This is a genomic window from Rhodoferax sp. P2_H8_2, assembly GCF_056403235.1.
The window spans coordinates 55578-112167 of the sequence record NZ_JBFUFW010000006.1; the positions used below are offsets into that span (position 1 = coordinate 55578).

A 56590-nucleotide genomic window follows, 5' to 3' on the forward strand; every position below is an offset into this window, starting at 1 on the left:
GGCTCTACAAAATTGACCCCATCTACGGCCTGCTGCTGACCTTCGGGCTGGCGCTGATCGCAGAGGGTGTATTCCGTTACTGGTTCGACGTGTCGGGCCAGTCGTATCCGGTGCCTGATTTGTTGCAGGGCGCCACCAATCTGGGCTTCATGGTGCTGCCGAACTACCGCGCGTTTGTGGTGTTCGCCTCGGTCGTGATTTGTCTGTCAACTTGGTTCGTCATCGAGCGCACGCGCCTGGGCGCGTATCTGCGCGCTGGCACAGAGAACCCGACGCTGGTGCAAGCCTTCGGCATCAATGTGCCCATGATGGTGATGTTGACCTATGGCGGCGGCTGCGGCTTGGCTGCGCTGGCTGGCGTACTGGCTGCGCCGATTATTCAAGTGACCCCGTTGATGGGCAGCAATCTGATCATCGTGGTGTTCGCCGTCGTCGTGATCGGCGGCATGGGTTCCATTCTCGGTTCGATATTGACGGGCCTGGCGCTCGGTCTGATTGAGGGTTTGACCAAGGTGTTTTACCCGGAAGCTTCGAGCATCGTCGTGTTCGTGATCATGGCCATCGTGCTGATGATCCGGCCCGCCGGTTTGTTCGGTAAGGAAAAATAATGAGCGCGGCCTCCGACAACATTCAAAAAGCAAGCCGCATCGCGCTGTGGGCCGGACTCGCCGTTCTGGTCGCCGCACCTTTCATTGGCCTGTACCCCGTCTTCATGATGAAGGCGCTGTGCTACGCCATCTTCGCCTGCGCGTTCAACCTGCTGCTGGGCTACACCGGCCTGCTGTCTTTCGGCCATGCGGCTTACCTCGGCGCCGCTGCCTATGCCACCGGTTGGCTGGTGCGCTCTGCTGGCTGGCCGCCGGAGCTGGGCATTCTTGCAGGTACCGTGATTGCAGCGCTGTGCGGACTGGTCATTGGTCTGATTGCGATTCGCCGCCAAGGCATTTACTTTGCGATGGTCACGCTGGCGATGGCGCAGATGGTTTACTTCGTCTTCCTGCAAGCGCCATTCACTGGCGGTGAAGACGGCCTGCAAGGCGTGCCACGTGGCGATCTGTTTGGTCTGCTCCCGTTGGCGAATGACACGGTGCTGTACTACGTCATTCTGGCGGTGTTCGTTGCGGTGTTCCTGTTCATCATCCGCATCGTGCATTCGCCTTATGGCCAGGTGCTGAAGGCCATCCGCGAAAACGAACCGCGCGCCATCTCGCTGGGCTACGACGTAGACCGTTACAAACTGCTGGCCTTTGTTCTGTCCACGGCGATTGCCGGGCTGGCCGGTTCGCTCAAAACCCTGGTACTCGGCTTTGCGACGTTGAACGACGCGCACTGGTCCATGTCTGGCGAAGTGATCCTGATGACCTTGCTGGGCGGCCTCGGCACCTTTGCCGGTCCGGTCATCGGCGCCTTCACCATCATCGGCCTGCAAGACTTCCTGTCCGACCGCGTAGGCTCCTGGATCAACGTGATCATCGGCGTCATCTTCGTCGTCTGCGTGGTTGCGTTCCGCAAGGGCGTTGTGGGCGAATTGCAAGCCTGGATGCAGCGCAAGCGCGGGGCTTGAGCCTCTGCGGCGAAAGCATTCTTTCGCCGATATCACCCGCTTGGGGGATGTTCAAACGCTTTGGGGGTAATGGAAAATCCTTTGCATGCGACACAAATAATTCCCAATACTGTGTCGCAGCACGGTGCGGTATACATTGCGATAGGACTCATAAAAATGTCACTCTCTCTTTTCGGCTTTCACGAAAAACCGCATGACATTGGAGCTTCCAAATATAGCGTCACCCCGGATGAGTGTGTGTTTCTTTTAGACTTCTCTAGACCGTTGGAGCGAATTCGTTGGTTTGGAGTTAGGAATCGATTGTTTGGGCCAACGTTGGCGCTTTTGGTTCCTGTGGTTCACATAGGCGAGAAGTCTGGTGGATTCGTTTTTGGACTCAGCCGCGGGCAGCCGTACTTCGAAGACATTCCCAAGCTCTGGCGCGATCACCGTTCGGCTTCGAGAGCACTTGCGGGCGACGCAGTCGATGGTTTGCAAATCGTCGCCGATTTTGGGCAGCATTTCCCGGAGGATAGTTAGCGAAAGCGAGGCCCCGCAACTTCCTCGGTGCGTATGGACCAGCGTTTCTTAAGACACCATCCGCGAAATAGCGCTACCTATCGGTTTTGTGGAGATCAAGGTCTGCGCAGTCAGCTAAATCTGGTCGTGGTAGAAGCTAGTGATACGCACAGAGCTTCGCTAGTCGCTATAAATTCAGTAGCTGCTTACGCACATTCGACGGGCGCTGCAGCCATATTTTTCTGCTGGTTCCGGAACAAAATCTCGTAGCTGAGGCTGACTTCCAGTTGTGGTCGAATCAGGGTCCCTCTGCCATAGAAAGACTTATGTTGTTTGGAAATTCCCCCGCACTGGCCACCATCGTCGCCGTTTTCGTGTCACTGCCAAGCCTGGGCGCCGTGGCGTCCCCTCTGGACGATGCCAACGCGCAGGCCCGCCAAATGATTTTGAAGACGATGAAGGATCGCCGGATACCGGGCTTGCAGATCGCCGTCATCAAGGATGATCGGCTGGTGCTGTCTGAGAGCTATGGTTTTGCCAACGTCGAGAACCGCGTGCCTGTTACAGGCCAGACGCTGTTTCCGCTGAACTCGGGCACCAAGCCTTTGACGGGCGTTGCCATGATGCAGTTGGCAGAGGCCGGACTCGTCAATCTTGATGCGCCGATCTCACGCTACCTGGATGATTTGCCAGAGGCATGGCGCCCCATTCGCGTCAGACAACTGTTGGCCCATACATCCGGGCTCCCGGACATCATTGATCAGCCAAGCCCGGTGGCAGGGGGCACCGAAGCGGCCATGTGGGCGGCGGTCAAGCAGCAACCTATGGATGCCGCGGTTGGCGAGAAGTTTGCCTACAACCAGACGAACTATGGCTTGCTTGCGCAGATCATCACCAAACAAACCAAGATGCCCTATGAACGGTATATGGCAGAGCGGCAATTTGCCTTGGCCGACATGCGATTGACAACGTTCGGCGATAGCTACGATGTGGTCGCAAACGCGGCAACCGTCTACAGCTACTTTCCGCGCAGAACGCTGGCGCCGGACGACGCCAATCGCTTGTCCCATTGGATCTACGACATGCCCTACAGCCTGCAAGCGGGCGGCGGCATGCAGACGACAGCGGATGAATTGGCGCGTTGGATCATTGCGCTATCGAAAGGCCGTTTCATCAGTGCGGCGAGTGTGCGCAGCATGTGGATACCCGAAAAGCTGAATAGCGGTGCTGATGGCAACTGGGGGGCAGGATGGCCTGTATTGGCCGCATCGCCGCGACGACAAGTGGCAGGCATCGGTGGAAATCGTTCTGCGTTCATTGTCTATCCCGACGACGGGCTGGCGATCATCGTGTTGACCAACCTGGTTGGCGGCAACCCGGAGAGATTCATTCCGCAAATTGCAGAACTCTACAAGTCGCTACCAAATTAATAGCTGCTTACGCAATTTCCACGGGCGCTACAGCCCGATTTACTTACTGATTCCGGAACAAATGTCCATAACTGCGGCTGACTTCCAGTTGTTCAGGGAAATCTTTCAGCAGTACTTTTTGCCGCCCGGTTTCGTCCTTGTGGATCGACGCGATCTCGCTGACATTGACGATGGTGGACCGGTGGATTTGCCAGAAGACTTGTTCATCCAGTTGCGGCATCAGGTCCTTGATGGGCACGCGGATCAGCGCCTCTTGTGTGCGGGTCTGCACGCGCGTGTACTTCTCGTCGGAGCGGAAGAACAGCACGTCGGCCACATCGATCATGCGCGTGACCTGGCCTGCGCTGGCTTGTAGCCACTTCAGCTTGGGTACCTGCGCCGCGCCTTGCAGTTGGCGTTGCACTTGCTGCAGCGTTTGCATCATGGTGTCGGTGGACATATCCGAGGCCGTTGTCGTCTGCGCAGACTTCGCGCGCAGGCGCTCTTCCAGCCGGGTCCGGGTCACCAGAAGGCGCTCGCTCTCCACCGGTTTGAGCAGGTAGTCGATAGCGCCTTTCTCAAAAGCGGTGACCGCGTATTCGTCGTAGGCGGTGACGAACACCATCTCGCCTGACCAGTTGTCCAGGTTGACGATTTCGCCAGCCGCTTCCAGGCCGGTCTGGCCGGGCATGCGGATATCGAGAAAGACGATGTCTGGGCGCAGTTCTTCCGCCATGCGCACGGCCTCTAGTCCGTCCCGTGCCTGGCCGACGATCTCCAGCTCGGGCCAGACATCGGCCAGGCGGGCTCGAAGCTGCTCGCGCAGCAGGCGCTCATCGTCGGCGATCAGGGCTTTCAGGGTAGTCATACGGGTCTTCAGGATGCTTTTTGGGCATCAGTTTGGTAAGGCACCATGATACGGACGGAGGTACCACTTGGGATCTCCGAGCGCAACTCAATGCGGCTGGCGCCGGGGTAGAGCAGGGCCAGGCGGGTGCGGATGTTATCCAGACCCAGTCCTGTGCCGTTGGTGGATTTGCCAAACACATCGCCTTCGGGCAGGCCGACGCCAGTGTCGATCACGTCGATCCACAGGTTGCCGTCGCGTGCTTGGGCATGGATGGTGATCTTGCCGCCTTCGGGCTTGGGTTCGATGCCGTGCTTGATGGCGTTCTCAACAACCGTCTGCAAGACCATCGGCGGGAACACCGCGCCGTTCAGGCTTTCGGGCACATCGATCTGGAATTCCAGCCGGTCTTCAATGCGCATCTTCAGCAGCTCCAGATAGGCCTTGACCAGCGAGATTTCTCGGCCCATCGTGGAGGAGTCTTCGCGCATCTGCGGCAGTGCGCCACGCAGGTAGGTGATCAGCTGCTTTTGCATGATGGAGGCGCGCGGTGGGTCGGTCTCGATCAGGTAGTCGACTGCGGCTAGCGTGTTGAACAGGAAGTGGGGTTCGACCTGGGCTTGCAGCAATTTGAGACGGGCTTGCACCAGCTGGCGTTGTAACGCTTCTTCTTCGGCGGTACTGGTCGCTTCGCGCACCTTGGCTTCGGACTCGGCCGTTTTGCGCACGATGATTTTGGCGGCGATCAGGTAGGCAAAAAGGCCCGCCAGAATTGCGGAGGACATATCCCCGATATAGCCGCCAAAGGTATGGACCGTCTGGCGCTCTTCGCGGATTTCCGGCGGCTGGTGTGCGGCCTCGCGCACCTTGATGGCGTAGGTCCGTTCCTCTTTGGTAGCGACCGGTGCAGAGCTTGCGCCCTTGGGGGCCGAGCTGGCAGCGCCCGGCACAGTGCTGACGCTGGTGGTGTTTTCGCAGCCGATGACGAACTTCTTGCCGTTGACGGTGATTTCCGATTCGCCGCAACCGGTGATGTTCTCGGTCAGCACCACGCTTTCGGTCGACACTTCCTGGGGAACCTCAATCTTCACCTTTTTGCTGCTGTGGTGCAGATTCAGACGGTCGCTGATCCAGGTGCCTGCAATCAAAATAATCACACACAGGATGGCCATGCGGGCCCAGGTGAGGGAGCCGGTCCAACTCAAGATCGCGCGGTTAAGCTGCTTGATGGTTTCCAGAAAAGTCGGCGGATGGGATGGTGGGGTGGATGCTGGCATGGGGAGTCCTCGGTTGTCCATGCCTGCAATGTAGTGGCCTCTGACCCTGAAATCATCTGGTTTGCGACAGGCTGTAGGTTGGGCCGATATTCTGTTGGCGGCGCAGAATTGGCCGAATTCCCTGGGTCGGACGGCCTCTGTGGCCGATAATTTGTGGCTAATAGCGTCAACGAACTCCAGAAAGACAAGAATTCCCCATGAATATCCGCATCGGTGAAGGCTGGGACATCCATGCCCTGGTAGACGGGCGCAAGCTCATGCTTGGTGGAGTCGAGATTCCGCATGACAAGGGCCTGCTGGGCCATTCAGACGCTGATGCGCTGTTGCATGCGATTACCGACGCGCTGTTGGGCGCGGCAGGTCTGGGCGATATCGGCACGCATTTCCCGGATACCGACGCGCAGTTCAAGGGCGCAGATTCGTCGGTACTGCTGGCCGAGGCAGCGCGCCGTGTGCGTGCAACCGGCTGGGACATTGGTAATGTGGACAGCACCGTGATCGCGCAGGCGCCCAAGCTGGCGCCCTACAAGCCGGCGATGAAGGAGCGCATTGCGCAGGTGCTGGGGATCACGGCCGATTGCGTCAACGTGAAAGCCAAGACCGCCGAAAAAATGGGGCCAGTGGGCGAGGGCAAAGCCATGGAAGCGCGGGCCATTGTGTTGTTGTTCAAAGGATCTGCAGCATGAGCCGCTCGCAATACCCCAATCTGCTGAAGCCACTGGACCTGGGTTTCACCACACTGCGCAACCGCGTGGTGATGGGCTCGATGCACACGGGCCTGGAAGACCGCTTCTACAACTACGGCAAGCTGGCCGCCTACTTCGGCGAACGCGCCAAGGGCGGCGTGGGGCTCATCGTGACGGGCGGAATTTCGCCCAATCGCCAAGGCTGGCTGCTGCCATTTGGCGGCACACTGAATTCGATTTTTGACGTCTCCAATCACCGCAAGGTGACCCGCGCTGTGCATGCTGAAGACGGCAAGATTCTGATGCAGATATTGCACAGCGGCCGCTATGGGTACCAGCCGTTTGTAGTGTCTGCTTCGGCCAAGAAATCGCCGATATCGTTGTTCAAACCGCGCGCGCTTTCCGAGCGCGGCATCCGCGCAACGATTGCCAGCTACGTGCGCTGCGCCAAGCTCGCGCAAAGGGCGGGTTACGACGGCGTGGAGATCATGGGCAGCGAAGGCTATCTGCTGAACCAATTTCTGTGCGCCCGCACCAACCAGCGCACCGACCAGTGGGGCGGCAGCATTGACAACCGCATGCGGCTACCGGTCGAGATCGTCAAACAGGTGCGTGCCGCTGTGGGGCCGAATTTCATCCTAATGTACCGGCATTCGGTGCTCGATCTGGTGGAGGGTGGTAACACCTGGGACGAAGTGGTGGCGGTGGCCAAAGCGCTGGAGCGCGCGGGTGTGACGCTGTTCAACACCGGTATTGGCTGGCACGAAGCGCGCATTCCCACCATCGTGACCTCGGTGCCACGGGCGGCATTTGCGAGCGTGGCGGCGCGTTTGCGAAAGGCCGTCAATGTGCCGGTGATCGCCAGCAACCGCATCAACATGCCGCAAGAGGCCGAAGCGCTAATTGCCAATGGCGATGTGGACATGGTGTCGATGGCGCGGCCGTTTCTGGCGGACTCTGAATGGGTCAACAAGGTCGCAGAGGGCAGGGTGGATGAGATCAACACCTGCATAGGCTGCAACCAGGCCTGCCTGGACCATACGTTTTCCAACCAGCGTGCCAGTTGCCTGGTGAATCCGCGCGCGGCGCATGAGACGGAAATTGTGTATCGCAAGGCGACGCAGCCAAAGCGCGTGGCGGTGGTGGGCGCCGGGCCAGCGGGCATGTCCGCTGCGACGGTAGCCGCTGAGTGTGGTCACACAGTCACGCTATTTGAAGCGTCCGATCGGATTGGTGGGCAGTTCAACTGGGCGATGCAGGTGCCGGGCAAGGAAGAGTTTGCGCAGACGCTGCGCTTCTTTGGCAAGCGGCTGGAGATCACTGGCGTGCAGGTGAAGCTGGGCGAGCGGGTGACGCGCGAAGCCTTGCTGGCACAGGGCTTTGATGACGTGATCGTTGCGACCGGCGTGCTGCCGCGTACGCCGCCGATTGCTGGAGTCGACCATGCCAAGGCGGTGTCGTATCTCGACGTCTTGCAGCGCAAGGTGGTGCCAGGCAAGCGTGTGGCGATTGTGGGTGCCGGTGGCATCGGCTTTGATGTGGGCGAGTTCCTGTTGCACGACCCGGCCGTTGCGCTGCCCTTGTCGGTGCCGAACTGGTGCGCGGAATGGGGTGTGGATTTGCAGGCGCAAAGCAATGGCGGCCTGGTGGCTCCGCATGCCGCAGAGCCCTATCGCCAGCTATTCCTGTTGCAACGCAAGACCACCAAGCCCGGTGCGGGCCTGGGCAAGACATCGGGCTGGGTGCACCGCGCGGCTTTGCAGCGCGGTGGCGTGGAAATGCTCAGCGGCGTGGAGTACCGCAAGATTGATGATGCAGGTTTGCACATCACGGTGGGCGGCGTGGAACGTGTGCTGGAAGTGGACCACGTGGTCCTATGCGCAGGCCAGGAGTCTCTGGCCGATCTGATGCCTGCTAAGGACGCAGCGCCTGTGAATGGGCAACCGCGCTTTCATTGCATTGGTGGCGCGGCATTGGCTGCCGAATTGGATGCCAAGCGCGCGATCCGCGAAGGCGCGCTGCTGGCGGCAAACCTGTGAATTTACGGGTCAGACCACTTGCGAAGCAATGTGCTCTGACCCCAACCGATCAAATCCGGGTTGCTCTGTCTAACCGGATGTGGGCCGACAACCCACCGCTGACAGAGTTGCGCAACTGGAACGAGCCCTTCATGCGCTGTACGGTTTTCTCCACAATCGCCAGACCCAAACCGGCGCCATTGGCGGCAGTGCGCGCTGCTTCGCCGCGGTAAAACGGTTGTGTCAGGTTCAGCAACTGTTCATTGGCCACGCCCAGCCCGTGGTCGCGGATTTTGATCAGCACGAACTTGTCTTTCGCTATCGCCGCAATCTCGATGCGCGCAATGCCGGTATCTGCAGATTTGCCGTAGCGTTTGGCGTTTTCCAGCAAATTGGAGATCACCCGTCCTAGCTCGACTTCATCGGCCTGCACCAGCAGGTCTTCCGATAGCCGGACATCGATGCGAACGTCTGGCTGGTATTTGTAGGCATAGATACAGGCGTCCACCACGTCGGCCAGCAACACCGGCGTGAGCTTCATGCGGTCCGGGCGGGCGTAATCCAGAAACTTGTCGATGATGGCGTCCAACTGCGCAATGTCGGCGGCCATGTGGGCGCGGGCATCCAGGTCGCTGACGCTCATCTCCGTTTCCAGCCTGAGCCGAGCCAGTGGCGTGCGCAAGTCGTGCGAGATCCCGGCCAGCATCACGGCACGGTCTTGCTCCACCTTGGCAAGCCGCTGGGCCATGCGGTTAAAGCCAATATTGACCTCGCGGATTTCGCTGGTTTGTACGGTTTCATCGAGGCGACTGGCGCTGAAATTTCCTTCGCGCACACGGCTGGCGGCGAACGACAGTTCTTTCAGCGGTCGGTTGATCAGGCCGGCAATCAGCGCCGCGCCGCTGAGCGACAGGACGGCAGCCACCAGCAGCCAGATCATCCAGGTGCGTCCGCCTGCCGGGTCAAAGCGCGCAGAGTCGGTTTGCAGCCAGTAGTCGTCGCCATCAATCTCAAAGGCAATCCACAGGCCGGGCTGGTAATTCACTTCGCTGGCAACCACCGTGTGTTTGCCCAGCCGCAGCGTGAGTTCGCGCGCAACATCCTGGTTGATGGCACCCGCTTGCACCGGCACGAAGCGGTCATTGGGTTCGCGCGGAACGATGCGCAGGCCTTCCTCGTCGCTCATGGTTTTGAGCAGCGACACGCGGGCAATGGCATCGGCGTGCACCAGTGCGGCCCGGCTCAGGTTGACCTGAGACGCCAGCTGCTGCGCGATTTGCACAGCGCGCGGCTCGAACTCCAGCGAACGCAGGGTTTGCAGCCAGGCCAGAATGCTGCCCAGTAGCAGGATGGCCAGCAGGAAGAAGGTGCGCCAGAAAAGGCTCAGACCCGTCCAGCTCAAAGAGCCATGCGACGGCTTTTTTGCCGCTAAGTGCGCCGGCTGGGTGCCGTCAAATTCCTGTTGCGTTAAGGTTTCAGCCAATGGGCATCACCTCAAGCAGCTGTCGCAGTCGCTTCATCCGGTACGAAAACGTAACCAATCCCCCAAACGGTCTGGATAAAGCGGGGTGTTGTGGGATCGACTTCAATCAGCTTGCGCAAACGCGAAACCTGTACGTCCAGACTGCGATCAAAGGGTTCGAACTCACGTCCGCGGGAAAGCTGGGCCAGCTTTTCACGTGACAGCGGCATGCGCGGGTGGCGCACCAGTGCCTTGAGCATCGCGAACTCGCCGGTGGTCAGTGACAGTTCATCTGCGCCTTTGTGAAGCGTACGGGCGCCCAGGTCAAACTTGAAGCCGCCAAAGTACACGACCTCGTTTTCACTGGACGGTGCGCCTGGCACTTCCTGTACCGGGCGACGGCGCAGCACGGCGTGGATACGGGCCAGCAGCTCGCGCGGGTTGAAAGGCTTGCCCAGGTAATCATCGGCACCCACTTCCAGGCCAACGATTCGGTCAATGTCTTCGCCCTTGGCGGTCAGCATGATGATGGGGGTCTGGTCATTGGCCGCGCGCAGGCGGCGGCAGATGGACAGGCCGTCCTCGCCGGGCATCATCAAATCCAGCACGATCAGCTCGGCGGTCTCGCGCAGCATCACGCGGGTCAGCGATTTGCCATCCTCGGCCAGCAGGACGTCAAAGCCTTCCTGCGTCAAGTAGCGTTTGAGGAGGTCACGGATACGGGCATCGTCATCGACGACCAGAATCTTGTGGGGGCGTGTGCTGGTAGGTTGCATTGGATGCGGTCAAATTTGTAACAGCGCCATTTTGCGTGGTGGAACCAATTTGTAACAGCGGTGGCGCTAGGGTGTTGACAGAATGTTACAAAAATAGGGGTGAAAGCCGGGCGGCAACGCCAACAATCGAAAGCATGCAAGCCAAGGTCTGTACGCCAACCAACGCCCCCCGCACATGGCGGGTCTGGTTGGTGCTGGGCGCGCTAACCGCGGTGGCCGGCGCCGTATGGGCGCAAGCCGCCGATCAGCAGTCTCAGCCCATTCCCGCCGACCGCAGCAAGGCAGGGGGGCCGCAACAGCAACGGCGTGCCGCCTTGCGCGCCGCGCTGCAAGCCCAGCGCGAAGCCGAGGCGCCAAAACCGGATCGCACTGTGCGCCAACTGACTCCTGCAGAACGTGCCAAACTGCGGGAGCAGTTGCGCCAGCAGCGCCGCGATGCGCCGCAAGACCGCAATGGACAGTCCCAGTAATCCATTTTTAAAAGCAACCATGAAAAAATACGCTATGCATTCCATAGCTGCTCTCGCCCTGTTGGCGGGCGCTGCGGCCACTTTTTCTGCCCAAGCTCAAACGATGGAGCGGGAGATTCATAACCAGGTTCAGCTCTCTGCCAGCGCCTCGGTGGAGGTGCAGCAGGACTTGCTGACGCTTACGCTGGCCGTTACGCGCGAAGGCGCCGACCCGGCAGCCTTGCAAAGTCAGTTGCGTCAAGCGCTGGAAACTGCGCTGGCGGTGGCCAAGCCGCAGGCCCAAAGCGGCGCGATGGATGTGCGTACCGGGCAGTTCAGCCTGCAGCCGCGCTACAACCGCGACGGCAAGATCACCGCGTGGAGTGGCAGCACCGAGCTGGTGCTGGAAGGGCGTGACTTCGCCCGTATCGGCAGCACTGCGGGCAAGGTGCAAACGCTGGTCATCAGCAATGCCAGCTTTAGCCTGAGCCGGGAAGCCCGTGCCAAGGCCGAGGCTGATGTCCAGGCCAGCGCGATTGACCGCTTCAAACTGCGTGCGACCGAGATCGCCAAGGGCTTTGGCTTTGCCAGTTATGGTTTGCGCGATATCTCTGTCTCTGCCAGCGACGCCGGTTTCATGCCGCGCCCGCGCATGATGGCAATGGAGATGTCGAAGTCCTCGGACGCCGCCGTGCCTATGGAAGCGGGCAAGACGGCAGTCACCGTGACCGTTTCGGGCAACGTACAGCTCAAATAATGGGCTGATGCAGCCCRCAGGATGGGGTGGTGTTCCTGAGGGGACGGTCTTACACTGTCCCTTTTTTGCTCGCCTGCCCAATGACCTCTACCAGCCCACGCCGGGTCGCCATCGTTGGCGCCAACCGGATACCATTCGCCCGCTCCAACACGGCATATTCCCAGCTTTCCAATAAAACCATGCTGACCGACACGTTGCGCGGTCTGGTCGAGCGGTACAAGCTGCAGGGCGAATTATTGGGCGAGGTGGTCGGCGGTGCGGTGATGAAGCATTCGCGCGACTGGAATCTGGTCCGCGAATGCGTGCTGTCGTCCGGTCTGCACCCCAACACCCCCGGCTACGACGTGCAGCAAGCCTGCGGCACGGGCTTGGAGGCGACGATTCTGGTCGCCAACAAGATCGCGCTGGGCCAGATTGAGGCCGGTATTGCCTGCGGCAGCGACACGACGTCCGACGCGCCGGTAGCGGTCAGTCGTGGCATGCAAAGGGCGCTGATGGACCTGAACGCGGCACGCACCGGCGGCGCGCGTTTCAAGGCCTTGCTCAAGGCCATCAATCCAGTCAACCTGATTCCCGAAATTCCCGCCAACGCCGAGCCGCGCACCGGCAAGTCCATGGGGCAACATGCTGAGCTGACCGCGCAGCGCTATGGAGTCACCCGACAGGATCAGGATGCCTTGGCGTTGCGCAGCCACCAGAACCTGGCCCGCGCCTATGACGAAGGCTTCTTTGCCGGTCTGGTGATGCCCTACGGCGGTTTGAGCCGTGATAACAATCTGCGCGCCGACACCAGCATGGAAAAGCTGGGTTCGCTGAAACCCGCGTTTGACAAAGCCAACGGCACCATCACGGCGGGCAATGCCTCGCCGCTGACCGATGGGGCATCGTCGGTATTGCTGGCCTCCGAAGAATGGGCGCAAAAACACAATCTGCCAGTGATGGCCTGGTTCGTTACCGGTGAGGCCGCTGCAGTGGACTTTATTGATGAGCGCGAAGGTCTGCTGATGGCGCCGGCCTATGCCATACCGCGCATGTTGCAGCGTCTGGACCTGAAACTGCAGGATTTTGATTTCTATGAAATCCACGAAGCCTTTGCGTCGGTCGTGCTGTGCACGCTGGCGGCCTGGGAGTCTGACGAGTTTTGCCGTACCAAGCTGGGCCTCGGTGGCGCGTTAGGTTCCATCGATCGCAGCCGCCTGAATGTCAACGGCAGCTCCATCGCCGCAGGCCATCCGTTTGCTGCCACGGGCGGGCGCGTAGTTGCCACACTGGCCAAGCTGTTGGAGCAGGCGGGCAAGGGGCGCGGATTGATCTCCATCTGCGCGGCAGGCGGGCAGGGCGTTACTGCCATTCTGGAGCGCTGAGCCATGTCGGATCTGTTGCTGAAACTATCCAACGACAACCGCAGCGCGCGGCTGGTGCGCGCGCTGGGCTTGCCAACGCCGGTGGTCTTGGCGCGTGGACAGGGGCCGACCGCGGCCCGTGAACTGGACGGGAAACTGGCGCTGCTGCTGAATGCGCCTGGGGGTTACGCCACCGAAGCGCTGACACAGGCGCTGCAGGCCGCAGGTGCCACGCTGGTGCGCGTTGATGAAACCGATGCCAGCCAGTTGCTGGACATTGTGGTGATGGACGCCAGTGGCTGCCAGCATGTGAATGACTTGCGTGCTCTGTTTGAAGGCTTTAATCCGCTGATGCGACGCCTGCGCAAGAACGCGCGTGTCCTGTTACTGGCCAATAGCCCGGACGCACTGGCAGACCCCGTGGCTTCGGCTTGCGCGCGTTCAGTGGAGGGCTTTATGCGCTCGCTGGGCAAGGAAGTGGGCAAGCGCGGCATTACCGCCAATCTGCTGTATGTAGCGCCCGCGGCTTTGTCCGGCTTGCCGGGCCCGGTGCGGTTTTTCTGCTCTGCTCGCAGCACCTACGTATCGGGGCAAGCGGTGTTGGTACAGGCCCCGCACGGAGCTGCGGGCGCAGATACTGTCGGCACAGGGCTTCCGATGGCCGGCAAAGTGGCCGTGGTGACCGGTTGTGCGCGTGGCATTGGTCACGCCATTGCGGCGCGGCTGGCTGCCGACGGCGCACACCTGGTGTGTATTGATGTCGGTGCAGCACGCGACGCACTGTATGAGACCGCATTGCAGTTGGGCGGAACCGCATTGGTGCTGGACATCTCCGAAGAAAACGCCGGGCAGACGCTGGCAGACTTCGTGACAGACCGCTGGGGCGGCGTGGACATCGTTGTGCACAACGCGGGCATCACCCGCGACAAGACACTGGCCAATATGACGGAAGTGCAATGGGATCTGGTGATGGCGATCAATTTCGCTGCCATCACCCGCATCGACGAAACCCTGATGGCGGGCAAGCTGCTGCGCAGCGGTGGGCGCCTGGTCAGCCTGTCATCGATCAGTGGCATTGCAGGCAATTTTGGCCAAACCAATTACGCCACCAGCAAGGCCGCGCTGGTGGGCTATGTGCATGCATTGGCGAAAGTGGTGGCAGAACATGGCATTACCGTCAACGCGGTAGCGCCCGGGTTTATTGAAACGCCGATGACGCAGAAAGTGCCGCTGTTCATGCGCGAGGCAGGGCGACGTCTCAATTCGCTGTCACAAGGCGGACTGCCGCAAGACGTGGCCGAACTGGTCTGTTTTCTGGCATCGGAAGATGCGGCTGGTATCAATGGCAACACCGTGCGTGTATGCGGTCAGGCTTTGTTGGGAGCCTGAGTACTGATGTCCGCCGCGCAAGCCAACGCAGTGAAAGACGCAGTCAGCACGCAGCACGCGCGCCGCGTTTTTTTGATGTTGCGCATTGCATCCGGGGTGCTGATGGCCATGGGACTGGTCTGGGCGATCACTTTTACGCTGCGCGGAGATTGGTTCATTGTCGGCATGGATGTCTTCATGCTTGCTGTGGGCGCCATGGTCTGGGTGTTGGCCGGGCGCAAGCAGATCCGGGTTGCGTTCTATCTGATGTTTGTCACCATCTTTGTGGTGGTCACGACCATTTCCTTGCTGCAGGACATCCCCAACCTGGCTGCACCGCGCACCACACACCACTTCTTGCTGGTGCTGGCGGTCAGCGTATTGCTGTTTCTGCGCGATGAAAGCCAGTGGCTTCGTCACGGCATGGCGCTGCTTTGCATGGTGGTCTATATCGCGCTGGGGAGTGCACAGTTCGGAATCGTGACGCCCTATGTTGTGCCGGACAGTGTGCGCATTGGCGGCAGCTGGGTCAATACAGGAGTTGCGATTTTCACACTGTATGGACTCATCCACATCATGGTGAACGAGTTCTCGGTTGTGTCAGAGCCGGAGCGCGATTTGCGCAGGGGCTTGCTGCGTGGCGAATTTTTTGTGGTGTACCAGCCTCAGGTGACATCGGAGGGGCGCTTGGTGGGTGCGGAGGCGTTGTTGCGTTGGCAGCATCCGCAACGTGGTTTGGTGTCGCCGGCCGAATTCATTCCACTGGCGGAGCAGACCGGCCTCATTCTGCCCCTGGGTTTGCTGGCGCTGGAGACAGCGTGTCATCAGTTGGTGCGTTGGGGCCATCAGCCCGGACTGGTTGATGTCAGTCTGTCTGTCAATGTCAGTGCGCAGCAGTTTCGCCAGCCCGACTTCGTATTCCATGTCAAAGAGATTTTGCGCCGCACAGGCGCGCCGTCGAAAGCCTTAAAGCTGGAGTTGACCGAGAGCTTGCTGGTGCACGACATCGAGGACATCGTATTGAAGATGGGCCAACTGGGCGACCTGGGGGTGGGCTTTTCGCTGGATGACTTCGGCACGGGGTATTCATCGCTGAATTACCTCAAACGCCTGCCGCTGGATCAGTTGAAGATCGACCAGTCGTTTGTGCGCGATGTATTGACCGATCCCAACGGCGCTGCCATTGCCCGCACCGTGATTGCGTTGGGTAAGAGCATGGGTTTTGCAGTGATTGCCGAAGGCGTGGAAACCGAGGGGCAGCGCACCTTCCTGATAGAAAACGACTGCCACATCTTCCAGGGTTTCCTGTTCAGCAAACCGCTGCCTGCGCCGCTATTCCTGGAGTTCGCCAACAACGCTGCCTGACCTCTGGTTTTCACGCACGCAAGACGGTGTCATACTGAGGTCAAATCCACGCAATAGGTGACATTGCGTACTGAGTCGTTGTCATGCCCGAACCCATCACCCCAACCCACACCCAAACGCTGTCTGGTGTATCGGTATTGCTCCCAAAAGACACCGTAGGCCGCTTTGAGTTGCGCAGCATCCTGGGGCGGGGCGCCCAGTCCACCGTATGGCTCGCGTTTGACCCCCGCCTTGAGCGCGAGGTGGCCATCAAGGTGATGCACCCCCATGAGGGTTCGGACAATGAAGCTGTAAGCCAGTGGCTGCAGGAGGCCCGCAGTGTGGGGCGCGTCAACCATGCCAATATCATTCAGGTGTTTGAGGCGGACATTCATAAAAGCCAGCCTTACCTAGTGTTTGAATACGTAGCGGGCAAGACGCTGGAGCGGCTGATGCACGAACGCGGTGCGCTACCACCGCAGGAGGCCGTCACCTGGATGCGCGACGTATTGGACGCGGTGGCTACCGCCCATGCCGCGGGCGTGGTGCACCGCGACCTCAAACCTTCCAACATATTGATTGACACCACAGGGCGTGCCCGGGTGATGGATTTCGGCATTGCGGCACGTATCCGCGAGAGCGGCAGCGCAGAGCCCGCCGCAGGTACCGCCGGCTACCTGTCTCCCGAAGCGGCACAGGGCGCGGAACCAGCTGCGTCGATGGACATTTTTGCGGCCGGTGTGGTGTTGGCGGAGCTGCTGATGGGGCGGCGTCTGATTGAAGATACCGATCCGTACCGGGCTATCTACCGCGTATTGCACGAACAACTGCTGCTTCCTGAAGACATGGGCGCAGGCGTTGACGACCGACTGCGCGCCATCATCAATCGAGCCCTGTCGCACGACCCTCGCCAGCGTCATGTCAGTGCCCGGGTGTTGCAGTCTGAACTGGAGCAATGGGCGAGTCAGTCGCCAGACTCTGTGGAAGCCCAAGCCAGCGCGCCCGGACAAAACGGCACACTGGAATTTCTATTGAGGCGCATGCGCCACAAGAGCGACTTTCCGGCCATGTCCGACTCGGTGCTGCGCATCCAGAACATGGCAACTTCGGAAACCGAGAGCGTAGGCAGCATTACCAACGAAATCCTGAAGGATGTGGCACTGACCAACAAGCTGCTGCGGCTGGTCAACAGCGCGCATTTTGGGCGCAGCGGAACCATCAGCACCGTGTCCAGAGCAGTCACACTGGTCGGCTTCAATGGCATTCGCAATATGGCGCTGAGCCTTGTGTTGTTGGAGCACATGCAGGACAAAGCGCACGCGGCGCAACTCAAGGAAGAGTTCTTGCGTTCGTTGCTGGCCGGCAGCATTGGCAGCGAGTTGTGCCGTGTCGAGCGTGAAAGCGAAGAAGCTTTCATTGGGGCCATGTTCCAGAATCTGGGGCGATTGCTGGTGCTGTTCTATTTTCCGGAAGAGGCTACCCGCGTGCGCAATCTGATGCAGAGCCCGCGCCATCCGTTGTCGGAAACTTCGGCCGCCATCAGTGTGTTGGGTTTGAGCTTTGAGGCGCTGGGCATCGGTATTGCGAAAGCCTGGAGCCTTCCAGATGATATTCAGCGCTGTATGCGCAAACCGGCGGGCGAGCCGCCGCCACGCGCGCCGTTGGACGATGCCGAACGCATACGGTGGGTGGCGCTAGCGTCCAACGAAGTGGCGGACACGCTGCTGCATAGCGATTCACAGGAGCGTGAAGCCCGGTTGAGTCAGATCACACGCAAGTACATGTCGGCAATGGGTGTCACGGCCAAAGAGTTTTTGCTGGCCACCAACAAGGCGCGCCAGAAGCTGGGTGATCTGGCAGCAGCGATGGAAATCCGTGTGGCACCTGGCTCAGCCGCCGCCAGACTGCTCAAGAATACCGAAGATACGGCCGAGCCTGTGCGACGCCCCCCGGTGGACTCGTTGTCGCAGTTCGGCGGGCTGGAGCTGCAGGCTACGCCAACCTCACCTGATCTGGATGCCGACGCATTGCAACATTCCCGCCAGGTGACCGAGACCCTGGCAGCAGGCATTCAGGACATCACCAATGCGATGGTGGAGGACTTCAAGCTCAGCGACGTGTTGCGAATGATCCTGGAAACCATGTACCGGGCAATGGACTTTGACCGCATCATCTTTTGCATGCGCGATTCCAAGACAGAAATGATTACGGGTCGCTTTGGCTTGGGGCAGGGCGTGGAGAGTTACGTCAAGATGTTCAAGACTCATCTGAAAGCATCCACACCTGATCTGTTTGGTGTGGTCTGCATCAAAGGCGCAGACACCATGATCAGCGACGCCTCCGAGCCCCGCATCGTTCAGCGTTTGCCCGATTGGTACCGCTCCAGCCTCAATGCTCCCACTTTTTTGCTGTTGCCCTTGCAAATCAAGGGCGCGCCGTTCGGTCTGATTTACGCAGACAAAGCAGTGCGTGGTTCGCTGGAGCTGGATGAAAAAGAACTGGCCTTGTTGCGTACGTTGCGCAATCAGGCTGTGATGGCGTTCAAGCAGAGCAGCTAGCGTTGAGGTTTAAGACCCATGTGCAGAAATATCCGAACCCTGTTCAACTTTGACCCACCCGCCACCGAGCTGGAAATTCGCGATGCATCCTTGCAGTTTGTCCGCAAGCTCAGCGGGTTTAGTATTCCGTCCAAGGCGAACGAAGAGGCATTTGAGCGGGCAGTGGAAGAGGTGGCTACTTCGGCACGTGCGCTGATTCAGTCGTTGGTGACTACTGCGGAGCCCAAGAATCGCGAGGTTGAAGCGGCCAAAGCCAAGGCCGCTTCTGCTTTACGGTTTGGTGTCAAAACCGTTTAAGCGGTTATTTCATTTGCCCGCTGACGGCATGGGGTAAGCCTCAAAGCGAATTTCCCCCGGGGCCCTCACGGCCCCGGGGGACACGGAGCAAAACGCATAGCCCTGCTGCTCTGAAGCGCAATCTCTGGAGAACAAAGAAAAAAGGACTGCCTGAGCAGTCCTTAGTCAAAAGACGGGGTGTATCAGAGCACGCCCATTTCCTTCAGCAGTCGGTCGGCCTTGTCGACTACCTTCATCTGCCACTGCATGTAGCGCGTGTCCAGCACGATGCTGCGAACAGTCTTGGGGTTGAAGTCGACATCGGCAATCACGGCATCCAGCGTGCCGTCAAACAGCAGACCGACCAGCTCGGCTTTGCCGTTGAGTACGGGGGAGCCAGAGTTGCCGCCGGTCGTGTCCAGTGTGGCGAGGAAGTTGACCGGTACTGAGCCCAGTTCCTTGACTTCGTACTTATCGAACTTCTTGGCACGGATTGCAGCCAGTTGTGCTGCCGGCGCATCGAAATCGCCGGTGCCCGTCGCTTTGGCGCTGATTCCGTTCAAAGTTGTGAACGGCTTCCAGTTGCTGCCATCTGCGCCCGGGGTGCGGCCAGTGACCTTGCCGAAGCTTACGCGCAGCGTGCTGTTGGCGTCCGGGTAAATCGCTTCCTTGCGGCTGGCTTTGTAGGCGATCAACGCTTTCATCGTGTTGGCGTAAGCCAGCTGGATGCGGCCACCGAGTTCCTTGTCGCGTGCTTCGCGGGCTTCGTCGTCGGCATAGAGAGCCACAGCAGCCTTGATAAACGCGTCGTCACTGGCTTTGAAGTCGTCAGCCTTGCGGTCCAACCAAGCGAGGCGCTCGGTCTTGTCGGCCAGTTTGCTATTGGCGTAAAACGCATCCAGGCGACTGCGGACAGTTGCTTCATCCATGCCTGCGCTCAGGCCCAGCGCACCCAGTAGCGCTTGGTTCAGTGTTGCCGGAGGTTGTGCCAGATATTGGGCCATCATCGTAGATGTGATGCGCTTGTCGACCTTCTCGTCGTAGCGACGTTCCAATGCTTCCACACCCGAACGGATGCGCCGCAGATCACGTGTTTGAAAGCCAGCCTTGCGCTCGGCATCCGGCTTGGACTGCTCCTGGGCCAGGCGGTTCATCTGCTTGGCAACACCCAGCAATGCGGGCTGAGACATGCCCATCAACAGTTCTGCACGGATGTTGGCCTGGCGTTGCGCGAGCAGGGATTCGACTGCTTCCAGATCGGCGCCGTATTCCTTGGCGCGTTTGGCGTCACCGTTCACCCAGGCCTTCAATTGCGCATACGAGGCCTGCTTGCGTGCCAGGATGTCGCTGCCGTCATAGCTTTCTTGCTGGCCGGTGTAGTTCTTCATCGTGTTGTTGAGGCCGGCCACCATGTTGGCGTACTTCAACTCGGCATCCTTGCGGCCTTCAGTCTCAGCAGCGATCAGCGCCAGGCGCTTTTCAAACGCCTTGATCATCGCCGGGTGTTGCCAGCTGTAGCTGAAGTCAACTTCCATCGGCAGGTTGTAGCGGTTGGTGCGGCCGGGATAACCTGTCACCATCACGAAGTCGTTTTCCTTCAACGGTGAAGTGGCCAGCTTCAAGTGGAACTTGGGTTCGTAAGGCTTGTTGTCTTTGTTGAAATCGGCAGGCTTGCCATCCGGTCCTACGTACGCGCGGTAGAAGCTGTAATCGCCGGTGTGGCGTGGCCACATCCAGTTGTCAGTATCACCACCAAACTTGCCGACGCCAGAGGCTGGCGCGTGCACCAGGCGCACGTCGCGGATTTCCATTTGCTTGATCAACTGGTACTGCACGCCACCAAAGAAGGGGTAGACATTGCAGCGGTGGCCGGTGTCCTTTTCGCATTCCGCGATCAGGGACTTTTCGTTGACTTCGATGGCGTCGACACGCGCTTTGCCGCGCAACGCTGCGGTCTTGGCATCCAAAATCTGGCCAGTGACATCGCGAACGTCCACCGTAACCAGTACACGGCTACCGGGAGCTGCGGGCAATTCGTCTGCCAGCGTTGCTGCCAGGAAGCCGTTTTTGATCAAGTCGCGCTCAGGGCGGGAGTTGTACTGAATGCTTCCGTAAGCGCAATGGTGGTTGGTCACCACCAACCCTTGTGGCGACACGAACGACGCAGTGCAGCCGCCCAGGCTGACAACGGCAGCCATGGGGAATTCGGTCAGGGTCTTCAGTTTGGCTGGATCAATCGCCAGGCCCGTTGCCTTGAGCTGCTTCGCAATTTGCGGCAGTTGCGAGGGGGTCCACATGCCTTCTTCGGCGAATGCAGTGGTTGCCACGCACGCCAGTGCCAGGCAGCTCAGAGTGAATTTTTTCATTTGCATAAGGTTTAACCAGCCAGTCCTACAAAAACGTTTTGAACATCATCATTTCCATCAATCGCTGCCAGAAAGGCTTCGACCTCCTCCAATTGCTCGGCGCTCAAATTGGCCGGGTCCACGGGATTCTTGGATTTATATCCGAGCTTTGCGGACAGAACTGTAAAGCCATGTAAAGGTAGCGCGCGACTCACGAGGTCCAGATCGGTCGGGTCGGTCCAGAACATCGTCGTCCCTTCTTCCTCGCCCGGTTCGAAGTCTTGCGCACCTGCTTCAATCGCGGCCACTTCAGGGTCAGCGCCCGCTGCGGCCGGTTCGGCTTCGATCATTCCGACATGGTTGAAGTCCCAGGACACCGAGCCCGATGTACCGAGCTGGCCTTTGCGGAACAGTACCCGCATTTCGGGTGCGGTGCGGTTGACGTTGTCTGTCAGGCACTCGACCATCACCGCGACCTGGTGCGGCGCAAAGCCCTCGTAGATCACGTGTTCAAAATGAACGGCTTCGCTGCCAATACCCGCGCCTTTTTTAATGGCACGTTCTAGCGTGTCCTTGGGCATGGACACTTTGCGCGCTTGCTCCAGCACCAATCGCAGCTTGGAGTTGCCTGCGGGGTCAGCGCCACCGCGGGCCGCGACCATGATGTCCTTGGCTAGACGGCCAAACAATTTACCTCTGGCGTTCGCCGCCAACTCTTTGCCTTTTGCTTTCCACTGTGCGCCCATGGCGTCTCCTTCTGATTGTTCTGATGGTTTCGATTATTGGGCGGCCCAGCCGCCATCCATATTCCAGGCTACGCCACGCACGTTGTTGCCGGCGGGGGAGCAGAAGAATACAGCCAACGCGCCGAGCTCTTCGGGCGTGGTGAATTGCATCGATGGCTCTTTTTCACCCAACAGCTCCTTGGTGGCTGCTCCGTTGGTGATGCCGTGGGCAACTGCCTTGGCGTCCACCTGTTTTTGCACCAGAGGCGTCAAGACCCAGCCAGGGCAGATCGCATTGCAGGTGACACCGGTAGGGGCGTTTTCCAGCGCCACGACTTTAGTCAAACCCACTATGCCGTGCTTGGCGGCGACATAAGCAGATTTCTCTGCCGAGCCCACGAGGCCGTGGACAGATGCAACGTTGATGATGCGGCCCCAGTTGTTGGCCAGCATCTTGGGCAGGGCCAGGCGCGTAGCGTGAAAAGCGCTGGAGAGGTTGATGGCAATCACCGCATCCCAACGCTCAACGGGGAAGTTCTCTACACGGGCCACATGCTGGATACCGGCGTTGTTGACCAGGATGTCCAGGCCGCCAAACGTCTTGTGGGCATGGTTGATCATGTCTTCGATCTCGGCGGGCTTGCTCATGTCGGCGCCGTGGTAGCTCACCTGCACACCGAAAGCCTCTACTTCAGCCTTGGGGCCTTCGACATCGCCAAATCCGTTGAGCACGATGTTCGCGCCTTGGGCGGCAAGCGCCTTGGCAATACCCAGACCGATGCCGCTGGTGGAGCCGGTAACCAGCGCGGTTTTACCTTTCAACATGGTGGTGCTTTCAAAAAAGTAGAGGGGGATGAATTAGGATGTGGTCATTATCAATGCGGGTATTTCACCATGGCTGACCCAACCCTGAATTATGTAACTTGCCCGGAGGCCCATGGCAGTCATCGCATGGCGTACTGGCAGTGGGGCGATGCGGCGGCTGAACACACGGTCGTCTGCGCACACGGTTTGTCGCGCCAGGGGCGAGATTTCGATGTTTTGGCACAGGCACTGGTGGCACGTTCAGGTGGGGCAATGAATGTGGTGTGCCCGGATGTGGTGGGTCGGGGCCAAAGTGATTGGCTCAAAGACCCTGCCGGATACCAGTTGCCTGTCTATGCGGGCGACATGCTGGCGATGCTGGCGCAGCTCAAGCCCAAAACACTGGATTGGGTGGGAACCAGCATGGGTGGGCTGATTGGCCTGGCTGTTTGCGCCCATGCCGCGACAGTAGGCGCCAAGGTGCGCAAGCTGGTGTTGAACGATGTGGGGCCCAGCATCCAATGGGAATCCATTGTTCGTATTGGTGCGTATCTTGGCAAATCCATGGAGTTTGCATCCACGCAGCAGGCGGCCGATGCGATGTGGGCCATCTCCACCAGTTTTGGCCCGCACACGCCGCAGCAGTGGCTGGAGTTGTCGCGCCACATGGTCAAGCCTTTGCCCGATGGACAAAGCGGTGTGACTTTGCATTACGACCCGAATATCGCTGTGCCTTTTCGCACGCTGACGCAGGAAATCGCGGCGCAGGGCGAAGCGCTGGTCTGGCAGATCTATGACAGCCTCACCGCAGACACCTTGTTGCTGCGAGGCGCGGATTCTGATCTTCTCTCCAAAGAGACCGCAATACAGATGACCCAGCGCGGCCCCAAGGCCAAACTGGTGGAGTTTGCCGGTGTCGGCCACGCGCCCACGCTGATTGCGCAAGACCAAGTTGAGACCGTAACCGCGTTCCTTCTGGGGTAACAGGGCTGCGGGTTATGCTTTCACCATGAAAAGCCTGTCGGCCGAGTTGCCGGGCCATCTTCCTCCCCAGGTCATCGCTGTTACCGCGCAAAGTCTGCCCGAGCAGGCCGATGCGCTGGCGCGTGCGCGCGCGTTTGCGGAGCCGCTGTTGGCACATGCGTCGCTCGACACAGGCGAGAACGTGTTGCAGCACGCAGATGCAGTGGCCTTCATCTTGCGTCAGATTGGTGGATCGGAAGCGATGCAGGCAGCCAGCTACCTGGTCTATGCGTGCGACCATCTGCACAAGCCGCATGAAGTGATTGCCAAGGCATTCGGTGACAACTTTGCCGACCTAGCGATGGAGACGACCAAGCTGGTGCGCGTACAGCGCATGGCACGGCTAACCCATGCTTCCGCTGGCAATGCAGGCACGGCCGCACCCATGGCACAAACCGCCGCTGCGCAGACCGAGAGCGTGCGCAAGATGCTGCTGGCGTTCTCGCGTGATTTGCGGGTGGTCATGCTGCGACTGGCATCGCGCCTGCAGACGCTCCGCCACTTTGCGGCCAGCAAACTGCCCGTGCCACCTGGCTTGGCAGCCGAGGCGCTGCAGGTGTTTGCGCCACTAGCAAACCGCTTGGGCATCTGGGAAATCAAATGGGAAATGGAAGACCTGTCTTTCCGTTTTCTGGAGCCGGAAACTTACAAACAGGTTGCCAAGCTGCTTGATGAAAAGCGTGCGGAGCGCGAAGCTTCGGTAGAGCACCTGCGCCAAGAACTTGCCAACGAACTGGCTGCGCAAAACATCGCTGCCACGGTGCAAGGGCGGCCCAAACACATTTACAGCATCGTCAAGAAGATGCGCGGCAAGTCGCTGGGTTTTGATCAGGTGTACGACATCCGTGCACTTCGGATCATTGTCGGCACCGTGCCAGAGTGCTATGCCGCCCTGAGTTGGGTACACAACCAGTATTCACCCGTTACCGAAGAGTTTGACGACTACATTGCCAAGCCGAAACCCAATGGCTACCAGTCCTTGCACACGGTAGTGCGTGATGCAACCGGATTGCCTATTGAAGTGCAGGTGCGCACGCAGGCCATGCATGACCATGCGGAGCTGGGCGTCGCTGCGCACTGGGCCTACAAGGAGGCGGGTGCCAAAGGCTATGCGGGCAGCGTGACCGCATCCAGCGAATACGACGCCAAGATCGCCGTGCTGCGCCAGCTCTTGGCCTGGGAGCGCGATCTATCGGGAGAAGCACAGGGTGCAGCGGTGTTTGATGACCGCATCTATGTGCTGACGCCAGATGCTGCCATTGTCGAGTTGCCACAGGGTGCAACTGCCGTGGACTTTGCCTACAGCGTGCACACCAGCTTGGGCCACCGCTGCCGCGGTGCGCGCATCGATGGCGCAATGGTGCCACTGAATACGCCGCTGAAAAACGGACAGACTGTCGAAGTAACGACAGTGAAGGAGGGCGGTCCGTCGCGCGACTGGCTGAACCCCGAGTTGGGCTTTCTGGTCAGCCATCGGGCGCGGGCCAAGGTTCGCGCCTGGTTCAATGCGCTGGCGATCGGCGAGACGGTTGCCAAGGGGCGCGAGGCGGTAGAAAAGCTGCTGCAACGTGAAGGCAAAACGGCCGTCAAATTGGAAGACCTGGCGTCGCAACTTGGTTTCAACTCTGCCGAAGCACTGTTTGAAGTGGTGGGTAAAGACGAGTTCTCGCTGCGCAACATCGAAATCGTGCTGCGCCCACCTGAAACTGCGCAGGCGCCCGACGAAGTGCATCTAAAGAAGCCGCGTTCCGCATCGGGCAAGGGCGGTGTACTGGTGGTGGGCGTGGATTCGCTGATGACCCAGTTGGCGAAATGTTGCACGCCCGCGCCGCCGGATTTGATCAGTGGTTTTGTGACGCGTGGCAAAGGCGTCAGCGTGCACCGCTCGGATTGCTCCAATTTGCGCAATATGGTGGCGCGCAGTGGCGACCGTGTGATTGAGGTCGCGTGGGGCCAAGGCAAGAGCGCCGAGGGTACGGTGTATCCGGTCGATGTGGCGGTCGAGGCGACGGATCGCCAAGGCCTGCTGCGCGACATATCGGAAGTGTTTGCCAAGGAAAAGATGAACGTGATTGGGGTACAGACACAGACAGTCAAAGGCACGGCCTGGATGACGTTCACAGTGGAAGTACACGAGTCCGGCCGTCTGTCCAAAGTATTGGGCGTCGTGGCAGATTTGGCGGGCGTGCGTTCCGCGCGGAGAAGGTAAGTGATAGATCCGCTCGCAGCCTTTAGCCTGCCGCGCCAGCGCTTGTCCAAGCAGGCGATGGTGATGGTGGGGGCATTGCATATTGCATTGCTGTGGGGAATCCTGCAGAGCGGTACCGCGGTGCAGGCCACGCGCCAGGTAGTTATCCAGTATTTCTCGCCGATCACGCAGCTGCGCGAGAAGCCCGCACCGCAGCCGGTGCAGGCCGTGACACCGGCACCCAAGCCCATCCCGGTCGTTGTGCCGCCACCGCCGCGCGTGGAAGCTCCGCCACCACCGGTAGAGCAGGCGCCTGCTCCCATCATCCAGAGAATGGAAGCGGTGACCCCGCAGCGCGCGACGGTCAAGATTCAGGACATCAAGCCGCAGGTAGACACCCGGCGCGTGCCAGAGCTGACCAGTACGCGCATTGATCAAGTGCTGACCCCCGTGCCCGTGTTGCCGACACCGGAGCCGGTGCCAGTGCCCAAACCGGTCCCGGTTCCTGAACCCGTACCTGTAGCGCCACCGGTGCCAACGCCGCCGCCAGCGCCAGCGCCAGCGCCAGTACCTGAGCCGGTCGCACCCCTCGCTCCAGCGCCTGCTGTGGTGCCCGCGCCAGCACCACTACCCGCTGCAGTGCCAGCGCCAGCGCCAGCGCCTGTGGCCGCACCTGCGGCACCACCCGCCGCGGTCGCTGCCCCCGCACGGGCGACTGCGATTACGCCTGTGGAGAGCCGTGCCGCACCGGCTGGTGCCGCAGGTGGCACCGGTACTGCGAGCCCTGGCGTTGCACAGCCCGCGCCGGGTGCTGCCCCCGGAGGATCGGGCCTGAATCTCAATTTCAACTACAAGCCCAGTGGCGGCGGACGGCAAAAGACAGCGGCCGAAATGGCCAACGAACAACTCAACGGTACCGGGCGCAGGGACAAACTGGCCGAATCAGTCAATGCTGCGGAAAAGCCGGACTGCATCAACTCTGGTCAGGCATTGGGCCTGTTGGCGCCTGTGTTGGTCATTGCCAATGTGGTGCGCGACAAATGCAAATAGTCAGAACATGATTTCGAAAAAGGACACTCCATGAATCCAAGCAATCCTTATGGCCTCAGTGTTGTCTGGGGGCAGGGCGATCTGGTCGCGCGCACTACGCTTGTTTTGCTGGCGCTGATGTCGCTGCTGAGCTGGTATGTGATCCTTGCCAAGCTGCTGGAGCAGCGTAAACAGGAGCGCCAGGCATTGGCAGCGCGGGCGGCCTTTGCGGGTGCGGGCTCCTTGCAAAAGGGCGCGACAGCCCTGGACAAGGAGAGCCCGTTTCGCTTTCTGGTTGACTCTGCGATGGACGCGCTGCGCAAGTACGAAAGTCTCGCCGGTCAGGTCGACGTAGCCAGCTGGCTGAGCCAGGACATTGTGCGCAACGTCGGTACGCTGGGCATGCGCATGCAATCGGGTTTGTCGGTGCTGGCGACCATTGGCTCCACTGCGCCATTCGTAGGCCTGTTCGGTACCGTCTGGGGCATCTACAACGCACTGGTGACGATTGGTGCCACCGGGCAGGCCTCCATCGACAAGGTGGCTGGTCCGGTCGGTGAAGCGCTGATCATGACGGCGCTGGGCTTGGCGGTAGCCGTGCCTGCCGTATTGGGCTACAACTGGTTGATGCGGCGCAACCGCATCGCCATGCATTCGGTCAAGGGCTTTGGCTCGGACTTGCACACGTTGCTGCTGATTGAGATTGAAAAGAGCCAACGGGGCAGGGCCGCCTGACCATGGCGATTAACTTTGAGGCCGCTGGTGCGGCCGACGGCTGGGACGGTGAAGACGAGATGCTGTCCGAGATCAACACCACGCCGCTGGTCGACGTGATGTTGGTGTTGCTGATCATCTTTTTGATCACGATTCCGGTGGTCAACGCCGCAGTCGCCGTCAAGCTGCCGCGCCAGGTCAACCAGTTGCGCGAAGCGCTGCCCGAGACGGTGATCATCTCTGTCGATGCTACGGGCGCCAATTATTGGTTTGATGCGAAGCTGGCTGACACGGCGCTGCTGCAGGAGCGGCTGGCAAAGATTGCAGCCTTGTCGCCGCAGCCCGAAGTGCATATCCGCGCCGATGCCCGCACCGACTACGCGGCCGTCGCCAAAGTGGTGCTGGCTTGCCAGCAGGCGGGCATTGCGCGTATTGGTTTCCTGACCGAGCCTCCCAACTGAGGGCGCACCATGGCCATTGACTTTGATGATGCGCAAGACGGGATGGATGCAGAAGTAGCACCCAGCATGAATACGACGCCGCTGATCGACGTGTTGCTGGTGTTGCTGGTAATGCTGATCATCACGATACCGATTCAGCTGCACTCGGTGCGCATGGATTTGCCCGCGGGCTTGCCGCCCGCCGATGCCCCGGTGCCCGTCGTTGTGAAGCTGGACGTTGCCATCGACAGCAAAATCACCTGGAACGGCGAGGCAGTGCCGGACCAGAATGACCTGCAAGTCCGCCTGCAGACGGCAGCACAGCAAACAGAGCAGCCTGAAATCCATGTGCATGCGAATGCCAAAACCCCCTATGACACGGTGGCCGCCGTGTTGACCGCGGCGCAGAAGCACGGCCTGATGAAAATTGGTGTCGTCGGGCTGGATGAATACGCAACACCAGTCTCGGCTGTCTCTTCCAGTACACCATGACCTCCACCATTGCCAACCCTTTGAAAGTTGCTGTGATGGGCGCGGGCGCAGTCGGCTGCTACTTCGGCGGCATGCTGGCCCGTGCCGGCCACACAGTCACGCTGATCGCCCGGCCTGAGCATGTGCAAGCCATTGAACGCGATGGCCTGCGCATGGAGACCAAGACCTTTGATGAACAGGTGCGGTTGCAAGCCAGTATCGAGGCCAGCGCAGTGCAGGGTGCCGATGTCGTGCTGTTCTGCGTCAAATCCCCGGATACGGAATCCGCTGGCGCGCAGATCCTGCCGCATCTGGCACCCAAAGCGCTGGTGCTGTGTTTGCAAAACGGTGTGGACAACGCGGAACGCCTGAGCACGGTGCTGCCTGCACACACGGTGGCCGCGGCCGTGGTCTATGTCGCCACGGAAATGGCGGGGCCGGGCCATGTGAAGCACCATGGCCGGGGCGATCTGGTGATTGAGCCTGCCGCCGCCAGTGCTGCGTCCGCATTGGCTGCCGCAGGGATTGGGGCCGAGGTGTCGGACAACGTGCGCGGGGCCTTGTGGCTCAAGCTGATTCTGAATTGCGCCTACAACGCGGTCTCGGCGATCAGCCAGTTGCCCTATGGCAAGACGGCGGTGGGCGAGGGTGTGCAGGACGTGATGCGCGACGTGGTCAACGAATGTCTGGCGGTGGCGAAGGCGGAGGGTGTCACGGTGGCAGGCGATGTGGACGCTTCGGTGCGCATGATTGCTGAAGCCATGCCAGGGCAGTTTTCTTCTACCGCACAAGACCTCGCGCGTGGCAAGAAGAGCGAGATCGATTACCTCAATGGTCTGGTGGTGCGCCGCGGGCAGGCGATGGGAATCGCGACTCCCGCAAATCGGGTGCTGTGGTCGCTGGTGAAGTTATTGGAGTCCAAAACGGCCTGATGGTGTTTCGGAGGTTGCTACATATTTGGTAGCTGCTCACGCATTTGCTGCGGTCTTTGCAGGCTTTTTTTATAAATCTTCGCAGTCCAGCCATTTCAAGATGGTGCGCCAGTGTTTGGGCTCCACCGGAGTGATCGACAGGCGATTGCCCTTCTTCAGCACGATCAGCTCCCCCAGCGCGGCATCGGCACGCATCTCGGGCAATGTCAGGTTGCGCGTTTTGCGCACCATTTGCACATCGACCAGCAGCCAGCGCGGCGCTTCGGGTTTGGAGGCCGCGTCGTAGTAGTGGGATTTGGGATCGAACTGGGTCGGGTCGGGGTAGGCGGTGGATGCCACGCGTGCGATCCCCACGATACCGGGCTCGGCGCAACTGGAGTGGTAGAACAGCACGCCGTCACCCACGCGCATGCCATCGCGCATGAAGTTGCGGGCCTGGTAGTTGCGCACGCCGGTCCATGCAACGGTGGATTGGGGGGCGGCGAGAGCATCGTCGACAGACACCTCGCTGGGCTCAGACTTCATCAACCAGTAGCTTGCCATGCTGGCCCCTCTGTTGCTTATTCCGCGGTGCGGCCCTTCAGCTTGTTCCACAGCGACTTGGCCATCGAGGGCTTGGGCTCGGCTTCCTGGGTGCGCGCTTCGATTTCCCGGCGTTCTTCCATGGAACCAGGCACCTTGATCATGCGGCCCAGTGCCAACTGGCGGCGCAATCTGCGCAGCAGCAGTTCCGCTGCCGGGTCGGTTTTGCACTTTTCGATGAAGTCTGGCGTCAGCTTGAAATCCAGGCACTCCAGGTCAACGGAGGTCCCTGCAGCGACCCGGGCGTTGCCAGCACGCAAACCGTCCATGCCATACAGCGTGGGCCATGCGATCAGGTGCAGGTTCAGCGTGTTCGCAGCGTAAGGGGTGAATGTCACTTCTTCATCATGCAGCTGGATAGCTCCGTGGAACTTGAAAGTCAGCGCGACTTCGGGCTGTGCGGTGTAGTGCAGCTTCAAATCCCGGTTCAGGCTGAAATTGGCGCAGCCGTCCGGGTCATTGCTCCAGATATAGCCAGTGCGTGCAATGCTTAGCGCCGCCTGTGCGCTGGTCAGGTGGTAAATGGTGCGCAAACGCAGCTGGGTTTCGGCATCCAGCTGTGTAAAACGGACTTTTGATTTTGATTTTGTATCTAACATGGGTTGTTCCCTGAAACTACGCGGTTGCTGGGGCTATGTATAGCAGATGAGCCCTTACCCTGCCAGTTCCAGGTGGCAACAGTGTGTAAATTCACTGGGTACCGAAAATGCGATCACCCGCATCGCCCAGGCCCGGCATGATGTAGCCGTGGTCGTTCAGCCCGCGGTCGATGGCGGCGGTGAAGATGCGTACGTCGGGGTGTTCCTTGTACATGGTGTTGATGCCTTCGGGGCAGGTCAGCAGGCACAGGAACTTGATCGATTTGGGCTTGCAGGCCTTCAGGCGGGCGACCGCGGCAGCGGCGGAATTGCCGGTGGCCAGCATCGGGTCGACCACCACCACGTCGCGCTCTTCCATGTTGCTGGGCATCTTGAAGTAGTACTCGACCGCCTGCAGGGTTTTGGGGTCGCGGTACAGGCCGACATGTCCTACGCGTGCGCCAGGCACGACGGAGAGCACGCCGTCCAGAATGCCGTTGCCGGCGCGCAGCACGCTCGCAAACACCAGCTTCTTGCCATCGATGACCTTGCCAGTCGTTTTCTCCAGCGGGGTCTCGATTTCCAGGTCCTGCAGCGGCATGTCGCGGCACACCTCGTAAATCATCAGGCCAGCCAGTTCGTTGAGCAGGCGTCTAAAGCTGCTGGTGCTGGCTTCTTTCTTGCGCATCAGGGTGAGCTTGTGCTGCACCAGCGGGTGGTCGATCAATGTGACATTGGCGCGGGCTGCGGGGTCTATGGTGACCATGTTCTTATTCCTTGTTGGTTTTATGAATAGGGTGATTGTCGCAAGGTAGCCCTAGCGACGGCTTCCGCCCAGGATGCTGCCCAGCACGCCGCGAATGATCTGGCGGCCGACTTCACGGCCGATCGAGCTGGCGGCGCTTTTGACCATTTGCTCGCCCACGCTGGCACGCGAGCGGCGGGCGCCGCCGCCCAGCATGTCGCCAATGCTGTCCAGAATGCCTTTTTCGGGTACTGGCGCGGGTTCGGCGGCGGCCTTGCCACGACCGGCGGAGCGGGTGGGGGCAGCGTCCGCATTAGCGGGCTGCGCATCAATGCGGCTTTGGGTGCGGCCTTTCAGCGCTTCAAATGCAGACTCACGGTCCACAACCTTTTCGTAGACGCCAGCAACGATGGATCCATCCAGCAGTGCTTTGCGCTGCGGCGGCGTGATCGGGCCGATCTGGCTGGACGGCGGCAGTACAAACACGCGCTCGGTCAGACATGGCCGGCCCTTCTCGTCCATCAGGCTGACCAGCGCTTCGCCCACGCCCAGTTCGGTGATCGCGGTGGCGACATCCAGCCCAGGGTTGGCGCGCATGGTCTCGGCCGCCGATTTGACGGCTTTCTGGTCGCGCGGCGTGAACGCCCGCAGCGCGTGCTGCACGCGGTTGCCCAGTTGGGCCAGCACAGTATCGGGAATGTCCAACGGGTTTTGCGTGACGAAGAACACGCCCACGCCCTTGGAGCGCACCAGACGCACCACCAGTTCAATGCGCTCAACCAGCACCTTGGGCGCGTCGTTGAACAGTAAATGGGCTTCGTCAAAGAAGAACACCAGCTTGGGCTTGTCCAGATCGCCAACTTCGGGTAATGCCTCGAACAGTTCCGACAGCATCCACAGCAAAAAGGTCGCATACAGGCGCGGCGATTGCATCAGCTTGTCGGCGGCGAGGATGTTGACGACGCCCTTGCCCGAGCCATCGGTCTGCATGAAATCGGCGATATTGAGCATGGGCTCGCCAAAGAACTTGTCTCCGCCTTGCTCCTCGATCTGCATCAACCCGCGCTGGATCGCACCAATGCTGGCGGCGCTGATGTTGCCGTATTCGGTGGTGTACTGGGCCGCGTTGTCGCCTACGTCCTGGCACATCGCGCGCAGGTCTTTCATGTCCAACAACAACAGGCCGTCGTCATCGGCAATCTTGAATACCAGTTGCAGCACACCGGCCTGGGTTTCGTTAAGGTTCAGCATGCGGGCCAACAGCAACGGTCCCAGATCGCTGACCGTGGCGCGCACCGGGTGGCCTTGCTCGCCAAAAACGTCCCACAACGTGGTTGGGTAAGCGGCAGATTCGGGCGTATCAATCACGCGCTCTTTGAGCACCTTGGCCAGTTTTTCGCTGATGACGCCCTTTTGCGAGATGCCGGTGAGGTCTCCCTTGATGTCTGCCATGAAGACCGGCACGCCCAGGTTCGAAAAGCCTTCGGCCAGGGTTTGCAGCGTGATGGTTTTACCGGTGCCGGTAGCGCCGGTGATGAGGCCGTGGCGGTTCGCCTTGTCGGGTCGCAGGAAACACTGGACAGTGTCTTTGCCGTTCTGGCGTTGCGCGATCAGGATGCCGTCGTCAGTGATGGATGCCATTGGGAGCCTCAAAAGTACAATTCAGCCGATAGCGTAACGAATAATCAAAGGGTATCAAGTGGCAGGACACAGCAAATGGGCCAATATTCAGCACCGCAAGGGCAGGCAGGATGAAAAGCGAGGCAAGATCTGGACCCGCATCGTCCGCGAAATCACCGTAGCGGCACGTGCCGCAGGCGGTGACCCCGCGATGAATCCCCGTTTGCGCTTGGCGATTGAGAAGGCCAAGGCGGCCAATATGCCCGCCGACCGCGTCAAATACAACGTCGACAAGGCTACCGGCTCGTTGGACGGCATCAGCTATGAAGAAATTCGCTACGAGGGCTACGGCATCGGTGGCGCGGCCATCATCATCGACACGATGACTGACAACAAGGTGCGCACCGTGGCGAATGTGCGCCATGCGTTCAGCAAGAATGGCGGCAATATGGGTACCGAAGGCTCGGTAGCCTTCCAGTTCAAGCACTGCGGCCAGCTGATCTTTGCGCCCGGCACCAATGAAGACAAGGTCATGGAAGTGGCACTGGAAGCGGGCGCCGAAGACGTGATCACCGACGACGATGGTGCGATTGAGGTGCTGACCGCGTTTGCAGACTATGAAGGCGTGAAGGCAGCCCTGGAAGCGGCAGGGCTGACTGCTGAAGTGGCCGGGGTCACGATGCGTCCGGAAAACACCATTGAGCTGTCCGGCGATGACGCTGAACGCATGCAGAAGCTGCTCGATGCTCTGGAAGACCTGGACGATGCACAAGAGATTTATCACAACGCAGCTCTCTGAGCGCATTGCGGGACAGATCTTTAGCTCTGTCCCCAACTGATTAGGACAATATGAAAGTACTCGTTATTGGTGGCGGTGGCCGGGAACACGCGATGGCCTGGAAGCTGGCACAGTCCCCCAAGGTGCAGATGGTTTATGTGGCGCCCGGCAACGGCGGTACGGCCGCCGATGTGCGCTTGCAGAACATTGACATTACGGATGTCGTGGCGCTGCGTGAATGGGCGATCGAAAACAAGATTGGTCTGACGGTGGTTGGTCCCGAGGTGCCTCTGGCCGCAGGTGTGGTGGACGAATTCCGCGCGCATGGCCAACGCATTTTTGGCCCTACCAAAGCTGCCGCCCAACTGGAAAGCTCCAAGGCTTTCAGCAAGGCCTTTATGCGCCGCCACGGCATTCCTACCGCTGAATACGCAACCTTCTCCGATCCTGTTGCGGCCCATGCCTATGTCGACAAGATGGGCGCGCCCACCGTGGTCAAGGCCGACGGCCTGGCCGCTGGCAAGGGCGTGGTGGTTGCAATGACCGTGGAAGAAGCGCATGCCGCGATTGACTTCATGTTGGTCGACAACACCTTGGGCGTGAAGCACAACGACGGTGGTGCGCGCGTCGTGATCGAAGAGTTTCTCGAAGGCGAAGAAGCCAGCTTCATCGTAATGGTGGATGGCAAGAACGTGCTGCCTCTGGCCACCAGCCAGGACCACAAGCGCCTGAAAGACGCTGACCAAGGCCCGAACACCGGCGGCATGGGCGCGTATTCGCCCGCACCGGTGGTGACGCCTGATATCCACGCCAAGGCCATGCGCGAAATCATTTTGCCAACGGTTAAAGGCATGGAGGCCGATGGCATTCCGTTCAGCGGCTTTCTGTATGCAGGTCTGATGATCGACAAGAACGGCCAGCCCAAGACGCTGGAGTTCAACTGCCGCATGGGCGATCCCGAGACCCAGCCCATCATGATGCGGCTGAAGACCGATCTGGTGGATGTGCTGTGGGCCGCCACCGAGCCGGGCGCACATGGCAAGCTCGACGAGATCGAGCTGCAATGGGACCGCCGCACCGCTTTAGGCGTTGTGATTGCCGCGCCGGGCTACCCGGAAAGCCCACGCAAGGGCGATGTGATCACCGGTATTCCGAAAGACGCAGAAGACGCTGCGGTTTTCCACGCAGGCACGACATTGACCGACGGTGTACTGAAATCCTCCGGCGGGCGTGTGCTGTGCGTGACCGCGCTGGCTGATAGCGTGCGCCAGGCGCAGCAGCGCGCTTACCAGGTGGTGCAAGAGATTCACTTTGACGGTATGCAATACCGCAGCGACATTGGCTACCGTGCAGTCAAGTGACAACGCGCTGGTGCGCAGCTACCTGACCGGCTTGCAGTCGCGCATCACTAGTGCGATTGCCGCGATGGATGGCCAAGCGTTTCTGACCGATGCGTGGGAGAAGCCGCCGGGTGAACCCTTGCAGGGCAGCGGCATCACGATGATTCTGGAAGGCGGCGCAGTGTTCGAGCGCGCTGGCTGCGGCTTCTCGCATGTGCGTGGCCCGAAGTTGCCGCCATCGGCGACCCAACACCGGCCTGAGCTGTCGGGTGCACCGTTTGAGGCGATGGGCGTCTCGCTGGTGTTCCATCCACGCAATCCCTATGCACCCACCGTGCACATGAATGTGCGCATGCTATCGGCCAAGGCGCCGGACGGCACCGACGTTCGCTGGTTTGGCGGCGGCATGGACTTGACACCGATCTATGGGTTTGAAGAGGATGCGCAGCATTTCCATCGCACCTGCCGCGATGCGTTGACGCCGTTTGGCGACGACAAATACCCGCGTTTCAAGACCTGGTGCGATGACTACTTCTTCCTGAAACACCGCAACGAGCCGCGAGGCATTGGCGGTGTTTTCTTTGACGATTTTTCTGAGCTAGGCCCGCAACGCAGTTTCGAGATGCTGCAAGCGGTGGGCGATGCGTTCCTTACGGCGTATCTACCCATCGCCGAGCGGCGCAAAGACATGCCTTACGGCGAGCGCGAGCGGGAGTTCCAGTTGTACCGCCGCGGCCGCTATGTGGAGTTCAACCTGGTCTGGGACCGGGGCACGCATTTTGGGCTGCAGTCTGGCGGGCGAACTGAGTCGATTTTGTTATCGATGCCGCCGCACGCAAGCTGGTCGTACCAGAATGTGCCAGAGGCAGGCACACCGGAAGACGCGCTCTACCGGCAATTCCTGGTGCGAAGGGAATGGGTGTGAGTGAAAAATCTGCATCGCCCCAACGCATTGGCGTGTTGGGAGGTGCGTTTGATCCGCCGCATCGGGTGCATGTGGCATTGGCGGAGGCCGCCTGTGCGCAGTTTCAACTCGATGTGCTGCATGTGGTCCCCACGGGTGACGCTTGGCACAAGACTCGTACGCTGACGGCGGCAGAGCACCGTGTGGCCATGACGCGCCTGGCGTTTGCCGATGTGCCCCAGGCGGTGGTCGATACGCGGGAAATCGCGCGCAGTGGGCCTACGTATACCGTGGACACTTTGCGCGAGCTAAAGGCCGAATACCCCAATGCCCAGCTCTACCTGATCATGGGCGCAGACCAGGCCCGGGCGTTGACCACCTGGCGCAATTGGGAAGAGGTCACACGGCTTGCTATAATTTGTGTAGCTGCTCGCGCACCATTGATGGGCGCAAACGATGCTTTTGGCACTGATTTCCCGCCCGATGTCCAAGTTCACCGCATAGATATGCCGGTATCTGACTTGAGCGCCACCCGAATCCGCACGCAACTGGCAGCGCACACCAGCGTCAGCCCTCTGGTTTTTGATACCGTTGCGCGTTATATTGCTTTACATCACCTCTATCTGACCCCCTGATGAACACTCCTACCGCCGTAAAAAAAGACATCCAGAAACTCCAGCGGGCCATCGTGGACGGTCTGGAAGACGTCAAAGCCCAGGACATCGTGGTGTTCGACACCGAGCACCTGTCATCGCTTTTCGAGCGGGTCATCATTGCCTCTGGTACCAGCAACCGCCAGACCAAGGCGCTGGCTGCCAGCGTGCGCGATGCCGTACGTGAAGGCGGTTTCCCCAAGCCCCGTATTGAAGGCGAAGGCAACGGCGAATGGATCATCGTGGACTGCGCGCAGGCCGTGGTGCACATCTTCCAACCCACATTCCGCCAGTACTACCATCTCGAAGAACTTTGGGGCGAGAAGCCTGTACGTTTGAAGTTGGGCGCTGCCAAGCCCGAAGCGCGCCAGGCCGAGAAACCTGTCGCCAAGACGCCTGCCAAGAACGCACCTGAGCCGAGCATGCGCCGCTCCAGCGCTGCGAAGAAGGGTGTGGAAGAGGCTTTCCCGTCCAAGGCTGCACTAAAGAAGGCTGCTGCCAAGGCCGCTCCGGCCAAGAAAGCTCCCGCAAAGCGGGCTGCTCCCAAAGGTTCTGTGGTGAAAACTGCAGCCAAGACCATGGTGGTGAAGGCCCCGGCAAAGACCGTAGCGAAAGCCGCTGCCAAAAAAGCGGCGCCCAAGAAGCCAGCCCCCCGCAAAGCCTGATAGCCCGTGAGGCTGCTGATTGTTGCGGTCGGCCAGAAAGTCCCTGACTGGGCCCAGACCGCTTGGGACGACTACGCCAAGCGCTTTCCTTTTGAGCTGAAGGTCGAACTCAAGACCGTGAAGACCGAGCCTCGGGGCTCCAAGACCGTAGAGCAACTCTATGCGGCGGAGCGCAAACGTATTGAAGAGGCCATCCCCAAGGGCACGCGCATTGTTGCGCTGGACGAGCGTGGAACCAATTTGCGAACAACGGCGTTGGCCGAGCGTTTGAAGGATTGGCAGCTCGGTGGTGGCGACGTAGCATTGGTTATCGGCGGACCCGACGGGCTGGACCCGGAGTTTCGCCAGGCCGCCCATGAACGGATCCGTCTGTCCGACTTGACCTTGCCACACGCGATGGTGCGGGTATTGCTGATTGAACAGTTGTACCGCGCCTGGTCCATCAACGCCAACCACCCTTACCACCGAGAGTAGGCCCATTGACTGATTCCATCTATCTTGCATCACAAAGCCCACGCCGCAGTGAACTGTTGAAGCAGCTCGGTATCAAGCATGAGCTACTGTTGCCGGACGCGTCCGAAGACGCCGAGGCCCTGGAAGCTGTGTTGCCCAAAGAGGCGCCCAGAACCTATGTGCAGCGTGTAACCGCTCTTAAATTAGTAGCGGCTCGCGCACGTCTGGAGCGCGCTGGACTGCCAAAACGTCCCATTTTGTGCGCAGACACCACGGTTGCGCTGGGACGTCACATTCTGGGCAAGCCGATCGACGCAAACGATGCGATCCACATGTTGGGCGAACTCTCGGGTCGGACGCACCGCGTTTTGACTGCTGTCGCCATTGGCTTTGGAGACAGGACAGTACAGGCCGTCAGTGATTCCCTGGTGACCTTCCACATGATGAGCAACGAGGAGATTGCAGACTATGTCGCCAGCGGCGAGCCCATGGGCAAGGCGGGCTCGTACGGTGTGCAGGGCAGGGCGGCAGCCTTTATCTCCTGCATCCACGGCAGCTACACTGGCATCATGGGACTGCCGCTGTTTGAAACCAACGAACTTCTGAAAAGCCTGCGCTGATATGACCCCCACACTCCACCGCTACGCGGGTCGTTGCCCCCCAAGGGGGCTAATTTTCCTTGGGGCGGCCCGGCGGAAAATTGTATGCAGCAAGATATTCTGATCAACTGGTCGCCGCAGGAAACGCGGGTGGCGATCGTCGAGCATGGCGCGGTGCAGGAGCTGCACGTGGAGCGCACTCTCGAGCGCGGGCTGGTTGGCAATGTCTACTTGGGCAAAGTAGCGCGCGTGTTGCCGGGCATGCAGTCGGCCTTTATCGACATTGGGCTGGAACGCGCAGCGTTCCTGCACGTGGCGGATGTCTGGCATCCGCCAGCGGAAGGCGAATCGCTGAGCATGGCGCGCAATACGCAACCGGTGATTCCCATTGAGCGGCAGGTGTTTGAAGGCCAGTCGCTGATGGTGCAAGTCATCAAGGACCCGATTGGCACCAAGGGTGCGCGCCTGTCCACGCAGATCAGCATTGCGGGTCGCTTGCTGGTGTTTCTGCCGCAGGACGACCACATAGGCGTATCGCAAAAAATACCTACCGCGCAACGCGATGAGTTGCGCACGCGCATGCAAAGCCTTGTGGGCAGCCAGGGCGGCGGCTTCATTCTGCGCACCAACGGTGAAGACGCGTCCGACGCGGAACTGTCTGAAGACATCAGCTACCTGCGCAAAGCTTGGGCACGCATCAAGGATGCGTCGTTGCGTCTGCCACCGCAAAGTCTGCTGCATCAGGATTTGAATCTGCTGCAGCGCGTGCTGCGTGACATGGTCGGAGAGGGAACACAAACGATCCGTGTCGATTCACGTGAGCAGTTCGATGCTTTGCAGGCTTTTGGTGCTGAGTTCATGCCCATGGCCGCAGAGAAATTGCAGCACTACAAGGGCGAGCGTCCAATCTTTGATCTCTACGCGATCGATGAAGAAATCGCCCGCGCGCTTGGTCGGCGCGTTGAGTTGAAGTCTGGTGGCTATGTGATCGTGGACCAGACCGAAGCGTTGACCACGGTGGATGTGAATACCGGCGGTTTTGTCGGTGCGCGCAACTTTGACGATACGATTTTCAAGACCAATCTGGAGGCGGCCCAAGCCATTGCCCGTCAGCTGCGCCTGCGCAATCTGGGCGGCATCATCATTGTGGACTTCATTGACATGGTGCGTGAGGACCACCGTGAGGCGGTGCTGGGCGAGTTCAAGAAGCAGTTGGCTCGCGACCGGGTCAAGACCATGGCGGGAGGTTTCTCACAGCTGGGCCTGGTGGAAATGACCCGCAAGCGTACGCGCGAATCGCTGGCGCACATGCTGTGCGAACCATGCCCAGCCTGCGAAGGCAAAGGTATTGCCAAGACAGCGCGCAGTGTGGCCTATGACATCTTCCGCGAGATTCTGCGCGAAGCGCGCCAGTTTAATCCGCGTGAATTCCGTGTGGTGGCCTCTCCCAAAGTTATCGAACTGTTTTTGGACGAAGAGAGCCAGCATTTGGCGGGCTTGTCGGAGTTCATTGGCAAGCCGGTGTCGCTGCAAAGCGAGGCCGCCATGGGCCAGGAACAATACGACATCGTTCTTCTCTAGCCCACGCTGGCTGGCCAGGCATTGACCGTGACACCCGTAACCCGCAACTCGTCGCCGATTCCCATTCTGACGTACCACCAGGTAGCCGCTGCGCCACCCAAGGGCACGCCTTATCGCAGCCTAGTCGTGGCACCGGAGGACTTTGCCTGGCAGATGGCTTTCTTGCGTTTGCTGGGATACCAGGGTTTGTCGATGACCGCCTTGATGCCCTATCTGCGCGGGGAAAAGACGGGGAAAGTGGTTGGCATTACCTTTGACGATGGTTACCTGAACAACCTGACCAATGCGCTACCGGCCCTGCGGCGTAACGGTTTCAGCGCGACCTGTTACATCGTGAGTCAATTGGCGGGCCGCACCAACGAGTGGGACCACGATGTAGGCATTCCACCGAGCAAGCTGATGGATGCCAACCAATTGCAGCAATGGGTTGCAGGTGGCCAAGAAATCGGGGGCCATACACGTCACCATGTGCACTTGAACGCATTGGATGCAGCGGCTTGCCGCGCAGAAATTACTGGCTGCAAATCGGAGCTTGAAGCCATGGTGGGCGGGGTTGTGAACCATTTTTGCTATCCCTATGGCGAATACGAAACGCAGCATGCGGACATGGCGCGCGAATCGGGATACCTGACCACCACCACCACGCAGCGCAGCCGTTGCCATGCAGGGGAAGACATGCAGCGATTGCCGCGTGTACCCGTGGTGCGGCGAACCAGCTTGTTTAGTCTGTGGATGAAGCTGCATACACGCTACGAAGATCGGAAGCGCGCATGACGTCTGCAACTGGCGAAGCGGAAGAGAAGCGCTTGCGCATCGCAGTGCTGAACCGGATTTTCAAATCAACTGGTGGCGGAGCAGAGCGGTATTCGATCGCGCTGGTGGAACAACTCGCTGCCCGGCACGAGATACACGTTTTCGCGCAACACATTGAGCACCAGTGGCCGGGTGTGACATACCACCGGATCGGGCAGGCCATCGCGCGTCCACGCTGGATCAATCAACTCTGGTTTGCATTTGCCACATGGCGGGCAACACGCAAAGGCTTTGACGTGGTGCACTCGCATGAGAACACCTGGCATGGACAGGTACAGACGGTGCATGTACTGCCCCTCAAGTACACGCTGTTTCATGGCCGCACTGGGGGTAGTCTGGCCCTGCGCTGGCTTAAGGTGGTGACCAGCCCGCGACTGCTGACCTATCTGGCGTTGGAACACTTTCGCTATGCACGCCAAGCCGGCCGCACCGTAGTGCCAGCGTCGTCTACGCTGCAGGCGGTCATGGCAACCACCTATCCAGAAACGTTATATGCCATGCGGGTGGTCACGCCCGGTGTTGCCGACGTGCCCGGACTTGCCAGCGCCACTGAAAAGCTGGAGGCCCGCAGGCAACTGGGGCTACCGCTGGAGGGGGCTTGTGTCCTGTTCGTAGGAAACGATTACCGGAAAAAAGGATTGCCAAGCTTGCTGCAGGCCATGCAATCCTTGCCATCAGCGTGCTACTTGGCGGTGGTGGGCAATGCGCAGCAGATTGCAGGCTTGAGGGACGAAGTAGCTGCCTTGGGCTTGGCAGATCGCGTCTTTTTTCTCGGCGCGCTGGTGCATGTGGACATCGCATACCAGGCTGCAGATTGCCTGGCACATCCAACCCTGGAAGATACCTTCGCCATGGTGGTGCTCGAAGCCATGGCGCGCGGCTTGCCTGTGGTGGTCAGCGACAAGCGCTATTGCGGTATCTCGGAGTTGCTGACGGACCAGGCCAATGCCTTGATTTTGGCCAATCCAGCAGATGTTGCCGAGATCGCACTGGCACTGAACCGGGTCTTGTTCGATGCCCTAACAAGAACGGCACTGAGCGATGCCGGATGCAGGTTTGCCAGTCAGCACCAATGGACGCAATCCGCACGGCAGCAGGAACGCATTTACAGGCACGCCGCGGGTCTGCATCCCCGACAAGTGCTGCTGCTTGATGCGGGCCGGAAGCGCTTGAATGCAGGCCCCAAGGCCCGTCTGGACACCGCCATATTTCTGGCGGAGCTGGGTTTTGAGGTAGTGACCGTACCGCAAAGCCGGTCACGCCATGTTCGCAAGTGGATCAGTCTGTATTTGCGATATCTGCCCCAATTGAATTTGCCGCGTAACGCAGTGGTCTGGTGCCAGTTTCCGCCGGAATCCACCACCATGATTGTTCTGGAGCAAGCGCGTCAGCACGGCTTGCAGACCGTGGCATTCATCCATGATTTGGAAGGTCTGAAACCCGCCAGCCCAAACTGGACGCGTGTCCGTGAGGAACTGGATGAGGTTCGTAAATACACCAAGGTGTTGTCGCTGAACAAAAAAATCAGTGCCATCCTGCTCAGTTACGGCATCAACGCCGCGGCGGAGTTGGAGTGCTGGGATTACCACTGTGAAGGATCGGCTGTCGGTGCAGTGCCTGCGGACGGCCCGTTCAGGGTCGTCTACGCTGGCAACCTGTCGTCCTACAAGTCTGGATTTATCTACCAGTTGGGCGCCTTCCCGAATGTGAAATTTGAGCTGTTTGGCCAGGGTCTGGATAGCGGGTATTCGTTGCCTGACAACATCCGGTTTATGGGTGCGTTCAATCCTGACACACCGCCACAGTGGGTGGGGAAATACTTTGGATTGATTTGGGATGGCGTGAGCACCGAGGCCTGTATGGGCAATTACGGTGCTTACCTGGCATTCAATACGCCGCACAAGGCCGCGCTGTATTTGTCCAGGAACATGCCAGTCATCGTCTGGCGCGAGGCTTGCATTGCACCGCTGATCGAAGAACACCAGGCTGGTTTGCTGGTCTCCAGCCTGAACGAGCTGGAAGACCAATTGGCCACGTTGACACCAGCCAAGTACCAAGCCTTGAAGCGCGGTGCGACGGCACTGGGCGAGCAGGTCCGCAGTGGCCACTTCATCCAACGCGCTGCGCTAAAGGTCATCAGCGGCGCGGTTCCAGCAGATCAGATGCCAGCAAAGAGTACATAGCGCAAGTCTTTGCTAAAGGCCTGAGCGCTGACGCCACCTTCCTCCCAACCTGCATAGGCATGCTCCACGCGCAGTCGACGCAAAACACCGAGCCGTTGCGTCAAGGGATTTTCCGGGTCATAGATGCGGGCGCGGCGTGTGTAGATATCTGCAAAGCGGAGGTAACGTGCGGAAGCTGCGTGTAGATCAGCGCAGGCCGCAGTCGTTGCGTCCTGACTGATGTCCTGCAGCAAGCGGGCGCATTCCTCAAACAAGGCAGCGCGCTGCTGGTATTGCACGCGCATGCGCGCCAGTCTCTCCCGGATGCGTTGCGCCAGATTTCCAGATTTCCGTTGTTTGGCCGCGTGCACAGTCGTGTTGCTCTCATGTCGGCGGTACTGGACCAAACTTTCAGGAATGAATACGACATCACCGACTATCTCTGCAATGAAAAGTATCCAGGTGTCGTGCGCAGCGGGCAGGTCGTAGGTATTCGGGTCGCTGGGCCGACGGTCCCAAGGGCAAGCCAGCAACAGCTCGCGTTTGAAGACCATCGCAAAGCCAGGTATATTGTGAAAAGGCTCACTAGTCAGCTTGGCAAGTGCACGGCCCTGTGCAACCTTCGGGTAATACTGACCGGTGGCGCGAAGTTCGGCATCCACGACCTGTCCTTGATGCACTATCAGGCTTGCTGTCGGGTTGCCAGCGATTGCCTCGGCCACACGTTGCAGTTTGGTGGGCAGCCACGCATCATCCTGGTCGCAAAAGCCGACCCATTCACCGGTACATAGGTTGGCGCAGTGAAGGAAGTTTTCCCTATAGCCCAAGCGCGTCGCGTTGCGGTGAATGTGAACGGGAAAAGGAGCCCGTGCGGCAAATTTTTGCAAGATTGCAAGCGTGTCGTCCGTCGATCCATCGTCGCAAACAACGCACTCCCACGGCATAAGGCTTTGCAATAACAGACTGTCGAGCTGCTCTGCCAGGTACTTCTCGCCGTTGTAGGTCGCAAGCGCTACGGATATACGCATGAAACTTCAGGTGGAAGGAGAGTCCAGTCCCAGCGCATGCAACCTTGCATAGGTCCCCTGCTGCGCCAGCAACGCCTGATGGGTGCCAACCTCCACCACGCGGCCGCCCTGCATTACCACAATACGGTCCGCATGCTGCACGGTGGAAAGGCGGTGGGCAATCACGAGAATGGTTCGACCACGCATCAATTGGTCCAATGCTTCCTGAACTGCTTTTTCAGATTCTGTGTCTAGCGCTGAAGTAGCTTCGTCCAGAATCAAAATGGGTGCATCCTTGTACAACGCGCGGGCAATGGCCATGCGCTGGCGCTGGCCTCCCGAGAGTTGTGCCGCGTTGTGTCCCACCAGCGTCTGGGTGCCTTGGGGCAGGCCAGCCAGCCACTCGCCCAGATGGGCTGCGCGCAAGCAGGCCAATACCTTCTCTTCCTCGATCGGCAACCCTAGCGCCACGTTAGCGGCCACAGAGTCATTGATCATGATGACGTTTTGGCTAACGAACGCCATCTGGTTACGCAGCGACGTCAAATCCCAATCTTCCAGTGTGTGCCCGTCCAGCGTGATCGTTCCGGCCTGCGGTACGACAAAGCGGGGCAACATGTTGACCAGTGTCGTTTTGCCGGAACCGGACGAACCCACCAGGGCCACAGTTTCACCAGCGGCAATCTCCAAGTTCAGCCCGCTGAGGGCAGGCAGGGAATCCGGTTTGTATTGCACCGTAACGTCGCGAAAACTCAAGGCGCCGGTGGCACGTGCTTTGGAAAAAACGCCGCTGCTCTCCGCTGGCACGCTGTCAATCAAATCCAACCCACGCTCCAGCGCAGCCAGACCGCGTGTAATCGGCCCGGATACTTCGGAGAGCTGCCGAATGGGCGCAACAATCATCAGCATGGCCGTGACAAACGCTGCGAAACCACCTACCGAAGTGCCACTGCTGGCACTTTGCACCAGTGCAACGGAGATCACTGCAGACAAAGCGGCCGCGGCCAGCATCTGCGTCATCGGTGTCATTGCAGCCCCGGCGACGGTTGATTTCATGGCCAGCCGTTGCAGACTTGCGCTCAACTGGGAGAAACGGCTCTGTTGCAAATCTTGTGCAGCATACAGGCGCACTTCGCGGTGGGCCAATACGTTCTCTTCAACCACATAGGCCAGTGCATCGGTCACTTCCTGATTGGTCTTGGTGAGCTGGTGCAGGCGGCGCGTGAGGACGCGCATGACGAACACCACGGCGGGGAAAATGGCGGCAACGATGAGTGTGAGTTGCCAGTTCAAATAAAAGAGAAATCCCGTCATTGCCAACAAAGTCAGACCATTTCGCGTCAAGTTCAACACGGCGTTGACCAGCATGGTTGCGCCGGATTGCACTTCGTAAACCAGGGTGTTGGACAGTGCACTGGCAGACTGCTGCGTGAAGAGCTCAAGACGCGCAATCAGAAGCTTGGCGAACATGGCGCGGCGCATCGCCGTGAGGCCCAGGCCAGTGATCTTGGTAAGGCCGATTTGCGCAACGTATCCCGCCAGGCCGCGGACACCAAATAGCCCCATCAGAGACACAGGAACCATCCAGATGGACAGTTCACCTCGCTGAAAGCCACTGTCCAGCAGCGGTTGCAACAAGGCCGGAATCATGGGTTCGGTGGCCGCGCCCACGATGGCGCCGAGGGCCACCAGCACCCAAGTCCACAAATGGGTGCCGAAGTAGGGAACCAGTCTGCGGAGTCGGGCGACCAGTGTTTTTGGGGTAGTGCTGTCGGAGGTCATAGGGGAGGTGCGTCCGCAATTGGCGTCGCAGTGACCAGTTCCGCTGCGTTCCTCTTGTGTTGCAAGCCCAGCGAAAAAAGCAAGCCCAGCGTAATGCAAAAGTAGTCGCCTATCAAGTCGTCGTACAGCACCGAATTGAACATGCATGCCACCGCGCAGGCGGCAAGCACCGACCACAGTGCAAGCTTAATGGGTGTATCGAATTGGCGCGCGTCTCTGGCGGCCAACCCAAAGAATGCGAGAAGTGCCGCACATCCGAACACACCAAATTCCACGCCCCAAAGCAGATACTCCTGGTGTGGATTGCTGATGGGACTGGTGCCGAAGATGGCAATGAAGCGCTCGCCTTCAAAGGGGGCAATGGCCAACTTCCAACTGCCGACCCCGGTACCGATGGCGGGTGCACTTTGCATCGCTTGCGCGGAACGTCGCCAGGCGTTGAGTCGCCACACATCCGAAGTCAATCCACTACCAGGCTCAACGTAGAGGCGCCCGGCTGGCCCGTCCCCTTGTTGAGGTGTTTGTTGGGTCAGTTGATGTGCCCAACCCACGCAAGCTACTACCATCACGGCCGCCAGGCCATACATCGGTTTTCTCCAGCGTGGGGGGCACTGCCACGCTGCTGCCAGTCCAACCAAAGACATTACGATCACGTAGCCAGTGCGGCCTTCCAGCAAAAACAGTACGTTGGCCAGCGCGCTGATGGCGCAGACAATGCCCAGTATCTTTGGCCAAACATGGGCACCTCTGAGGTGCCAGAAAACGGCAGCGCTGGTTGCTAAGATGATGGATTGGTCTAGGTAGGTGGAGAAAACCGCGTTTCTTCCTCCCAGTTGCGTAGCCCACGGCAAGGACACTCCGAAAAAAACCAACCATGCGCTCAACATCAAAAAGATTTGACCCGCGGAAAACGCTATTAGTGCGATACGCGCCTCGTTCCAACTACGAATCAAAACGACAGGAACCAGAATGAAGATCAGCTTGCCATGTTTGATGAAACTCTGCAGTGCGGTTTCCATGTCTGCAGAAGTCCACAACAAGCTGATAAACATCAAAACGATGACCCAGGGAACGAACTGAGCCGTTTGAAGGGATTGCCAGGGGCCGGACGCTTCTTTCTTCAAGGCGCGTCGCGCAACATCCACCAATAGTGCCACCGCCAGAAACAATTTGGCCAGGCTGACCCACGCAATGGGCAGGCTGACCGCCAACGCCGCAAAGCACACCAGTACCAATCGGGTATTCCAGGTCTTTTCGGGAACCGTCATGGCTTGTCAGGGCTCTGCCACTGCGCACCTTTTTGCACTTCCAGGGCTTTGACGTAGCGATAAAACGTGCCCTCAAAATTGCCAAAAGCAATGACAAAGCCGGGCCAGCCATCGAGAAAGCCGCGTTTGAACACATAGTGCTTGATGAAAGACCAGATTGCGTGACTGAGCGCCATGCCCATGCTGATCTTCTTGTGCTGGATTTTCTCTGCGCCTAGTGTGGAGTAGCGATTGGCCTTGTGCATGACCTCGGCCATGTTCTTGAACGGGAACTGCCAGATCTCGTTTTTCATGTGGCCGATGGGCCTGTCCGTATGTAATACGTAGCCTTCATGCACTGGCTTCAGGTCATAGGACATGGCGCCTTTTCTGAAGAGCTGGGGTTGGCGGTAGTTGGGGTACCAGCCGGAATGCTTGATCCACTGGCCCATGAAGAAGTTGCGCCGTGGGGTCCAGTAGACGTCCAGGGCGTTGGGGTCCAGGGTAATGGCGCGGACTTCCCGCTCTACCTCAGGGGTACAGCGTTCATCTGCATCAACGCTGAAGATCCAGTCGTGTGTGCAAGCTGCTATCGCGTTATTGCGCAAATCACCAAAGCCATTGAATTTGACCTGTACCACGCGCGCACCGAGCCCAGTGGCGATTTCCGGCGTGCCGTCGGTACTCCAGGAATCGACCAACACCACCTCATCGGCCCAACGCACACTCTCTATCGTGGCGCGCACTTTTTCGGCTTCGTTGTAGGCAATGATGTAGACGGAAATGGGGGGCATTGGTGGTGATACCATCAAAAAGAGAGTGGGGCCGCTGCTACTGCGGCGGGTTGCCAAGTCTATTCCAAAATGCCAACTAAAGACCTGATTTCCGTGGTGATTACCACCTACAACCGCAGCGATGCTTTGGCAGCGGTATTGCACGGCTTATCGCTGCAGGATGACCAGGGCTTTGAGGTGGTCATCGCCGATGACGGATCAAAACCCGAGCATGTTCATGCCATCCACGAGGCAGCTTTGCGTAGCGGCCTCCGCATTGCCCATATGTGGCACCCCGACGTTGGCTTCACCGCATCGCAAGTACGCAACCGCGGGGTGAGTGTGGCCTGTGGGGATTACATCGTCCTGATGGATGGCGACTGTGTACCAGAAGTGGATTTCATCCGGCGCCATAGGCAATTGCAGGAACAGCAGTGCTTCGTCAATGGCAGTCGCGTGATGCTGTCGCCCGCATTGACTGAGGCGGTGGTACGGGGGCAGACGGCCATTTGTGGGCGTGGTGCGGTGTTCTGGCTGGGCCAACGGCTACGTGGTCATGCGAGCAAGATCACAGGGTTACTGCGACTCCCGGACATGCCATGGCGCAAACACAAACCGTTTGTCTGGCGCGGTATTCGCAGCTGCAACTTTGGGGTCTGGCGCACAGACTACGAAGCCGTCAACGGTTTTGATGAGTCTTTTGTTGGTTGGGGCCATGAAGATGCCGATTTCGTATTGCGCTTGCACCATGCGGGACTTACCCGCAAGAACGGCTTTTGCGCGACCGAAGTTTTTCACCTGTGGCACAAAGAATCGAGCCGGGCGCAGGAATCAGAAAACGCCCAGCGCGTGCGTGATCGCGTCGGCACAGGGCAAGTGCAGGCAACGCTTGGTTACAAGCAAAGCCTGGGTGGCGCCGAGATGGTGGTCACAAGGCTGAGATAATCTACACACGATGATGTACAGAATCCTTCTTTTGCTTGTTGCCGGCATGTTCAGTGCTGGTGTTTCGGCGCAGTTTCGGGTAGAGGTATCGGGCGTAGGCCTGACCCAAGTCCCCATAGCCATTGCGGCCTTTCGAGGGGATGAGTCGGCGCCGCAAAAAATCGGCGCAATTGTGCAGGCCGATTTGGAGCGCAGCGGCCAATTCAAGTCCGTGGATACATCGGCCGTGCAATTGGACGAGACTTCACGCCCGGACATGTCTGCCTGGCGCCAAAAAAATTCCGACGCACTGGTAGCGGGAAGCATTACACGGCTGGCGGATGGTCGCTATGACATCCGCGTGCGCCTCTGGGATGTGGTGCGCGGGCAAGATCTGGGTGGCCAAAGTTATGCGGTTGTGGCGGGTGATTTGCGGTTGGCCGCACACCGGGTTTCGGACTTTGTGTACGAAAAACTGACCGGTGATAAAGGTATCTTCTCTACCCGTATTGCCTATGTCACCAAGAACGGTCAGCACTACAACCTGTGGGTCGCGGATGCAGATGGTGAGAATGCGCAGAGCGCGCTCAATAGCCCCGAGCCTGTGATTTCACCGTCCTGGGCGCCCAGCGGTTCGCAACTGGCCTACGTGTCGTTCGAGTCCCGTAAACCCGTGGTGTACGTGCACGATGTGGCGACCGGTAAACGGCGTCTGGTCGCCAACTTCAAGGGCTCCAACAGTGCGCCTGCCTGGTCGCCGGATGGCAAGAGTCTGGCGATGACGCTCTCCCGTGATGGCGGCTCTCAGCTGTATGTGATGGACTCTGCAGGCGGCGAGCCCAAACGCCTGGCCCAGTCCAGCGCCATTGATACCGAACCAACCTTCACGTCGGACGGCAAGACCATTTATTTCGTCAGCGACCGCGGCGGCTCGCCCCAGATTTATCGCATGCCTGCGAGCGGCGGCAACCCGGAACGTGTGACCTTTTCCGGCACCTACAACATTTCGCCTTCTCTGAGTCCCGATGGGCGTTGGTTGGCCTACATTTCACGGGTTAGCGGCGCATTCAAGCTGCATGTTATGGATTTATCGTCGGGCGCAGTCAGTGCCATCACCGACACCAACGCGGACGAAAACCCCAGTTTTTCACCCAATAGCCGCCTGATCATTTACGCCACCCAGTTGCAGGGCAAGGAAGCGCTGATGACAAGCACGCTGGATGGCAAAATCAAAGCACGTTTGGCCGGTCAAAACGGTGACATCCGGGAGCCCGATTGGGGCCCGATGCAGAAATAATTTAACTTAACCAGGAGTATGGAATGAAGAATTTGGTATGGACGCTCGCAGTCGCAGCTCTTTTGGCAGCATGCAGCTCGCCAGTCAAGCTTGACAATGTGCCAGTCGAAGACAAGACCGGCGCTGCAGTAACGCCTGCAGCGCCCAAGAATGACGGCGCGGCAAGCAGCGCGGTCAAAACAGTAGATATTGGCAAGACGGATCAGGACGCCGCCATGCGCCAGGCCAATCGCATCGTCTATTTCGATTACGACAGCTTTGCGATCCGCCCGGAATTCCAGTCGGTGATTGAGGCACATGCCAAATTCCTCAAGGCTGACAAGAGCAAGAAGGTCGCGCTGGAAGGCCATACCGATGAGCGCGGTGGTCGCGAGTACAACCTGGCACTGGGACAGAAACGTGCAGAAGCCGTGCGCCGTGCCTTGACCTTGCAGGGTGTGAGTGAAGCGCAATTGGAAGCGGTGAGTTTCGGTAAGGAAAAACCTGCTGTGCAAGGTTCCACTGAAGCGGCGATGGAAAAGAACCGCCGTACTGAGATTTCGTACCGGTGAGCCGCGCCATGGTCACACAGTGGCTCAAACCCATGCGTGGGCTGGTATGCGTAGGCCTGCTGGCTATTGCAGGTCAGGCCTCGGCAGGTTTGTTTGATGATGAAGAAGCGCGGCGCGCCATTCTTGATCTGCGCCAGAAGCTGGAGACCAACCGAAACGACGCTGAGCAGAAGCTCGCAGAGGAGACCAAGCGCTCCTCCGAGGAAGCGGCCCAATTGCGCCGCGCCTTGGTCGATTTGCAAAATCAGTTGGAAGCATTGCGTGCGGAGCTCGCCAAGCTGCGAGGGCAGGACGAGCAGATCGTCCGTGACGTGGCCGAACTTCAACGCCGCCAGCGCGACAGCCAGCAAACCTTTGACGAGCGGCTGCGCAAGTTTGAGCCCGCTACAGTGACTCTTGACGGCCGCGAGTTTCTTGCTGACTCCGCCGAGAAGCGTAGCTACGAAGCCAGTCTGGCAGTTTTTCGCAAGGGTGAGTTTGCCAACGCGCAGGGCATGTTTGTGGACTTCCTGACCCGCTATCCGCAAACCGGTTACCGTCCATCTGCACTGTTTTGGCTGGGCAATGCGCAGTACGCGACCAAGGACTACAAGGACGCGATTACCAATTTTCGCTCGCTGGTAGCTGGTGCGCCTGACCATGTGCGCGCACCCGAGGCCGTGCTTGCAATTGCCAATTGCCAGCTGGAATTGAAAGACACCAAGTCTGCTCGCAAGACGCTGGAAGAAGTCATGGCGTCGTATCCTTCTTCGGAAGCCGCTGGCGCGGCCCGCGAGCGACTGGCCCGCATCAAGTAAGCGCGGAATATCGGTGGAGGCAGATACCCAACGCCGTTTCTCCGGCATGGAGCGGCTCTATGGCACGGAGCCTGCAGCCGCTATCCGGCTTGCCCATGTGGCCGTAGTAGGTATAGGTGGTGTCGGCTCCTGGGCTGCAGAGGCGCTGGCCCGCAGCGGGGTAGGGCGGCTCACGCTGATAGACATGGACCATGTCGCCGAGTCCAATATCAATCGCCAGATTCACGCGCTGACATCTACCGTAGGCATGGCCAAGATTCAGGCCATGCAGGAGCGCATTGCGCAAATCAATCCCTTGTGCGAGGTGAACTGTGTTGATGCCTTTGTCGAGCTAGACAACTGGCCAGCCATCTTGCCCGCTGGCGTGGACGCCATCATTGATGCCTGCGACCAAGTCAAGGTTAAGGCCTCGATGGCCGATTGGTCCCGGCGCAACAAGGCATTATTCATCTCGGTAGGCGCTGCGGGTGGTAAACGCCATGCGCACAAGGTAGACATTGCCGATCTGAGCGAAACCACGCACGACCCCTTGCTGGCGCAGTTGCGTTATCGTTTACGCAAGGAATACGGCGCCCGCAAAGACGGTAAGAAGATCGGTGTGGCCTGTGTCTTCAGCCGCGAAGCCGTGGTGCCCGCCGATGCATCCTGTGAGGTACAGGGCGACAACTCCCTGAACTGCCATGGCTACGGATCACTAGTCTCAGTGACGGCGACCTTTGGCTTGTGCGCCGCGGGCTGGATAATGGACAGAATTTCGCAGACCTCAGTAAAAAGCGCTGGAAAAAACGATATAATTTGAGGCTTAGCGGTTTGCGGCAAATGTGTTTGTCCGGTCCGTTGGGACCATAGCTCAGTTGGTAGAGCAGCGGACTTTTAATCCGTTTGTCGTGGGTTCGACCCCCGCTGGTCCCACCAAGATGTATATTTGAGTTTACGGGGGAATTTAGCTCAGCTGGTAGAGCAGCGGACTCTTAATCCGTAGGTCGAGAGTTCGAATCTCTCAGTTCCCACCACCCCTCGCAAGGACTTGGTCTGTAAAGACCAAGTCCTTTTGTGTTTGTGGCGTGTCAAATGCAAACGTATAGACTGCAGACATTCGCTCATCGCAGCCCACACTATTCGGAAATTCTCATGTCAGTTCTTCGCATCGTTCTGTTGTCCACCACGCTCCTTACCCTCAGCGCGTGCGCTTCTTTGCCAGCCCCAGACGGTCTCAGCGCCAGTTCGCGCGGCATGTCGAAGAAGCAGTTGCTGAGCTGCATGGGAGCACCAAAGACATCCGCGGTAGAGGCCAACAAGGAATATTTGACCTATTTCTACCGGAATTTCTACGACCGATACACCTACCAATGTGTAGTGACCGTACTGCTTACTGACGGCAGTGTTTCCAAATTGACGGTGTCGGGCGACTCCTCAGATATCACCGACGCTGTGCCTGAAGTGTGCAAAACAGTTGTACCCAAGTGCATGCGTTGACCCAGCCCACTTGAATGCGCTGGGGCGTGAACTTCAGCCCTCGACCACTGCAGTCAATTCCAGCCAGCGCTCTTCCAGCGTTTTCAGTTCGTCATTGACCTTCTTCAGGCTGCGGCCTAGTTCGGCAATTTCCTGCGGATGGGTATTGGTCCCCAGCTTGCCTTCCAGCGCAGCGCCTTCGCCGTTGAGTACTTCCATACGGGCTTCGACCTGTTGCAGTTCCTTCTTGGCTTTCTTCGCAGCGTCAGACATAACAGCGGGAATAGCGGCTTTGGCGGCCGCTGCCTTGGCTTCCTGTTTTGATGCCTTGGATTGCTCTTCCTTGGCCAGTTCGCGCTGGCGCTTGGCCTCGTCCAACAGGTATTTCTGGTAGTCGTCCAGGTCGCCGTCAAACGGCTCGACGCCACCGCGTGACACCATCCAGAACTCGTCGCAAACCGAGCGCAGCAATGCCCGGTCGTGGCTGACCAGCATCACGGTACCTTCGAACTCGTTGAGCGCCATGGACAGCGCTTCACGGGTCGCCAGATCCAGGTGATTGGTGGGCTCGTCCATCAGCAAGAGGTTGGGGCGCTGCCAGACCAGCATGCACAACACCAAACGGGCCTTTTCGCCACCGCTCATGCTGCCCACAGCCTGTTTGACCATGTCGCCGCTGAAATTGAACGTACCGAGGAAACTGCGTAGATCCTGCTCACGCGTCTGCTGGCCGGCAATCTTGCTGGCAGCGGTCATGTCCCTGACCAGGCGAATCATGTGCTCCAGCGGGTTATCTGCAGGACGCAATACGTCAAGCTCTTGCTGGGCGAAGTAGCCGATGTTGAGGCCCTTGCCTTCGGTAATCTCGCCGTCCAAGATGGCCAAGTCGCGCGCAATGGTTTTCACCAGTGTTGATTTACCCTGGCCGTTGGCGCCCAGAATGCCGATACGTTGGCCCGCCAGCACCGACTTGCTGATGTTGCGCACGATGGTCGTGGGCGGTGTGCCTTCAGGTGCACCTTCTGGCGCGGGATAGCCCACGCTGATGCCGCTCATCGACAGCATCGGGTTGGGCAGATTCGCCGGTTCCTTGAATTCGAACGTAAAATCGGCCTCTGACAGCAGTGGCGCGATCTTCTCCATGCGGTCCAGTGCCTTGACCCGGCTTTGCGCCTGCTTGGCCTTGCTGGCCTTGGCCTTAAAGCGGGCGATGAACTTCTGCAGGTGGGCAATCTTGTCCTGTTGCTTCGAAAAAGCAGTTTGCTGCAGCGCCATCTGCTCGGCGCGCATGTCCTCGAACTTGCTGTAGTTGCCGCCGTAGCGCACCAGCTTGCCCGCGTCGATGTGCAGTGTGACGTTGGTCACCGCGTCCAGAAATTCGCGATCGTGGCTGATGACGACCATCGTGCCTTCGTACTTCTTGAGCCAGGCTTCCAGCCAGACCAGCGCGTCCAAGTCCAAGTGGTTGGTCGGCTCATCAAGCAACAGAAGGTCGCTGGGGCACATCAGCGCGCGCGCCAGTTGCAGGCGCATGCGCCAACCGCCCGAGAAGCTGTTCACTGGGTTATCAAGTTCCGTGGTCTTGAAGCCCAGACCCAGAATCAGTGCCTGGGCGCGCGATGCCGCATCGTGCTCGCCTGCATCGTGCAGCGCCATATAGGCATGCGCCATGCGGTCGTAGTCGTCGGTGGCCTCGGAGGCGGTCACTTCGTTGCGTGCAGCCAGTAGCACGGTGTCGCCCTCGACCACAAACTCGGTAGCCGACTGGGTTGTTTCCGGCATGTCCTGGGACACCTGGCCCATGCGCCATTGGTGCGGGATGTAGTACTCGCCCGCATCTTCATGCAGGTTGCCATTGAGCAAGGCAAACAAGGACGATTTGCCCGCGCCATTGCGGCCGACCAGGCCGACTTTTTCGCCGGGATTGAGGGTGACAGACGCACCCTCCAGTAACACCTTGGCGCTGCGGCGCAAGGTGACATTCTTCAAAGTAATCATCAGAGGTTTTCGGTAAGCGCCTGGCGGGTAATCAGTAAAACCTGATCCTCACCGGCGCTGGTTTCCAGCCAGACCACTTCCAGTGTCGGAAATGCGGCTTCAAAGAAAAGGCGTTCGTTGCCAATTTCCAGCACCATGACGGCATTGGAACTCATATGTTGCGGCGCCTGCTTCAGCAGGGTGCGGACGAAATCCATACCGTCAACACCACCTGCCTGGTTGCCGCTCAGGGCAATCGCGGGCTCGGCTTTGTACTCGGCCGGTAATTCGGCCATGCTTTGTGCGTTCACATAGGGTGGGTTGCACAGGATCAGATCGTAGGGGCCTGGCAAAGCGGTCAGGCCATCGGACTCGATCAGGCGAATCTGCTCCTGCAGGCCATGTTTGTCCACATTGATGCGGGCTACGGCCAGCGCGTCGGCTGAAATGTCGGCAGCGTCCACTGTCACTTCGGGAAACACGGACGCGGCGATGATGGCCAAGCTGCCGTTGCCAGTACAAAGATCCAGCACCGAGCGGGTCGATTCGCGCAAGAAATAGTCGATGCCACCGTCTGCCAGCAGCTCGGCAATCAGTGAGCGCGGGACGATGGCACGTTCGTCGACATAAAACGCAAAACCCTGCAACCAAGCCTCCTTTGTGAGATAGGCGGCAGGTTTTCGGGTTGCAATGCGTGCTCCTAAAAGAGTAGCTGCTTGCGCATGTTCTGCGGGCGTTACAAGCCTTTTTGCCTCTGAGCTATCGATTTCCAGGGGGGTGTCCAGCGGCAAGCCGAGGCTCCATAGCACCAGCCAGGCAGCTTCGTCGCGCGCATTGGTCGTACCGTGTCCGTAGGACAGGCCCGCGGTTTCGAGTTGGCGTGTGGCGGCCTCAACCGTTTCCAGCAGGGTCATCCGAGGCACCTCCACGCAACAGACATCAGCTCTTCACATCCAGTGTGATTTCGGTGAACGATGCTTCGTCGTCTTCCACTGCGGTAGCGGCAGGTTGTGCAGCCTTGGTGAAATCGTTTTGCAGGCGCCACATCAAGTTGGTTGGGGAGTCGGCGTTGGCCAGGCCTTCCTTGCGGTCCACGATGCCATCGACAATCATGCGAGCGATGTCATGTTCGAACGACTGCGAGCCTTCAGCCATGGATTTTTCCATCGCTTCCTTGACGCCAGAGAAGTCGCCTTTTTCAATCAGGTCGGAAATCAGTTTGGTGTTAAGCAGAATCTCGACAGCCGGTGTGCGCGAACCATTGGCCGTGCGCAGCAGGCGTTGCGACACCACGGCTTTGAGCGCGGCCGACAAATCACCCAGCATGGTCTGGCGCACTTCGACCGGGTAGAAGCTCAGGATACGGTTCAGCGCTTGGTAGCTGTTGTTGGCGTGCATAGTGGCCAGGCACAAGTGGCCCGACTGTGCGTAGGCAATAGCCGCCGACATGGTTTCCCGGTCGCGGATTTCGCCGATCAAAATGACGTCCGGCGCCTGGCGTAGCGCGTTCTTGAGTGCCACTTGCAAGGATTGAGTGTCGGAGCCGATCTCGCGCTGGTTGACTACCGATTTCTTGTTCTTGAACAGGAATTCGATCGGGTCTTCAATGGTCAGAATGTGGCCAGAGACGTTCTCGTTGCGGTAGTCCATCATCGAAGCCAGCGTTGTGCTCTTGCCGGCGCCCGTGGCACCGACCATCAGGAGCAGGCCGCGCTTTTCCATGATCAGGTCGCCCAGCATCATGGGCACTCCCAAGCTGGACAGCGATGGAACATCCACCGCAATAAAGCGGATCACTGCCGCGATGCTGCCGCGCTGGCGCATTGCGCTGACGCGAAAACGTCCCACGCCGGCGATAGGAAAGCCCATGTTGAGCTCGCCGACTTCTTCCATTTCAGCAATGCGCTCGGCCGGTAATACCTCGGCCAACAAATTGCGGGGGGCATCGTTGGGCAGAGACTGGCTGTTGATCGGCACGCACTGGCCGTTGATCTTGATCAGCGC

General features: G+C 59.3%; 53 protein-coding genes, 2 tRNA genes and 1 pseudogene (2 of these 56 only partly in view). 38 read left to right on the forward strand and 18 right to left on the reverse strand.

The features are described 5' to 3' along the window. From AC1DV6_RS12235 to AC1DV6_RS12250, 4 genes are all read left to right on the forward strand, one after another. A protein-coding gene (locus tag AC1DV6_RS12235) for a branched-chain amino acid ABC transporter permease (protein WP_477977746.1) crosses the window boundary here: on the forward strand, positions 1–608 show its 3' portion. The gene continues 277 nt to the left of window position 1, outside the view; only the last 608 of its 885 coding nucleotides appear in the window; the start codon falls outside the window, past its left edge; it ends in the stop codon at positions 606–608. Further along, a complete protein-coding gene (locus tag AC1DV6_RS12240; protein ID WP_477977747.1) occupies positions 608–1564 on the forward strand; it encodes a branched-chain amino acid ABC transporter permease in 957 nt (318 codons plus the stop codon). Before AC1DV6_RS12235 ends, AC1DV6_RS12240 begins: the two co-directional genes overlap by 1 nt. Before the next feature lie 69 nt (positions 1565–1633). Continuing rightward, positions 1634–2083: a hypothetical protein gene (locus AC1DV6_RS12245; RefSeq protein WP_477977748.1), complete on the forward strand. Its 450-nt coding sequence runs from the start codon at positions 1634–1636 to the stop codon at positions 2081–2083. A gap of 305 nt (positions 2084–2388) precedes the next feature. Continuing rightward, positions 2389–3492: a serine hydrolase domain-containing protein gene (locus AC1DV6_RS12250; RefSeq protein ID WP_477977749.1), complete on the forward strand. Its 1104-nt coding sequence runs from the start codon at positions 2389–2391 to the stop codon at positions 3490–3492. A gap of 43 nt (positions 3493–3535) precedes the next feature. Here the strand turns inward: AC1DV6_RS12250 and AC1DV6_RS12255 are convergent, their stop codons facing one another. After that, positions 3536–4339 (reverse strand): LytR/AlgR family response regulator transcription factor, encoded by an 804-nt coding sequence (locus AC1DV6_RS12255; protein WP_477977750.1) that lies wholly within the window; start codon positions 4337–4339, stop codon positions 3536–3538. An 8-nt stretch (positions 4340–4347) separates the two neighbouring features. Next, complete coding sequence (locus AC1DV6_RS12260) at positions 4348–5595, reverse strand: sensor histidine kinase (RefSeq protein WP_477977751.1); 1248 nt, start codon at positions 5593–5595, stop codon at positions 4348–4350. A 197-nt stretch (positions 5596–5792) separates the two neighbouring features. On the opposite strand from AC1DV6_RS12260, the gene ispF reads away from it, so the two are divergent. Both ispF and AC1DV6_RS12270 read left to right on the forward strand, forming a co-directional pair. Then, the gene (gene ispF / locus AC1DV6_RS12265; protein ID WP_477977752.1) at positions 5793–6281 is read left to right on the forward strand and encodes a 2-C-methyl-D-erythritol 2,4-cyclodiphosphate synthase; all 489 of its coding nucleotides are present in this window, start codon (positions 5793–5795) and stop codon (positions 6279–6281) included. Continuing rightward, a complete protein-coding gene (locus tag AC1DV6_RS12270) occupies positions 6278–8320 on the forward strand; it encodes an oxidoreductase (RefSeq protein WP_477977753.1) in 2043 nt (680 codons plus the stop codon). Before ispF ends, AC1DV6_RS12270 begins: the two co-directional genes overlap by 4 nt. Positions 8321–8369: 49 nt before the next feature. On the opposite strand, the gene AC1DV6_RS12275 is transcribed toward AC1DV6_RS12270, so the two are convergent. Together AC1DV6_RS12275 and ompR are read right to left on the reverse strand one after the other, a co-directional pair. Next, entirely contained in the window at positions 8370–9701 is a 1332-nt protein-coding gene (locus tag AC1DV6_RS12275) for an ATP-binding protein (protein ID WP_477977754.1), read from the reverse strand. Between the two features lie 92 nt (positions 9702–9793). Next, complete coding sequence (gene ompR, locus AC1DV6_RS12280) at positions 9794–10537, reverse strand: osmolarity response regulator transcription factor OmpR (protein WP_477977755.1); 744 nt, start codon at positions 10535–10537, stop codon at positions 9794–9796. A gap of 134 nt (positions 10538–10671) precedes the next feature. Between ompR and AC1DV6_RS12285 the strand changes: the two genes are divergently transcribed. The 7 genes from AC1DV6_RS12285 to AC1DV6_RS12315 all read left to right on the forward strand — a co-directional run bounded on the left by AC1DV6_RS12285 (position 10672) and on the right by AC1DV6_RS12315 (position 18653). Then, positions 10672–11007, forward strand: a complete 336-nt coding sequence (locus tag AC1DV6_RS12285; protein ID WP_477977756.1) for a hypothetical protein — start codon at positions 10672–10674, stop codon at positions 11005–11007. 19 nt (positions 11008–11026) lie between these two features. Then, a complete protein-coding gene (locus tag AC1DV6_RS12290; protein WP_477977757.1) occupies positions 11027–11743 on the forward strand; it encodes an SIMPL domain-containing protein in 717 nt (238 codons plus the stop codon). Between the two features lie 80 nt (positions 11744–11823). Further along, the gene (locus AC1DV6_RS12295) at positions 11824–13107 is read left to right on the forward strand and encodes an acetyl-CoA C-acetyltransferase (protein ID WP_477977758.1); all 1284 of its coding nucleotides are present in this window, start codon (positions 11824–11826) and stop codon (positions 13105–13107) included. Between the two features lie 3 nt (positions 13108–13110). Continuing rightward, a complete protein-coding gene (locus tag AC1DV6_RS12300) occupies positions 13111–14475 on the forward strand; it encodes a 3-oxoacyl-ACP reductase (protein WP_477977759.1) in 1365 nt (454 codons plus the stop codon). A 6-nt stretch (positions 14476–14481) separates the two neighbouring features. Beyond that, positions 14482–15819 (forward strand): putative bifunctional diguanylate cyclase/phosphodiesterase, encoded by a 1338-nt coding sequence (locus tag AC1DV6_RS12305; RefSeq protein ID WP_477977760.1) that lies wholly within the window; start codon positions 14482–14484, stop codon positions 15817–15819. Positions 15820–15902: 83 nt separating this feature from the next. After that, positions 15903–18356, forward strand: coding sequence for a protein kinase domain-containing protein (locus AC1DV6_RS12310; protein WP_477977761.1), 2454 nt, complete (start codon positions 15903–15905; stop codon positions 18354–18356). A gap of 18 nt (positions 18357–18374) precedes the next feature. Beyond that, entirely contained in the window at positions 18375–18653 is a 279-nt protein-coding gene (locus AC1DV6_RS12315; RefSeq protein ID WP_477977762.1) for a DUF2277 domain-containing protein, read from the forward strand. A 182-nt stretch (positions 18654–18835) separates the two neighbouring features. Here AC1DV6_RS12315 and AC1DV6_RS12320 read toward each other — a convergent pair whose 3' ends face one another. From AC1DV6_RS12320 to AC1DV6_RS12330, 3 genes are read right to left on the reverse strand one after another with little or no spacing between them, the layout of a single operon-like run. Continuing rightward, complete coding sequence (locus tag AC1DV6_RS12320; protein WP_477977763.1) at positions 18836–20998, reverse strand: S46 family peptidase; 2163 nt, start codon at positions 20996–20998, stop codon at positions 18836–18838. A gap of 11 nt (positions 20999–21009) precedes the next feature. Continuing rightward, positions 21010–21723: a YebC/PmpR family DNA-binding transcriptional regulator gene (locus AC1DV6_RS12325; protein ID WP_477977764.1), complete on the reverse strand. Its 714-nt coding sequence runs from the start codon at positions 21721–21723 to the stop codon at positions 21010–21012. Between the two features lie 33 nt (positions 21724–21756). Continuing rightward, the gene (locus tag AC1DV6_RS12330; RefSeq protein WP_477977765.1) at positions 21757–22527 is read right to left on the reverse strand and encodes a 3-hydroxybutyrate dehydrogenase; all 771 of its coding nucleotides are present in this window, start codon (positions 22525–22527) and stop codon (positions 21757–21759) included. A gap of 69 nt (positions 22528–22596) precedes the next feature. Between AC1DV6_RS12330 and AC1DV6_RS12335 the strand changes: the two genes are divergently transcribed. The 7 genes and pseudogenes from AC1DV6_RS12335 to AC1DV6_RS12365 all read left to right on the forward strand — a co-directional run bounded on the left by AC1DV6_RS12335 (position 22597) and on the right by AC1DV6_RS12365 (position 29303). Next, complete coding sequence (locus AC1DV6_RS12335) at positions 22597–23490, forward strand: alpha/beta fold hydrolase (RefSeq protein WP_477977766.1); 894 nt, start codon at positions 22597–22599, stop codon at positions 23488–23490. Positions 23491–23515: 25 nt separating this feature from the next. Then, positions 23516–25738, forward strand: a complete 2223-nt coding sequence (locus AC1DV6_RS12340) for a RelA/SpoT family protein (protein WP_477977767.1) — start codon at positions 23516–23518, stop codon at positions 25736–25738. Continuing rightward, a complete protein-coding gene (locus AC1DV6_RS12345) occupies positions 25739–26767 on the forward strand; it encodes a hypothetical protein (protein ID WP_477977768.1) in 1029 nt (342 codons plus the stop codon). A gap of 387 nt (positions 26768–27154) precedes the next feature. After that, positions 27155–27481 (forward strand): annotated as a pseudogene (locus AC1DV6_RS12350) (MotA/TolQ/ExbB proton channel family protein); the annotation flags it as partial. Positions 27482–27483: 2 nt separating this feature from the next. Next, entirely contained in the window at positions 27484–27921 is a 438-nt protein-coding gene (locus tag AC1DV6_RS12355) for an ExbD/TolR family protein (protein WP_477977769.1), read from the forward strand. A gap of 9 nt (positions 27922–27930) precedes the next feature. Then, a complete protein-coding gene (locus AC1DV6_RS12360) occupies positions 27931–28392 on the forward strand; it encodes an ExbD/TolR family protein (RefSeq protein WP_477977770.1) in 462 nt (153 codons plus the stop codon). Positions 28393–28412: 20 nt separating this feature from the next. Further along, on the forward strand, positions 28413–29303 hold the full coding sequence (locus AC1DV6_RS12365) for a ketopantoate reductase family protein (RefSeq protein ID WP_477978006.1): 891 nt from the start codon (positions 28413–28415) through the stop codon (positions 29301–29303). Positions 29304–29372: 69 nt separating this feature from the next. Here AC1DV6_RS12365 and AC1DV6_RS12370 read toward each other — a convergent pair whose 3' ends face one another. The 4 genes from AC1DV6_RS12370 to AC1DV6_RS12385 all read right to left on the reverse strand — a co-directional run bounded on the left by AC1DV6_RS12370 (position 29373) and on the right by AC1DV6_RS12385 (position 32849). Continuing rightward, positions 29373–29846, reverse strand: coding sequence for an EVE domain-containing protein (locus AC1DV6_RS12370; protein WP_477977771.1), 474 nt, complete (start codon positions 29844–29846; stop codon positions 29373–29375). Between the two features lie 17 nt (positions 29847–29863). Continuing rightward, positions 29864–30484, reverse strand: a complete 621-nt coding sequence (locus AC1DV6_RS12375; protein WP_477977772.1) for a hypothetical protein — start codon at positions 30482–30484, stop codon at positions 29864–29866. A gap of 91 nt (positions 30485–30575) precedes the next feature. Further along, complete coding sequence (gene upp, locus AC1DV6_RS12380; protein WP_477977773.1) at positions 30576–31229, reverse strand: uracil phosphoribosyltransferase; 654 nt, start codon at positions 31227–31229, stop codon at positions 30576–30578. A gap of 51 nt (positions 31230–31280) precedes the next feature. Continuing rightward, the gene (locus AC1DV6_RS12385) at positions 31281–32849 is read right to left on the reverse strand and encodes a helicase HerA-like domain-containing protein (RefSeq protein ID WP_477977774.1); all 1569 of its coding nucleotides are present in this window, start codon (positions 32847–32849) and stop codon (positions 31281–31283) included. 58 nt (positions 32850–32907) lie between these two features. On the opposite strand from AC1DV6_RS12385, the gene AC1DV6_RS12390 reads away from it, so the two are divergent. The 10 genes from AC1DV6_RS12390 to AC1DV6_RS12435 all read left to right on the forward strand — a co-directional run bounded on the left by AC1DV6_RS12390 (position 32908) and on the right by AC1DV6_RS12435 (position 42797). Further along, positions 32908–33627, forward strand: a complete 720-nt coding sequence (locus AC1DV6_RS12390; protein ID WP_477977775.1) for a YebC/PmpR family DNA-binding transcriptional regulator — start codon at positions 32908–32910, stop codon at positions 33625–33627. 50 nt (positions 33628–33677) lie between these two features. Continuing rightward, positions 33678–34967, forward strand: a complete 1290-nt coding sequence (gene purD, locus AC1DV6_RS12395; RefSeq protein WP_477977776.1) for a phosphoribosylamine--glycine ligase — start codon at positions 33678–33680, stop codon at positions 34965–34967. Next, positions 34954–35871: an oxygen-dependent coproporphyrinogen oxidase gene (gene hemF, locus AC1DV6_RS12400; protein ID WP_477977777.1), complete on the forward strand. Its 918-nt coding sequence runs from the start codon at positions 34954–34956 to the stop codon at positions 35869–35871. Before purD ends, hemF begins: the two co-directional genes overlap by 14 nt. After that, positions 35862–36485 (forward strand): nicotinate-nucleotide adenylyltransferase, encoded by a 624-nt coding sequence (gene nadD / locus AC1DV6_RS12405; protein ID WP_477977778.1) that lies wholly within the window; start codon positions 35862–35864, stop codon positions 36483–36485. Before hemF ends, nadD begins: the two co-directional genes overlap by 10 nt. Continuing rightward, positions 36485–37168 (forward strand): ribosome silencing factor, encoded by a 684-nt coding sequence (gene rsfS, locus AC1DV6_RS12410; RefSeq protein WP_477977779.1) that lies wholly within the window; start codon positions 36485–36487, stop codon positions 37166–37168. Before nadD ends, rsfS begins: the two co-directional genes overlap by 1 nt. Before the next feature lie 6 nt (positions 37169–37174). After that, positions 37175–37642 carry a 23S rRNA (pseudouridine(1915)-N(3))-methyltransferase RlmH gene (rlmH, locus tag AC1DV6_RS12415; RefSeq protein WP_477977780.1) on the forward strand — a complete coding sequence of 156 codons (468 nt, stop codon included), beginning with the start codon at positions 37175–37177 and terminating at the stop codon, positions 37640–37642. Positions 37643–37647: 5 nt separating this feature from the next. After that, positions 37648–38241, forward strand: a complete 594-nt coding sequence (locus AC1DV6_RS12420) for a Maf family protein (RefSeq protein WP_477977781.1) — start codon at positions 37648–37650, stop codon at positions 38239–38241. An 84-nt stretch (positions 38242–38325) separates the two neighbouring features. After that, complete coding sequence (gene rng, locus AC1DV6_RS12425) at positions 38326–39801, forward strand: ribonuclease G (RefSeq protein WP_477977782.1); 1476 nt, start codon at positions 38326–38328, stop codon at positions 39799–39801. A 27-nt stretch (positions 39802–39828) separates the two neighbouring features. Further along, positions 39829–40575: a polysaccharide deacetylase family protein gene (locus AC1DV6_RS12430; RefSeq protein ID WP_477977783.1), complete on the forward strand. Its 747-nt coding sequence runs from the start codon at positions 39829–39831 to the stop codon at positions 40573–40575. Continuing rightward, positions 40572–42797: a glycosyltransferase gene (locus AC1DV6_RS12435; protein WP_477977784.1), complete on the forward strand. Its 2226-nt coding sequence runs from the start codon at positions 40572–40574 to the stop codon at positions 42795–42797. The genes AC1DV6_RS12430 and AC1DV6_RS12435 overlap by 4 nt, the downstream gene beginning before the upstream one ends. Here the strand turns inward: AC1DV6_RS12435 and AC1DV6_RS12440 are convergent. The 4 genes from AC1DV6_RS12440 to AC1DV6_RS12455 form a co-directional block, all read right to left on the reverse strand. Next, the gene (locus tag AC1DV6_RS12440; RefSeq protein WP_477977785.1) at positions 42773–43804 is read right to left on the reverse strand and encodes a glycosyltransferase; all 1032 of its coding nucleotides are present in this window, start codon (positions 43802–43804) and stop codon (positions 42773–42775) included. The genes AC1DV6_RS12435 and AC1DV6_RS12440 overlap by 25 nt on opposite strands. Before the next feature lie 6 nt (positions 43805–43810). Next, positions 43811–45565: a lipid A export permease/ATP-binding protein MsbA gene (msbA, locus tag AC1DV6_RS12445; protein WP_477977786.1), complete on the reverse strand. Its 1755-nt coding sequence runs from the start codon at positions 45563–45565 to the stop codon at positions 43811–43813. After that, positions 45562–46734 carry an O-antigen ligase family protein gene (locus AC1DV6_RS12450; RefSeq protein WP_477977787.1) on the reverse strand — a complete coding sequence of 391 codons (1173 nt, stop codon included), beginning with the start codon at positions 46732–46734 and terminating at the stop codon, positions 45562–45564. Before AC1DV6_RS12450 ends, msbA begins: the two co-directional genes overlap by 4 nt. Positions 46735–46829: 95 nt before the next feature. After that, the gene (locus tag AC1DV6_RS12455; RefSeq protein WP_477977788.1) at positions 46830–47606 is read right to left on the reverse strand and encodes a glycosyltransferase family 2 protein; all 777 of its coding nucleotides are present in this window, start codon (positions 47604–47606) and stop codon (positions 46830–46832) included. Between the two features lie 69 nt (positions 47607–47675). Between AC1DV6_RS12455 and AC1DV6_RS12460 the strand changes: the two genes are divergently transcribed. The 8 genes from AC1DV6_RS12460 to AC1DV6_RS12495 all read left to right on the forward strand — a co-directional run bounded on the left by AC1DV6_RS12460 (position 47676) and on the right by AC1DV6_RS12495 (position 52630). Continuing rightward, positions 47676–48530 (forward strand): glycosyltransferase family 2 protein, encoded by an 855-nt coding sequence (locus AC1DV6_RS12460; RefSeq protein WP_477977789.1) that lies wholly within the window; start codon positions 47676–47678, stop codon positions 48528–48530. A gap of 10 nt (positions 48531–48540) precedes the next feature. Beyond that, a complete protein-coding gene (tolB, locus tag AC1DV6_RS12465; protein ID WP_477977790.1) occupies positions 48541–49806 on the forward strand; it encodes a Tol-Pal system beta propeller repeat protein TolB in 1266 nt (421 codons plus the stop codon). 23 nt (positions 49807–49829) lie between these two features. Next, positions 49830–50357 (forward strand): peptidoglycan-associated lipoprotein Pal, encoded by a 528-nt coding sequence (pal, locus tag AC1DV6_RS12470; protein WP_477977791.1) that lies wholly within the window; start codon positions 49830–49832, stop codon positions 50355–50357. Positions 50358–50365: 8 nt separating this feature from the next. Next, positions 50366–51154, forward strand: a complete 789-nt coding sequence (ybgF, locus tag AC1DV6_RS12475; RefSeq protein WP_477977792.1) for a tol-pal system protein YbgF — start codon at positions 50366–50368, stop codon at positions 51152–51154. A gap of 46 nt (positions 51155–51200) precedes the next feature. After that, the gene (locus tag AC1DV6_RS12480; RefSeq protein ID WP_477978008.1) at positions 51201–51953 is read left to right on the forward strand and encodes a tRNA threonylcarbamoyladenosine dehydratase; all 753 of its coding nucleotides are present in this window, start codon (positions 51201–51203) and stop codon (positions 51951–51953) included. 40 nt (positions 51954–51993) lie between these two features. Continuing rightward, positions 51994–52069: transfer RNA gene (locus AC1DV6_RS12485), tRNA-Lys, on the forward strand. A 22-nt stretch (positions 52070–52091) separates the two neighbouring features. Beyond that, positions 52092–52167: transfer RNA gene (locus AC1DV6_RS12490), tRNA-Lys, on the forward strand. 118 nt (positions 52168–52285) lie between these two features. Next, positions 52286–52630 carry a hypothetical protein gene (locus AC1DV6_RS12495; RefSeq protein WP_477977793.1) on the forward strand — a complete coding sequence of 115 codons (345 nt, stop codon included), beginning with the start codon at positions 52286–52288 and terminating at the stop codon, positions 52628–52630. Positions 52631–52663: 33 nt separating this feature from the next. Here AC1DV6_RS12495 and AC1DV6_RS12500 read toward each other — a convergent pair whose 3' ends face one another. The 3 genes in view from AC1DV6_RS12500 to AC1DV6_RS12510 are tightly spaced (at most 25 nt apart) and all read right to left on the reverse strand, a layout consistent with a single transcriptional unit that may run on beyond the window. After that, positions 52664–54607 carry an ABC-F family ATP-binding cassette domain-containing protein gene (locus tag AC1DV6_RS12500; protein WP_477977794.1) on the reverse strand — a complete coding sequence of 648 codons (1944 nt, stop codon included), beginning with the start codon at positions 54605–54607 and terminating at the stop codon, positions 52664–52666. Continuing rightward, entirely contained in the window at positions 54607–55500 is an 894-nt protein-coding gene (prmB, locus tag AC1DV6_RS12505) for a 50S ribosomal protein L3 N(5)-glutamine methyltransferase (RefSeq protein WP_477977795.1), read from the reverse strand. The genes AC1DV6_RS12500 and prmB overlap by 1 nt, the downstream gene beginning before the upstream one ends. A gap of 25 nt (positions 55501–55525) precedes the next feature. Further along, a protein-coding gene (locus AC1DV6_RS12510; protein ID WP_477977796.1) for a PilT/PilU family type 4a pilus ATPase crosses the window boundary here: on the reverse strand, positions 55526–56590 show its 3' portion. 108 nt of this gene lie beyond the right edge of the window; 1065 of the gene's 1173 nt are visible here — the last part of the coding sequence; its start codon lies off the right edge, out of view — the gene reads right to left on this strand; the stop codon is at positions 55526–55528.

Coding starts and splice junctions, on each gene's coding strand:
- AC1DV6_RS12435 (WP_477977784.1), top strand. CDS start 40,572: ATGACGTCTGCAACTGGCGAAGCGGAAGAGAAGCGCTTGCGCATCGCA.
- AC1DV6_RS12290 (WP_477977757.1), top strand. CDS start 11,027: ATGAAAAAATACGCTATGCATTCCATAGCTGCTCTCGCCCTGTTGGCG.
- AC1DV6_RS12270 (WP_477977753.1), top strand. CDS start 6,278: ATGAGCCGCTCGCAATACCCCAATCTGCTGAAGCCACTGGACCTGGGT.
- AC1DV6_RS12320 (WP_477977763.1), bottom strand. CDS start 20,998: ATGAAAAAATTCACTCTGAGCTGCCTGGCACTGGCGTGCGTGGCAACC.
- AC1DV6_RS12335 (WP_477977766.1), top strand. CDS start 22,597: ATGGCTGACCCAACCCTGAATTATGTAACTTGCCCGGAGGCCCATGGC.
- AC1DV6_RS12310 (WP_477977761.1), top strand. CDS start 15,903: ATGCCCGAACCCATCACCCCAACCCACACCCAAACGCTGTCTGGTGTA.
- rng (WP_477977782.1), top strand. CDS start 38,326: ATGCAGCAAGATATTCTGATCAACTGGTCGCCGCAGGAAACGCGGGTG.
- pal (WP_477977791.1), top strand. CDS start 49,830: ATGAAGAATTTGGTATGGACGCTCGCAGTCGCAGCTCTTTTGGCAGCA.
- AC1DV6_RS12375 (WP_477977772.1), bottom strand. CDS start 30,484: ATGTTAGATACAAAATCAAAATCAAAAGTCCGTTTTACACAGCTGGAT.
- AC1DV6_RS12240 (WP_477977747.1), top strand. CDS start 608: ATGAGCGCGGCCTCCGACAACATTCAAAAAGCAAGCCGCATCGCGCTG.
- AC1DV6_RS12495 (WP_477977793.1), top strand. CDS start 52,286: ATGTCAGTTCTTCGCATCGTTCTGTTGTCCACCACGCTCCTTACCCTC.
- ompR (WP_477977755.1), bottom strand. CDS start 10,537: ATGCAACCTACCAGCACACGCCCCCACAAGATTCTGGTCGTCGATGAC.
- AC1DV6_RS12325 (WP_477977764.1), bottom strand. CDS start 21,723: ATGGGCGCACAGTGGAAAGCAAAAGGCAAAGAGTTGGCGGCGAACGCC.
- upp (WP_477977773.1), bottom strand. CDS start 31,229: ATGGTCACCATAGACCCCGCAGCCCGCGCCAATGTCACATTGATCGAC.
- purD (WP_477977776.1), top strand. CDS start 33,678: ATGAAAGTACTCGTTATTGGTGGCGGTGGCCGGGAACACGCGATGGCC.
- AC1DV6_RS12285 (WP_477977756.1), top strand. CDS start 10,672: ATGCAAGCCAAGGTCTGTACGCCAACCAACGCCCCCCGCACATGGCGG.
- AC1DV6_RS12340 (WP_477977767.1), top strand. CDS start 23,516: ATGAAAAGCCTGTCGGCCGAGTTGCCGGGCCATCTTCCTCCCCAGGTC.
- AC1DV6_RS12245 (WP_477977748.1), top strand. CDS start 1,634: ATGGAAAATCCTTTGCATGCGACACAAATAATTCCCAATACTGTGTCG.
- rsfS (WP_477977779.1), top strand. CDS start 36,485: ATGAACACTCCTACCGCCGTAAAAAAAGACATCCAGAAACTCCAGCGG.
- AC1DV6_RS12305 (WP_477977760.1), top strand. CDS start 14,482: ATGTCCGCCGCGCAAGCCAACGCAGTGAAAGACGCAGTCAGCACGCAG.
- AC1DV6_RS12255 (WP_477977750.1), bottom strand. CDS start 4,339: ATGACTACCCTGAAAGCCCTGATCGCCGACGATGAGCGCCTGCTGCGC.
- AC1DV6_RS12370 (WP_477977771.1), bottom strand. CDS start 29,846: ATGGCAAGCTACTGGTTGATGAAGTCTGAGCCCAGCGAGGTGTCTGTC.
- AC1DV6_RS12330 (WP_477977765.1), bottom strand. CDS start 22,527: ATGTTGAAAGGTAAAACCGCGCTGGTTACCGGCTCCACCAGCGGCATC.
- AC1DV6_RS12250 (WP_477977749.1), top strand. CDS start 2,389: ATGTTGTTTGGAAATTCCCCCGCACTGGCCACCATCGTCGCCGTTTTC.
- AC1DV6_RS12300 (WP_477977759.1), top strand. CDS start 13,111: ATGTCGGATCTGTTGCTGAAACTATCCAACGACAACCGCAGCGCGCGG.
- AC1DV6_RS12260 (WP_477977751.1), bottom strand. CDS start 5,595: ATGCCAGCATCCACCCCACCATCCCATCCGCCGACTTTTCTGGAAACC.
- ybgF (WP_477977792.1), top strand. CDS start 50,366: ATGGTCACACAGTGGCTCAAACCCATGCGTGGGCTGGTATGCGTAGGC.
- AC1DV6_RS12480 (WP_477978008.1), top strand. CDS start 51,201: ATGGAGCGGCTCTATGGCACGGAGCCTGCAGCCGCTATCCGGCTTGCC.
- AC1DV6_RS12360 (WP_477977770.1), top strand. CDS start 27,931: ATGGCCATTGACTTTGATGATGCGCAAGACGGGATGGATGCAGAAGTA.
- nadD (WP_477977778.1), top strand. CDS start 35,862: ATGGGTGTGAGTGAAAAATCTGCATCGCCCCAACGCATTGGCGTGTTG.
- AC1DV6_RS12315 (WP_477977762.1), top strand. CDS start 18,375: ATGTGCAGAAATATCCGAACCCTGTTCAACTTTGACCCACCCGCCACC.
- msbA (WP_477977786.1), bottom strand. CDS start 45,565: ATGACCTCCGACAGCACTACCCCAAAAACACTGGTCGCCCGACTCCGC.
- prmB (WP_477977795.1), bottom strand. CDS start 55,500: ATGACCCTGCTGGAAACGGTTGAGGCCGCCACACGCCAACTCGAAACC.
- ispF (WP_477977752.1), top strand. CDS start 5,793: ATGAATATCCGCATCGGTGAAGGCTGGGACATCCATGCCCTGGTAGAC.
- AC1DV6_RS12455 (WP_477977788.1), bottom strand. CDS start 47,606: ATGCCCCCCATTTCCGTCTACATCATTGCCTACAACGAAGCCGAAAAA.
- tolB (WP_477977790.1), top strand. CDS start 48,541: ATGATGTACAGAATCCTTCTTTTGCTTGTTGCCGGCATGTTCAGTGCT.
- AC1DV6_RS12385 (WP_477977774.1), bottom strand. CDS start 32,849: ATGGCATCCATCACTGACGACGGCATCCTGATCGCGCAACGCCAGAAC.
- AC1DV6_RS12500 (WP_477977794.1), bottom strand. CDS start 54,607: ATGATTACTTTGAAGAATGTCACCTTGCGCCGCAGCGCCAAGGTGTTA.
- AC1DV6_RS12440 (WP_477977785.1), bottom strand. CDS start 43,804: ATGCGTATATCCGTAGCGCTTGCGACCTACAACGGCGAGAAGTACCTG.
- AC1DV6_RS12295 (WP_477977758.1), top strand. CDS start 11,824: ATGACCTCTACCAGCCCACGCCGGGTCGCCATCGTTGGCGCCAACCGG.
- AC1DV6_RS12355 (WP_477977769.1), top strand. CDS start 27,484: ATGGCGATTAACTTTGAGGCCGCTGGTGCGGCCGACGGCTGGGACGGT.
- AC1DV6_RS12460 (WP_477977789.1), top strand. CDS start 47,676: ATGCCAACTAAAGACCTGATTTCCGTGGTGATTACCACCTACAACCGC.